We start from the raw sequence: 47,651 nt of genomic DNA on the forward strand, positions 1-47,651 counted from the left end.
CCCGCTTGTCCACAGGGTTATCGGCCGCTTTCCGGAAAAGGTCTGAGAAATTGTCTAGGCCGGTTCTTCGAGGGTCGTTCGGTAGTAGCCCAAACGTGCCGGACCGGATACGCCGTGCAAACCGGAAGCCGGCAACGGCGGAAGGGGAGAAACCGGCTGCCCCTCTCTGAAGCCACAAGACCGCAACCCACCACCCACCGCAAGATCCCGACAAGCCCACGCAGTACCTCGGCGCCCCACCACCGGTGGGGGCCAGCCGGCGACGCACCGGTCGCGGTGGTGCTTACGCCTTGTGCCGCCCGGGCTGGTTGTCGGTGATGATGCCGTCGGGGGAGACCACGCGGTCCGTCTCCGGGGCCGGCGGCGCAGTCATGTCGATGTCCGGGCGCGGGTCGCCGAGCGGGCCGCCACCCGAGAGCCGGCCGCGGCCGAAGAGATCGACCACCCACTCCCGGAGGCTTCGCACGTCCAGTGTCATCTGTTCCATCCTCTCGACCGCGGACCGGTCGCCGCCCTGGTCTCGGGGCCTCAGGGCGGCGTCCGGCCGGGTCGCAGCAGCGATGATCCCTCGGTATCCGATATCGCCCGCCGCTAACCCGAAGACCACGCCGGACAAGGATCACCGGCACTATCCACGCTCTCGGGTCTCTTCGCTGAGCCCGATGGCTGTGGCCCCGACGGCGTCGGCCACCGCGTCCACCAGACGCTCGTCGAACACGTCGGGCACGATCGCCTCGGGCCCGGGTGCGTCGACCAGGGAGGCGATCGCCTCGGCCGCGGCGGACATGACCACGGAGTCCACGGCACGCACGGGCGAGTCCAGGAGCCCCCGGAAGACTCCGGGGAAGGCGAGCACGTTGTTGATCTGGTTCGGCAGGTCACTGCGCCCGGTCGCGATCACCGCCGCATGCTCGCGGGCCACCTCGGGATCGAACTCGGGGTCGGGGTTGGCGAGCCCGAAGACCACCGCGGCGTCGTTCATCGACCGCAGCATGTCCTCGTCGACGATCCCGGGTGCGCTGACTCCGACCAGGACGTCGGCCTTCTCCAAGCAGGCGGCGAGGTCGCCGGTGACGCCGTCGGGGTTGGTGTGCTCGGCGAGCCACGCCTTCTCCCCGTCGAGGTCACGACCGGTGTGCAAGGCACCCGAGCTGTCACAGACCACGAGCCGGCGTACGCCGCGGTCCAGCAGCAGCCGGCTCACGGCACTGCCCGCGGCACCCGCGCCCGACACCACGACCGACACGTCCGCGAGGTCCTTGCCGACGACGCGCAACGCGTTGGAGAGCGCGGCCAGGACCACGATCGCCGTGCCGTGCTGGTCGTCGTGGAAGACCGGGATGTCGAGCTCGTCCCGGAGGCGCCGGGTGAGCTCGAAGCAGCGCGGGGCGGCGACGTCCTCGAGGTTGATCCCGCCGACACCGACGGAGACGTCGGCGATCGTCCGGACCAGGTCGTCGACGTTCCTGCTGCGCACCGGGAGCGGCCAGGCGTCGATCCCGGCCAGCGTCTTGAAGAGCACCGACTTGCCCTCCATCACCGGAAGGCCGGCCTGGGGCCCTACGTCCCCCAGGCCGAGGATGGCCGAGCCGTCGGTGACGATCAGGATCCGGTTGCCGATCCCGGTGACGCGCGGCAGTGCGGAACGGTCGGCTGCGGCGCGCTCGACCGCCTCGGCGACACCCGGGGTGTAGACCCGCGAGAGTTCGTCGTGGTCCTCGACCGTGACGGTCGGCGAGATCTCGATCTTGCCGGTGGATCGGGTTTCCCTGGTCACCACGTCGCGGTACCCCACGGCCGGGGGCGCGATGCGTGAGCCCGGATCAACCCCGGCCGTCCTGGCAGGCCGGGCACCAGTAGCCGCGCCGACCGCCGACCGGGAAGGAGCGGATGGGGCCGTTGCCGCGCGGGCACTCCGCGTCCTCGGTACGCCGGTGGATCAGCCACCCGCGCGGCATCGAGCGAGGATCCGCCCCGGCTGCCACCGCCCGGTCAAGGACCCGGTGCAGCTGCCGGTGGAGCCGTCGTACGCCGGCGTTCCCGACGTCGGCGGCCGGGCTCCGAGGGTCGAGGCGGGCGTGGAAGAGCACCTCGTCGGTGTAGATGTTGCCGAGCCCGGCGACCTGGGACTGGTCGACGAGGAGTGCCTTGAGCCCGGCGCTGCTGCCGTGCAGGAGCTCGCCGAGCGCGGCCGGGTCGAGGTCGAGCGCGTCGGGGCCGAGGTCGTGCGCCGCGATGTCGTCGTCCACGTCGTCGACGACCCCGACCTGGCCGAACCTGCGCTGGTCCACGAACAACAGCCGTCGTCCGCCGGACAGCCGGAGGGCGACCCGGGTGTGCGCGGGCACCTCCTCGTCGTCGTCCCGGACGACCAGGTCGCCGGTCATCCCGAAGTGCAGGCGCAGGTGCGGCCCGTGTGACGTGACGGCGTACAGGGTCTTGCCGCGGCGTCGCGTCCTCACGAACCGTGCGCCGGACAGCGCGCTGTCGAGGCGGCGTCGCCCGACCCCACGCAGCACCTGGGTGTCGTGGACGGTGACGCCGTCGACACGGCGGCGGCGGGTCGCGTCGACCAGCCGGCGTCGATAGACCTCGACGTCGGGAAGCTCGGGCACGTCAGTCGCGGGGGCGTCGGTGCTCGAGGGGCCGTCCCGGGTCGCGCTGGATCTCGCGCGCTCGGCGGCGGTCCAGGAACGCGGCCGCCACCATGATGATCCCGACGAGGACCAGGACCAGGACCAGGATCGCGTACCAGGTCATCACGTCCCGTACCCACATCGGCGCCGCCCCTGCATCGGCGGCTCGCGCATGGGCGGACGGCGAGTCGGTTACCGAGGGCCCGGAACCTCCACGAGGGAGAGTGATGGCGCGCGTCCCGGAACCGGCCCTGGCGACCCTGCGCCACGACCGCTTCTGGGAGCCGGGCTGGATCTACGAGCGCAAGCTGGACGGGCAACGGGTGCTCGCGGTGCGGAACTCCGCGGGGTGCCGGCTGTACTCGCGCTCGGGTCGCGACGTGACGGTCGCCTTCCCCGAGGTCGCCGAGGCGCTCGCCCGCCAAGCCGCCCAGGACTTCGTGGTCGACGGCGAGGTGGTCGCCTTCGAGGGGTCGCGGACCAGCTTCGCCCGCCTCCAGCCGCGCATCCACGTCTCGAACGCCGAGCGGGCTCGACGCTCGGGAGTGCCGGTCTGGTTCTACGTGTTCGACGTGCTCGAGATCGAGGGCACCGACCTCCGCGACCGCCCCCTCCTGGAGCGCAAGCGCCGGCTGCGCACGTTGATCCGCTGGGCATCGCCGCTGCGCTCGACGCCGCACCGGGTCAGCGGGGACGAGGAGTGGTTCGCCGACATCTGCCGGCGGGGCTGGGAGGGCCTGATCGCCAAGCGCGCCTATGCGACGTACCGCAGCGGACGCACCGACGCCTGGCTGAAGTTCAAGTGCGAGGCCGGGCAGGAGCTGGTCGTCGTGGGCTGGACCGACCCCGAGGGATCCCGCGTGTCGCTGGGCGCGCTGCTGCTCGGCTATCACGACCGATCCGGTGGCCGGGACGAGCTGGTGTACGCCGGCAAGGTGGGCACCGGCTTCTCCGAGAGCGTGCTCCGCGACCTGCACCGACGGCTTTCCGCGCTCGAGGTCGGGGAGTCGCCGTGCACCCGCGGGAAGATGCCGACGAAGGGGGTGCACTGGGCGCGGCCGGATCTCGTGGCGGAGGTCGCCTTCACCGAGTGGACCTCGGGCGGCCAGCTGCGCCACCCGCGCTATCTCGGCCTGCGCACCGACAAGGACGCCGACGACGTGGTGAGGGAGGCCAGGTGAACCGACGATGAGCGAGCACACCGAGGTCGCGGGGGTCGAGATCTCCAAGCCCGGCAAGGAGCTGTTCCCCGCGTCCGAGTCCGGGCCCGCGGTCACCAAGCTGGACCTGGCGCGCTACTACGAGTCGGTCGTGGAGGCGATGCTGCCGCACCTGGAGGGCCGGCCGGTCAACATGCAGCGGTTCCCGGACGGCATCACCGGATCGTCGTTCTACGAGAAGAAGGTGCCGTCACACTTCCCGGACTTCGTCCGCACGGTCGAGGTGAACACGTCGGATGGCCGGCAGAGGCAGGTCGTCGTCGACGACGCCCGCTCACTGGTCTACCTCGCCCAGCAGGCGTGCATCACCCCGCACACCTGGCTGAGCCGGGCCGACGACCTCGACCGTCCCGACCATCTCGTGTACGACCTCGACCCGTCGGTGCCCGGTCTCCCCGCGGTACGCCGTGCCACCCGGCTGGTGGGCGAGCTCCTGGACGACCTCGGGCTCGTCAGCGTCGTGAAGACGACGGGCTCCCGGGGCTACCACGTGATGGTCCCGCTCCCTCAGGAGTGGGGCTTCGACGAGGTGCGGGACTTCGCCCGGGACGCCGCGCGCGTCCTCGTCGACCGCGAGCCCGACCTGCTGACGCTCGAGGCGCGCAAGAGCAAGCGCGGCGACCGGGTCCTGGTCGACGTGCAGCGCAACGGGTACGGCCAGACCGCCGTCCCGCCGTACGCCGTGCGCGCCCGGCCCGGCGCGCCGGTCTCCACCCCCATCACCTGGGGCGAGCTCGGCCGGATCGAGCCGGACCAGCACACGGTCCGCACGATCGGCCGCCGGCTGTCGCGCGGCGGCGACCGGTGGGCCGACCTGCCGCGGGGTCAGTCGCTGGGCCGGGCGCGCGAGAAGCTCCGCCGGCTCTCGACCTGAGACTCTTTGTCCGTCTCCTCCGCCGCCGTGGCGAACATCTCGAGCCCTCGGACCGCGGCCCGTGCCTCCTCGTCGGACAGCCGGGCGAGCACGTCGGCGGCCCACCGCCGGCGCGCGCTGCGGACCTCGAGCACCTGGCCGTGACCCGCCTCGGTGAGGCGCAGGTCCACCGCCCTCCGGTCACGGGCGGCCGGCGTGCGCTGCACCAGTCCCAGCTCGGCCAGCCGGGTGCAGTGCCGGCTCGCGTTGGACTGGTCGACCCCCAGGCGCTCCGCGACCTGGTTCACCGAGAGGGTCCCGGCGGCCTCGAGCAGGAGCAGCACCCGGTGCTGCACCTCGGTCAGCGGGACGGCGCCCTGACCGATCGTCCGGATCGCCATCGCCATCAGGGCGCGGGCGGCCGCGAGCAGCGAGTCGGCCAGCTCGTCCCTCCCGGGGCTCGGCGCGTCCACGCGACAACGTTACATGCGGTCTCGCATGCACCCCGGTGACGCGGGTACGACGCGAGTGTTCGGGTACCTGGTCGGACGGAGGAGAGCTATGGCCCAGACCGTCATCGAGTCGCCGGATGCGAAAGCGACTCTGCACCGCGCCATCGCGGCACTGCGCGACCGTGTCGACGGCGAGGTGCGCTTCGACGACGGTTCCCGAGCGGCGTACTCGACCGACGCCTCGAACTTCCGGCAGGTGCCCATCGGGGTGGTGGTGCCCCGCACCATCGAGGCGGCCGCCGAGGCGGTCGCCGTCTGTCGTGAGCACGACCTGCCCATCGTGAACCGCGGTGGCGGCACCAGCCTCGCGGGCCAGTGCACCAACGAGGCGGTCGTCCTCGACTTCACCAAGTACTGCCACCACCTGGTCTCCGTCGACGAGGAGAACCGTCGCTGCGTCGTCGAGCCCGGCATCGTCCTCGACGTGCTCAACCAGCAGCTCGAGCCGACCGGGCTGCGCTTCGGTCCCGAGCCGGCCACCCACCAGAACTGCACGCTCGGCGGGATGATCGGCAACAACTCCTGCGGGGCGACCGCGCAGCGCACCGGCAAGGTCGTCGACAACATCGTGTCGCTGGACGTGCTCCTGTACGACGGCACCCGGTTCACCGCGCAACGTACCGACGACCGGGAGTACGCCGTGGTCGAGCGGATGGGAGACCGCAGGTCCCAGATCTACCGATCGCTACGACGCATGCGCGACGAGCACGCCGACCTGATCCGCAAGCACTACCCCGACATCCCGCGCCGCGTGTCCGGCTACAACCTCGACTCGCTGCTGCCCGAGCAGGGCTTCGACCTGGCCGGCTTCCTGGTCGGCAGCGAGTCGACCCTCGTGACCGTGCTCCGCGCCGAGCTCGAGCTCGTCCCGGTCGTGAAGGCGCGCACCCTGGTCGTGCTCGGCTTCGAGGACACCCCGAAGGCGGCCGACGCGGTGCCGGCCATCGTCGAGCACGACCCGATCGCGCTCGAGGGCGTCGACCACTACCTGATCCGCGACGAGCAGCTCAAGGGGATGAACAAGCAGGCCCTCGAGGAGCTGCCCGAGGGGACCGGCTTCCTGCTGGTGCAGTTCGGCGGCGACACCGTGGAGGAGTCGGACGCGCGAGCCCACAAGATGCTGGAGGCGCTGGGGGAGTCCGAGCACGACCCCCAGGTCGCCTTCATGGACGAGCCCGAGCGCGAGGACGAGCTGTGGGAGGTCCGCGAGGCCGGCCTCGGGGCCACCGCGCACGTGCCCCACCGCCCCGACACCTGGGAGGGCTGGGAGGACTCGGCCGTCCCGATCGACCGGCTCGGCGACTACCTGCGCGACCTGCGCAAGCTGTACGAGGAGTTCGGCTACGCCTCCGACTACGGCCCCAGCCTGTATGGGCACTTCGGCCAGGGCTGCGTGCACACCCGCATCCCCTTCGACCTGTTCACCACCGAGGGAGTCGCGCAGTACCGCCGCTTCCTCGAGCGGGCGGCCGACCTGGTCGCGTCGTACGGCGGGTCGCTGTCGGGTGAGCACGGCGACGGCCAGACCCGTGGCGAGCTGCTCACCCGGATGTTCGGCGAGGAGGTCGTCGGGCTTTTCGAGGACGTCAAGGCGCTGTTCGACCCGCAGGACCGGATGAACCCCGGCAAGGTCGTGCACCCCGCACCCTTGGACCGGCACCTCCGGCTGGGGGGTCACTGGGCGCCGAAGGAGACGCCCGGTCTCTACTTCGCCTTCCCGGAGGACGGCCACAACTTCCACCAGGCGGCGAACCGGTGCGTCGGCGTCGGCAAGTGCCGCAAGCACGAGAACGACGGCGGCACGGTGATGTGCCCGTCGTACCAGGTCACCGGCGAGGAGGAGCACTCGACCCGGGGCCGGGCGCGGCTGCTGTTCGAGATGCTCGACGGCCATCCCGACGGCGCGATCAAGGACGGGTGGCGGTCCGAGGCGGTCAAGGACGCGCTCGACCTCTGCCTGGCCTGCAAGGGCTGCAAGACCGACTGCCCGGCGAACGTCGACATGGCGACGTACAAGGCGGAGTTCCTGGCCCAGCACTACCGGCACCGGCTCCGTCCGCGCGCGGACTACGCCCTCGGCTGGCTCCCGGCAGCGGCCAACCTCGTCGCCCGGACCGGCTCCGCCCGCGCGATCAACGCGCTGACCAGCCGCCGACCGATCGCGCGGCTCGCCACCTGGGCGGCCGGGCTCGAGGACCGGCCGATCCCCCAGTTCGCCCCCGAGACCCTCCAGCAGTGGTGGAGCCGACGCGGTCCGGAAGTCGCCGACCGTCCGCCCGGCCGCGGGACCGTGCTGCTCTGGCCGGACACGTTCACCAACGCCTTCCACCCTCAGATCGGCCGCGCCGCCGTCGAGGTGCTCGAGCACGCCGGCTGGAACGTCCGAGTCCCGAGCGAGCCGCTCTGCTGCGGACTCACCTGGATCTCGACCGGTCAGCTCAACATCGCCCGTCGCGTGCTGCGACGCACCATCAAGTGGCTGGCGCCGCACGTGCGGGAGGGCGGTCTCGTGCTGGGTCTGGAGCCCAGCTGCACCGCCGTCTTCCGGTCCGACATGCACGAGATGTTCCCGAACGACCAGGACGCCAACCGGCTGAAGGACCACGTGGTCACCCTGGCCGAGCTGCTCACCCAGCACACCGACGGCTGGGAGCCGCCTCGCGCGTCGTACGACGTGAAGGCGCTCGCGCAGGTGCACTGCCACCAGCACGCGATCATGGGCTGGGACGCCGACCAGGAGCTGCTGGAGAAGGTCGGTGTCGACGTCGAGCACCTCGACTCCGGGTGCTGCGGCCTCGCCGGGAACTTCGGCTTCACCGCGGGGCACGGGGAGGTCAGCGAGGCGCTGGCCGAGCAGACCCTGCTGCCACGCCTGCGCGAGGCCGGCGCCGACGTCGTCACCCTCGCCGACGGCTTCTCCTGCCGCACGCAGATCCATGACCTCGACAGCGGGAGCCACGAGGGCCGCCACCTCGCCGAGCTCCTGGCCGACCTGCAGCGCGCCGACCACACCGACTCCGACCAGATGTCCGCGACCCGAGGAGAGAAACGATGAGCACCACCGTTGCCGACCGCCTGCTCGAGCGACTCCGCGAGTGGGGGGTGGAGCAGGTCTTCGGCTACCCGGGCGACGGGATCAACGGCACGCTCGCCGCGTTCTCGCGCGCCGACGACCAGCCGCGGTTCATCCAGGCCCGCCACGAGGAGATGGCGGCGTTCGAGGCCGTCGGCTTCGCCAAGTTCGGCGACATGCCGGCGATCTGCATGGCGACCTCCGGCCCCGGCGCGATCCACCTGCTCAACGGCCTGTACGACGCCAAGCTCGACCACGTCCCGGTCGTCGCCATCGTCGGCCAGACCAACCGCACGGCGATGGGCGGCAACTACCAGCAGGAGGTCGACCTGATCAGCCTGTTCAAGGACGTCGCCAGCGAGTACGTGCAGATGGTGACCGTGCCCGAGCAGCTCCCGAACGTGCTCGACCGGGCCATCCGGATCTCGATGAGCCGGCGGGCGCCCACGGCGATCATCATCCCCAACGACGTGCAGGAGCTGGACTACGAGCCGCCCACGCACGAGTTCAAGATGGTCCCGTCGAGCCTGGGCACCATGGGCTGGCCGCGGCTCACCCCGGACCAGGACGCCCTCGAGGAAGCGGCCGAGCTGCTCAACGCGGGCAAGAAGGTCGCCATGCTCGTGGGCCAGGGCGCCCGCGGCGCGGGCTCGGAGATCGAGCAGGTCGCCGACCTGCTCGGCGCCGGCGTCGCGAAGGCTCTGCTCGGGAAGGACGTGCTCTCCGACGAGCTGCCGTTCGTCACCGGCTCGATCGGCCTGCTCGGCACCAAGCCGAGCTACGAGATGATGATGAACTGCGACACCCTGCTGACCGTCGGGTCGAACTTCCCCTACACGCAGTTCATGCCGGAGCTCGGGCAGGCGCGCGCCGTCCAGATCGACATCGACGGCAGCCTGATCGGGATGCGCTACCCCTACGAGGTCAACCTGGTCGGCGACGCGAGCTCCACCCTCGCCGCGCTGATCCCGCTGCTGGAGCGCAAGCCGGACCGCGGCTGGCAGGAGGACATCGAGAAGGGGGTCTCCCGCTGGTGGGAGGTGATGGAGTCCGAGGCCCACGTGCCGGCCAAGCCGATCAACCCGATGCGGATCTTCCACGAGTTCTCCAAGCAGGCTCCGGAGAACTGCATCATCGCCGCGGACAGCGGGTCGGCCGCGAACTGGTACGCCCGCAACGTCCGGTTCCGCGGCGGGATGCGGGGCTCGCTGTCCGGAAACCTGGCGACGATGGGGCCGGCGGTGCCGTACGCGATCGGTGCGAAGTTCGCCCACCCCGACCGCCCGGCGATCGCCTTCGAGGGCGACGGCGCGATGCAGATGAACGGCCTCGCCGAGCTGCTCACCATCGCCCGCTACTGGCGTGACTGGCGGGACCCCCGGCTGGTGGTCGCCGTGCTGCACAACAACGACCTCAACCAGGTCACCTGGGAGCTCCGGGCCATGGGCGGCAGCCCGAGGTTCGTGGAGTCGCAGGCGCTGCCGGACACGTCGTACGCCGAGTTCGCGGCCTCGATCGGCCTTGGGGCGAAGACCGTCACCGACCCCGAGCACCTCGAGGACGCCTGGCGCGACGCCCTGTCCGCCGACAAGCCGTACGTGCTCGACATCCACTGCGACCCGGACATCCCGCCGATCCCGCCGCACGCCACCCTCGAGCAGATGACCGACATGGCGCAGGCACTGATCAAGGGCGACCCGTCACGGTGGGGCGTGATCAAGGAGGGCATCAAGACCAAGGCCCAGGAGTTCCTGCCGCACAACCAGGACGACAGCTGAGCCGCGCAGTCCGCGAGCCGGGACGCCGTACCGCATGGCCGGAGTGGGTCCAAGCGTCGGAAGGAGCTGGAATGTCCCAGCAGAGAAGGGAGAAGATCCACACGCACACCGTGCGTCCGAGATGGACCTGGATCGGTCTGGTTGTGATGGTGGCCGGGCTGGCGCTGATCGGCGTCGGGATCATCGTCACCTCGTGGGCCTGGGCCATCGCGGGTCTGGTGCTGCTTGGTATCGGTGGCGTCGCCGGGATCTACGGCGGGTTCTTCTACGACGTGCAGGGCGGAGGGTCGGCGACCACGCAGCTGCGGGACGCGGTCGAGGGGACGGAGTTCGAGTTCCCCGACCCGACCACCAAGCGCTCGGAGGAGGAGGTCAAGCACGACGTACGCCGGCGCTGGCTGTCCGACGGTGAGTGACCGGTGAGCGAACTGGCGCTCTCGACGCATCCGGAGCCGCTGCGCCAGTACGCCCTCCTGGCCGACGGCGAGCGCGGCGCGCTGGTCGGCCCGCGTGGCGACGTCGCCTTCCTCTGCGCACCGCGCTGGCACGATGACGCCGTCTTCTCCGACCTCCTCGGCGGGCGGGGCGCGTACGTCGTGCAGCCGGCGGACGAGCGCTTCGTCTGGGGCGGCAGCTACCAGGACGGCACGCTGATCTGGCGCAGCCGCTGGGTCTCCGGTCCCGACGTGCTCGAGTCCCGCGAGGCGCTCGTCTACCCGCCGCGGCGCGACCGGGTGGTGCTGCTGCGCCGAGCCGAGACGGTCCGCGGCTCGAGCAGGGTCAGGGTGCAGCTCGACTGTCGGGGGTCCTTCGGCGCCGACCGGATGCGGCTCGAGAAGGCCGGCGGGTCGGTGTGGACCGGCCGGACCGGCAAGCTCCACCTCCGCTGGTCCGGTGTCCCCAGCGATGTCGCCGTCCGGAAGACCCGCGAGGGAGCACTCAGCTTCGAGCTCGAGCTCGCCGAGAACACCCGGCACGACCTGGTGCTGGAGATCGCCACCGACCGGTTCGACGACGACGCGCCGGACGCCCAGCAGCTGTGGGGGCGTACCGAGGCGTCGTGGGACACCGCGGTGCCCAAGGACCGGAGCTCACTGTCGCCGCGCGACTTCCAGCACGCCTGGGCGGTACTGCGCGGTCTCACGAGCCCGGACGGTGCGATGGTCGCGGCTGCCACCACGTCACTGCCCGAGCGCTCGGAGGCCGGCCGCGACTACGACTACCGGTACGCCTGGATCCGCGACCAGTGCTTCGCCGGCCAGGCGATCGCGACCGCGGGGGGCGGCGAGCTGCTGGAGACCGCGGTCGCGTTCGTCCGCGACCGGCTCCTCGCCGACGGCTCGCGGCTGATGCCGGCATACACCCTCGACGGCGAGCCTGTGCCGGACCAGCAGCAGCTCGACCTCCCGGGCTATCCGGGCGCCCCCGAGGTGCAGCTGGGCAACCGGGTGCGGCGCCAGTTCCAGCTCGACGCGCTCGGAGAGGCGCTGCTGACGTTCGCGGCCGCCGACCGGCTCGACGCCCTCGACGCCGACGGGTGGAAGGCCGCCGACATCGCGGTGCAGGCCATCGTGGAGCGGGGCGACCAGGAGGATGCCGGGATCTGGGAGCTCGAGCCGAGACGCTGGGCGCACTCGCGGCTGACGTGTGCGGCCGGCCTGCGTGCCGTGGCTGCACAACGTCAGTCCCGGGCCGCCTCGTGGCTCCAGCTCGCGGACCGGCTGGTGGACCAGACCAACCGCGACTGCCTGCATCCGTCGGGCCGGTGGCAGCGGGCGCCGGACGACCCGAGCGTCGACGCCGCATTGCTGCTCCCGGCGCTCCGTGGCGCCGTACCGGCCGACGACCCGCGCAGCATCGCCACCTGGCGCGCCGTGATCGACGAGCTGTCGAACGACGGCTACGTCTACCGGTTCCGTCACCAGCCCGGACCGCTGAACGAGGCCGAGGGCGCCTTCCTGCTGTGCGGGTTCCACATGGCCATGGCCACCCACCAGCAGGGGGACGAGTACGGCGCTGTCCGGTGGTTCGAGCGCAACCGGAGCGCCGTCGGGCCACCGGGCCTGTTCACCGAGGAGTTCGACGTCGTCCAGCGACAGCTGCGCGGCAACCTGCCGCAGGCCTTCGTGCACGCGGTGCTGATCGAGAGCTCGTCCGTCCTTGCCACCGACCACCCTCATTGACAACACAGGAGACCACATGACCAAGTCAGCTGAGCACCGCGTCGTCGTCGTGACCGGAGCGTCTGCGGGCATCGGCCGCGCGAGCGCCCAGCAGTTCGCCGAGCGCGGCGACACGGTGGCGCTGCTCGCCCGGGGCGAAGCGGGGCTGGAGGCCGCGCGCGCCGACGTGGAGCGACTCGGTGGACGCGCGGGTGTCTATCCCGTCGACATGTCGGACTGGCAGGCGGTGGACAAGACCGCCTCCCAGATCGAGGAGGAGCTCGGCGAGATCGACGTATGGGTGAACGTCGCCTTCACGTCGGTGTTCGCGAGGTTCGTCGACATCGAGCCCGACGAGTTCGAGCGGGTCACCCGCGTCACCTATCTCGGCTTCGTCAACGGCACCCGGGCGGCGCTGCGGCGGATGCTGCCGCGCGATCGCGGGACCATTGTCCAGGTCGGGTCGGCGCTGGCCTACCGCGGCATTCCCCTCCAGAGCGCCTACTGCGGCTCCAAGCACGCGACGCAGGGCTTCCACGAGTCCCTGCGCACCGAGCTCCTGCACGACAAGAGCCGGGTGAAGGTGACGATGGTGCAGATGCCGGGCGTCAACACACCGCAGTTCTCGTGGGTGCTCTCGCGGCTGCCGCACCGGGCGCAGCCGGTGCCGCCCATCTACCAGCCGGAGGTCGCCGGGCGTGCCGTCGCGTACGCCGCCGACCACCCTCGCCGGCGTGAGTACTGGGTCGGCGGCTCGACCGCCGGCACTCTCCTGGCGCAGAAGGTCGCGCCCGGGATCCTCGACCGGTATCTCGCTCGGACCGGGTTCGACTCACAGCAGACGAAGGACCCACGACCCGACGACCAGCCTGCGAACCTCTGGGAGCCGGCGGACGGGCCGGAGGGTCACGACTTCGGTGCGCACGGGCGTTTCGACGACCAGGCCCATCCGCGTTCGCTGCAGATGTGGGCGTCGCACCACCACGGCCTGCTCGCCGCCGGTGGGGCGGTCCTTCTCGCGGGTGCCGCGGCGGCCGCGCGTGCGGCACGCCGGTGAGACCGGCGACCGTCGCCCGGGTGCTGCTGGGTGGTGCGTGCATCGCCGTGCCGACGCAGCTGCTGGCCGTGATCGGTGGCCTCGACCGGGACGACGGCCACACCAGGGCAATCGTCCGTGTTCTCGGCGCGAGGCTCGTGGCGCAGTCCGTGGCCGACCTGGCTCTCGGACCGCGCACCCGGGGCTTCGACGCGGCGGTCGACCTGATCCATGCCGCCAGCATGGTGCCGGTGGCCGCTCACTGGCCGGCCCATCGTCGTACCGCCGTCGCCAGCGCGGCCATCGCCACCGGGACCGCCGTCCTGGACGCAGTGGGCGGAAGGGCTCACCGACCCCGTCTGGGTTGAGGTGGGTGTGAGTGGGTACGGCATGCCCGAAGGGAGGGAGCTGCCCCACTCCGGCCCCGGTGGCCAGGGCAGCTTGCAGCCGACATGTCAGCTACCACCAAGATCGCCCTGGGTGTGACTGCGGGATACTTGCTCGGGCGCATGAAGAAGCTGCGGCTCGCGATCACCGTCGGGGGAATGCTCGCCGGCCAGCGGATCGCCACCAACCCGCAGGCCCTGCTGGCGCAGGGGAACAAGCTCGTCGACTCGAACCCGGAGCTGCGCAAGCTCCGCGGACAGGTCACCGGACGCCTGCTCGACGCTGCGCGTGACGCGGCGATGACCACGGCCTCCTCGCGACTCGAGTCCATCACTGCGTCGCTCACGGCCCTGCCGGGTGCCCGTGAGGACGAGGACGACGACGACTACGAGGACGAGTACGCCGAGGACGAGGAGGACGCCGAGGACGCGGAGGACGAGGAGGACGAGGAGGACGCCGAGGAGGACGAGGAAGGCGCGGAGGAGCACGAGGAGGAGCGTCGGCCGCGCCGGCGCCGTTCGCGCACCGCCGCCGCGTCCTCGGACGCCCGACGCGGGTCGAGCACCGGCCGGGCGTCGTCGCGCACCGCGAAGAAGTCCGGGTCGACGGCGAAGAAGACCGCGAAGAAGGCGGCGAAGAAGTCGGGGTCCACGGCCAAGAAGTCCTCTTCCTCCGGCCGCAGTGCCGCCAAGAAGTCGAGCGCTTCCTCCTCGGGCACGCGGAAGAGCTCGAGCAGCTCCGGTGCGGCGAAGAAGAGCACCGGCAGGACCGCGAAGAAGACCACCAAGAAGGCGGCGAAGAAGGCCCCTGCCAGCAAGTCGACCGCCAAGAAGTCGACCGGTCGCCGTACCGGCAAGAAGACGACGAGCTCCAGGAGGTGACGTCATGGCTTCGAAGACCGATCCGATGGATCGCCTGAAGAGTGCCGGAAGCGGTCTGCTCAAGGCCGCCGGCGAGAAGGCGATCAGCAGCGCGGGAGACCGCGTGAAGGGCCTCACCGACCGGTTCGAGGACATCGCCGACGGCGGGCCGATCAGGCAGGCGGTGGCCAAGGGCGCCGAGGCCAAGATGGAGGGCGAGTCGCCGGTGAAGGGTGCCCTCAAGGGCCTCGGCTCGGGCGTCAAGAACGCCGTCACCGGCGGTGGGTCCAAGGGCGGTGGGTCCGCCAAGGCCACGAAGTCCACCAACATCCTGGAGACCATCGACGTCGGCGTCCCGATCGACGTGGCGTACAACGCCTGGACCGAGTTCGACGCCTTCCCGTCGTTCATGAAGAAGGTGGAGAACGTCGAGGCGGAGGAGGACACCAAGCTCGAGTGGAAGGCGCAGATCTTCCTGTCGCACCGCACCTGGGAGGCGACGATCCTCGAGCAGATCCCCAACGAGCGCATCGTGTGGCGGTCCAAGGGGGAGAAGGGCCACGTCGACGGCGCGGTCACCTTCCATGAGATCGGGCCGAACCTGACCCGGATCATGGTCGTCCTCGAGTACTACCCGCAGGGGCTCTTCGAGAAGACCGGCAACCTCTGGCGAGCCCAGGGCCGGCGAGCCCGCGCCGAGCTCCGGCACTTCAAGCGCCACGTGATGACCCGCAGCATCCTCGAGCCCGAGGAGCTCGAGGGCTGGCGCGGCGTGATCGAGGACGGCGAGGTCGTCAAGACGCATGACGAGGTGCTCGACGAGGAAGAGGCCCAGGCCGAGGAGGACGAAGCCCAGGAGGACGAGGGCGACGAGCCGGACGAGGGCGGCGAGGAGTCGGAGGACGAGGAGCCTGAAGACGAGTACGACGAGCCCGAGGACGAGGTCGACGAGGAGTACGAGGACGAGCCGGAGGACGAGGAGCCGGAGGACGAGCCCGAGGACGAGTACGACGAGCCCGAGGACGAGGCCGACGAGCCCGAGGACGAGGCCGACGAGGAGTACGAGGACGAGCCCGAGGACGAGCCCGAGGACGAGCCCGAGGACGACTACGAGGACGAGGAAGACGAGGAGTACGAGGAGGAGCCCGAGGACGAGGAGCGCGGCTCCCGCCGCCGGGCCAGCTGAGGCCGGACCGACCTGACTCAGAAGGAGATCCAGCATGACCGTGCAAGCCCAGAGCCGTGGCAGCGGCTATCTCGACCGGCCCGCCCCGAGCAGCCTCGCCGATGTCGTCGAGATCATCCTCGACAAGGGGATCGTCATCGACGCCTACGTCCGGGTTTCCCTGGTCGGCATCGAGCTGCTGACCGTGGACGCCAGGATCGTGATCGCGAGCGTCGACACCTATCTCCGGTTCGCCGAGGCGACCAACCGGCTCGACCTGCTCGAGCACGGTGGAGGCAGGGAGCTTCCCGACTTCATCCACGACATGCAGCAGAGCGGGGCCGCAGGCAAGGTCGGCGGCGCGGTGAAGGGTGTGAAGAAGGCGCTGTCGAGCGGCGACGACGACGAGGACGAGAACGAGGAAGAAGAGGAGAGGCCGCGGCGCTCGCGCAAGAGTTCGTCGTCGTCCCGACGGCGTAGCTCACGGTGAGCAGCGCAGACGTCCGCCCCGGCACCGGCTTGTTCGTGTACGCCGTCGTGCGGGCCGAGCGCGACCTGCCCGAGGGGCTGGTCGGCGTCGACGGGAACCCCGTCGCCCTGGTGCCGTACGGCGAGATCGGGGCGGTCGTGGGCGAGATCGCGCTCGACCGTCCGCCCGGTCGCCGGGCCGACCTCACGGCGTACTCCGCGGTGATGGAGGCCCTGGTGCCGGGCGGTGCCGTGGCGCCGATCCGCTTCGGCTACGTGCTGCGCGACGACCACGAGGTGGTGGCCGAGGTGCTGGCTCCCCGCGAGGACGAGCTCACCGACCTGCTGGAACAGCTGGAGGGGCGCGTGCAGTACAACGTGCGGGCCAGCTACGTCGAGGACACCGTCCTGGCCGAGATCGTGCGCGGCGATCCCGAGATCCGCCGCCTGCGCGATCGCACCCGCGACCTCCCGGAGGACGCCGGGGTCGGCGACCGCATCCGGCTCGGCGAGCTGGTCTCACAGACCTGGGAGCGGCTCGCCCGGGTGGACGCCGATCATCTGTTGACGGTGGTGGCGCCCGTGGTGGCCGCCCACGCCGTACGTCGCGAACCCGGACCCTCGGCCGCCCTCGACGCAGCACTCTTGGTCGAGACCGAGCGTTCGCAGGAGCTCGAGGACACTCTCGAGATGCTCGCCGAGCAGGCGAGCGGGCGGATGCAGCTGCGGCTGGTCGGCCCGCTGGCGCCGTATGACTTCGTCGGGACCGCGTGAGGTGGCCCCATGGGACTGCTCACCGGTCTGTTGACCCTCCCCGTCGCACCGCTGCGGGGCGTCGTCGCCGTCGCCGAGCAGGTCCGCCGACGCGCCGAGGACGAGTTCTACGACCCCGCCAAGATCCGGGCCGAGCTCGACGAGGTGGACCGGCTGCGTGCGGCCGGCGAGCTCACCGATGAGGAGGCGACGGCCTGGGAGGACCAGCTGATCGATCGCCTGATCGTCGCCGGGCAGATCCGAAGGGAGCGTCATGGCTGATTCCACAGCCAAGAAGTCGCCGGCCACGAGGTCGGCCAAGAAGTCGTCGGCCACGACGTCGGCGAAGAAGTCCTCGACGAAGAAGTCGTCGGCCCAGAAGTCGTCGGCCCAGAAGTCGACGGCGCAGAAGTCGACGGCCCAGAAGTCGACGGCGAAGAGGTCGCCGACCACGAGGTCGACATCGAAGAGGTCCCCGACCAAGAAGCCCGCGAGGAAGCAGAGCCCTCAGAAGTCGAATGACCAGAGCTCGAACGACTCGAACGACCACAGCTCGAACGCCGAGAAGACCTCGTCCTCGAGGCGGACCGCCCCGAGGGCCGAGGCGCCCTCGCGACGCGAGCGCTCCTCCGACGGGCGCGGCGGCCTCGGGAACCGCGTCGCCGGCGCAGCGTTCGAGGCCGTGATCGGCCTCACCGGCAAGTCGGCCGAGTCGGTGACGGGTCTCGAGCGGACCGACGACGGCTGGACTGTCGACGTCGAGGTCCTCGAGCTCGAGCGAATCCCGAGCACGACCGACGTGCTGGGGACGTACCAGGTCACGTTGGACGACGACGGCGAGCTGCAGGGGTGCCGGCGGGTACGCCGCTACCTCCGCGGCTCACCGAACGACGACTGACACCAGTGAGGCGAGTGAGATGAGCGAACGGAGCACGGACGACACACCGGTGTCGCGCGGCGCCTACGCACCGACCGGGTACGCCAACAGGCCCGAGCCGGCCAGCCTCGCCGACATCCTGGAGCGGGTCCTCGACAAGGGCATCATCATCGCCGGTGACATCCGGGTGAACCTGCTGGACATCGAGCTGCTGACGGTGAAGATCCGGCTGCTCGTGGTGTCGGTCGACAAGGCCGAGGAGATGGGCATCGACTGGTGGCGGCACGACCCGATGCTCACCGTCCGGGAGCGCGGCCTCGCCGAGGAGAACGAGGAGCTCCGCCAGCGGGTCGAGGAGCTGGAGTCCCGTGGCTGAGCAGGGCCGCTACCTGTACGCCGTGTGCCGCGGACTCGACGTGGACGAGCTCGACGGACTGCTGGGACTCGGCGACGGGCTCGTGGAGGGTGTCGAGTCCGACGGGCTGGTCGGACTGGTCAGCTCGGTGGACCTCGACGAGTTCGGCGAGGAGGGCCTGCGATGCAACCTGGAGCGCCTCGACTGGCTCGAGATGGCCGCCCGCGGTCACGACGCGGTCGTGCAGGCGGCGGCCGCCGTCGCGCCGACCGCACCGATGCGGCTGGCGACGATCTTCCGCGACGACGACGGAGTACGACGTCGCCTGGGCGAGCAGCACGATCGGATCGCGGCCGTGCTCGACCGGGTCGAGGGGCACGAGGAGTGGAGCGTCAAGGTCCTGACCCGAGACCACGAGGAGCCCGTGCCGGAGGAGCCGCCCAGCTCCGGGGCCGAGTACCTGCGGCGCCGCCAGGAGGAGCAGGCAGCCCAGCAGACCGAGCGGCGTGACGCCGACGAGGTCGCCGAGCAGGTGCACCGGTCGTTGGTGGGGCTCGCGGCGGCGAGCCGCCGACTGCCACCCCAGGACCCACGGCTCACCGGCCACTCCGGGACGATGGTCCACAACGCGGCCTACCTCGTGCCGCGGGATCTGTCCGACGCGTTCAGCGCACGGCTGGGCGACCTCACCGGCGACTACCGGGAGGTGCTCATCGACGCCCGAGGGCCGTGGCCGCCGTACTCCTTCGCGATGCTGGAGGAGCAGTGACGGCGACCCAGCTCTCCGCCCGGGCCGAGGGCCGCTCCGGGTCGCGTGAGACGCAGCCGATCGCGCTGGTGGACCTGCTCGATCGGCTCCTCGGCACCGGGGTGGTCCTGTCGGGCGACGTGCTGATCTCGCTGGCCGGGGTCGATCTCGTGGAGATCCGGCTGCGGGCGCTGATCCGGACAGTGCGGGAGGAGGAGCAGAGATGACCGAGGATCCGTTGACGACCGTCCGCACCCTGCCCCAGCGGCTCGAGACCGACCCGGAGACCGTGCAGCGCGACCTGATGCGGCTGGTGCTCACGATCGTGGAGCTGGTGCGTCAGCTGATGGAGAAGCAGGCGCTGCGACGGCTGGACGAGGGGAGCCTGAGCGACGATCAGGTCGAGGCCCTGGGCACCGCTCTCATGCACCTGGCCGACGCCATGCGCGACCTGCGGGACAGGTTCGGGCTGTCGCAGGAGGACCTCAACCTCGATCTCGGGCCCCTCGGAAGTCTGCTCGGCGACTGACCGGTGCCGCGACGAGCGCTCAGGAGGTGAGCGTCCGCGGCGCCAGGTGCCGGGCGCGCGCGAAGAGGTAGAAGCCGAAGCACGCGATCCCGGCGCCGATCGCGACCACCGCCACGGCTCCGAGCGGAACCTGGATCAGGTGTGCGAGCGACTGGTCCAGACCGCCGGCCTTGCGGGGGTTGTCCCCGACCGCCGCCCAGCAGATCAGGACGCCGATGATCAGGAAGGCCAGGCCCTTCGCGACGTATCCCACCTGACCGACGAGCACGATCGGCAGCCGCCGCGACGAGGTGCGCGCCTCCTCGTCCAGCTGGTCGACGAACTCGCGACGCAGGCCGAAGATCGCCAGCCCGATGCCGACGCCGGCCGCCACGAGGCCACCGGCCCCGAGCAGCACGCGGCCGACCGGCTCGGCGAGCAGGCCCGCCGACGTCTGCCGAGGTGAGGAGCCGCTGCTCCGTCCGGCGAGCGCCAGGTGGGCGGTCGAGAACGCGAGGTACCCGTAGGTGACCACCCGACAGGCGGCGCCGAAGCGCATCACCTGCCGTCGGCGGCCGGAGAGATGCCGGTAGCCGACGAGTGCCGCGATCGTCTGCCAGAACGTCAGGACGGCGAAGCCGGCCGCCAGACCGAGCAGGAGAGGCACGCCGTAGGTCTGTGCGGCGAGGCGATCCAGCGCGCCCCGGCTGGTGGTCCGGTCGTGGCCCACGACCAGGCTGACCGTCGCCGCGCCGATCACCAGGTGGAGCAGACCGTAGCCCACCAGCCCGGCTCGGACCAACGCGTCGAAGGTGGTGCTGCGGCGTGCGGTTCGCTCGACGGTCCGCGCCGAGACGTGCACGCGGGACGCGTTCACTCCGGTGGGCCGAGCGGGGCCGCCGCCCTCTCCGGCGAGCAGGTCGGGACGTTCGGCCGCACCCTCGTCAGCTCTTCTTGCTCGCGGCCTTGCCGCCCTTGCGACCTGCCTTCTTCTTCTGCGCGGTGGTGCCGCCCTGGGAGCTGTTGCCGCCGGAGCCGCTCTTCTTGCCGCCGCGGCTGGACGCGCCCTCGCTGTTGGAGATGCGCGCCGCACGCTCCTTGGACATCCCCTTGTCCTTGAGCTTCTCGTACTGCTTCTCGTTCTTGACGTTCGCGGACTTGCTCGGCATCTGCGGTGCCTCCTCGTGGTCCTGCGGCCACCTTGGTCGGACACCCGCTCCGTACCCGCCCCGACTCGTCGTACGCGTGGGGGCTCGTGTGGGGGCTCGTGTGGGGGCTCATGCGTGGGCGACGCCCCGGGTACGGCCGGACCATGAGGATCGGTTACTTCCTGTCCACGGAGGAGTACGCGCCGGCGGAGCTGCTCGAGCAGGCCGCCGCCGCCGAGGACGCGGGCTTCCACGCGCTGTGGATCAGCGACCACTACCACCCGTGGAACGACGAGCAGGGCAACAGCCCGTTCGTCTGGAGCGTGATCGGCTCGATCAGCCAGGTCTGCTCGCTCCCGGTCACCACGGCGGTCACCTGTCCCACCGTGCGCATCCACCCGGCCGTGATCGCCCAGGCGGCTGCCACCGCCGGGGAGCTGCTCGGCGGCCGCTTCACCCTGGGCGTCGGGAGCGGCGAGGCCCTCAACGAGCACATCCTCGGCGGCCCCTGGCCGACCGTGGAGCGACGGCTCGAGATCCTCGAGGAGGCCGTCGCCCTGATCCGCGAGCTGTGGACCGGACGCGTCGTCTCCTGGGACGGCAAGCACTTCCAGGTCGACCACGCCCGCATCTACAACCTTCCCGAGCAGACGCCCGAGATCTTCGTCTCCGGCTTCGGCCCCAAGGCCGTCGACGTCGCGGCCCGGATCGGCGACGGCTACATCAACACCGCCCCGGACGTCGACCTCGTGCGGCGGTTCAAGGACGGCTCAGGCGGCAAGCCCGCCCACGCGGGCGCGAAGGTGGCGTTCGCGCCGACCGCCGAGGAGGGGTGGGGCCACGCCCATCGGCTCTGGTCGAACGCCGGCCTCCCCGGGGAGCTCGCCCAGGTGCTGCCGACCCCGGAGCACTTCGAGCAGGCCAGCCAGCTCGTCACCCTCGAGGCCACGCGCGAGTCAGTGGTCGCCGGCCCGGACCCCGCGACGCATCTCGAACAGGTGGCGAAGTACCGCGACGCGGGATACGACGAGCTGTACGTCGCGAACATGGGCCCGCACTACCGAGAGATGATCTCCTTCTACGGCGAGCACATCCTCCCGGAGGTGCAGGCGACGCCGTGATCGTCGCGACCCGGGCCGAGAGGGGCCCGGGTCGAGAGGGGCCCGGGTCGAGAGCGACCCGTCACGCACCGTGACGACAAGCTCGAAGTTCCGACGTACGTGGTGCGTCGGATCTTCGAGTCCGGTGCTGGGGACATGCCCGCCACTGCGTCGGGTACCAGGAGTCGAGCCGCGCCCACGGTGCGTGACGCGGGTGGCGGTAGGCCTGTCGGCTGCAGACCGCACGGCCGGCGGGCCGCCCTACCCCTGCGTGACGTCCTCCGCCGGTGTCGAGCGGTGAGGTACGCCGTCGACAGGGAAGCCATCGACGCCTCCGACGCCGTCCGCCTGCCGGCGGGGTTCCCCCGGCCGGCTGGGGTCGAGCAGCACGCCGGTCTGCACCAGGTGCTCGGCGAGGACGTGGAGCTTGATGTTGTGGTGCTGCGAGACCCGCCTCATCACGGCGAACGCCTGGTCGGGGGTGAGGCCGAACCGCTCGATCAGGATGCCGGTCGCCTGACCGATGACGGTGCGGGTCTCCAGGGCCTGGTGGAGCTGTCGCTCCTTGAGGTTCGTGGCCAGCGCGACCGCGGCCTGGGCCGCGAGCACCTGCGCCTCGAGCAGGTCCTCGGGGTCGAAGCCGTCGTCCTTGCGCGAGTAGAGGATGAGGGTGCCGGCGGACTCTCCGCTGGAGTAGAGGCAGAAGCTCATCAGCGACCGGAGCCCGGCCTCCTCGACGACGCGAGGACTCCAGGCGGGCCACCGCGTGTCACCGAACAGATCGTTCGAGACCACTGCCTCACGGCTCCGGACCGCCTCGAGGCACGGGCCCTCGCCGAGGATGACCTGGAGCCGGTCCAGGGCGAGTAGTGAATCGTCGGTCGCCGCAACGGTGCGGATCTCGCCGTCCTCGGCCACCGAGATGCTGGCGTCGTCACAGCCCGGCACCTCGTCGGTGCACAGCTCGACGACGCGTTCCAAGGTGGTGACGGCCGAAGGCTCTTGTGCCAACTCCCGCGCTGCATCCGCGAGGAGTCGGTTGAAGTCGATGTCCATTGCTCCCAGATAGTCGACCGGATGCGACCCGGGAGCCCGCCTTCTGGAGCTCGGTCGCAGCGCTCATTATGGGGGTGATCCCCCGGATGCGAAACGCCAGGTCAGCACGTGTCGCGAGGAACCTCCGAGGGCACACCCGTAGGGGTGTGTTCGGCGGATCGTTCGGCCACCGAGCGACCAGGTGTGGCCACCCGGAACCGCTACCGAGAATCCTCCGCGGGTGTCGCCGCCCCTGACTCCAGCTCCGTCCGCAGTCGTCGTAGCAGCGAGCTGAGCAGGCGTGAGACCTGCATCTGGGTGACCCCGATCTCGTCGGCGATCTCCTGCTGCGTGCACTGGGCGAAGAAGCGCATGTCCAGGATCTTGCGCTCCCGCTCGGTCAGCCGGCGCACTACGGGAGTGAGGACGACACGTGCCTCGGCGGCGTCGATGCCGGTGTCCGGTTCGCCGAGCTGGTCGGCGATCGTCGACGTGTCGGACGACGGCACCTGGTCGAGCGAGGTCGGCGTGAAGCAGCCGTTGGCTGCCATCGCCTCCTCCACGTCAGACACCGGCTCGTCGAACTCCTCGGCCAGCTCGTCCGCGCTCGGCGGATGGCCGAGCCTGGTGGAGAGCTCGGACTCGACGGCGGCGATGCGCCCTTGCATCTCCTGGATGCCACGGGGAGGCCGCACCATCCAGCCCTGGTCGCGGAAGTACCGGCGTACCTCGCCCCGGATCGACGGGACGGCGTAGGAGAGGAAGTCGTGTCCACGGGCGTGGTCGTAGTTGTGCGCGACTCGGACGAGCGCGAGGTAGGCCACCTGTTCGAGATCCTCGTCTGGAATCCCGCGTCGGCGGTACCGCGCTGCGATGGACTCCGCGACCGGCATGTTGACGTCGATGAGCTGCGCGATCAGCTGGTCCTTCTCGGCGTCGGTCGCGTCGTCGATCTCAGTCAGGAGCAGGTGGGTGCGTTCGGCACGGTCGGCGCGTTCGCGAGCGCGGTTCCGAGACGACGAGACGGGGGGAGCGGAGAAGGTGGGAGCCACGGCGAGTCCTGTTCGCATCGATGCGGGTCTGCCGTGGTCTTCAGCAGCCTGGACGGGGAATTGGCCGATGGCTTCAGCGCGGATACCGAGTCCGCAGGCACCACTGCTTCTCCAAGTGCCTGACAAGCACGTTACCCCGGGGTGTTGAAGACCGCGACACCCCTGGGGGTGGATCGTGTCACGAGATAATCCGGGTCGGCCTCCGTGACACCGCGAGGCGCGCCGGGGTCCAAAACCTCCGCCGTTCCAGGGACGAAGGGCCGGTTTGCGGGTACCGGGGCGCCGTGGCCGCTGATCCACCGCAGAACGACGTCTCGGCAGCGGTGGCCGGGTTCGAGCAGAACCCCGACCTGATGCTGGTGGCCCGGGGCCAGGACCTCCACATCGTCGGGGTCAACCAGGCCATGCGTCGGCTGGTGCCCGGCAAGGACCTGATCGGGGTGCCGTTGACCGTCGCGTGGGCCGAGCTGGAGGGCCAGCAGATCTTCGACCTGTACGAGCGCTGCTTCCGCACGGGAGAGGCCGAGGACGGGCACGAGTGGCGACTGGTGGTCGACCGCGGCGCGGGGGAGCCGGCCGAGATCTTCCTGGACTTCGGGGTCTCACCGTGGACCGGCGGCGACGGGCGCATCGTGGGCGTCATCGGTCGCGGCACCGACGTGACCGCGTTGGTGCGCGCCCGGGACGAGGCCGTGGAGCAGCAGAAACGTGCGGCCAGCGAGCTGGCGGACGCCCAAGAGACCGTGCTGGCCATCCAGGACGCGATGCTGCCTCCCGGGCTGCCCGTGCTGCCGCAGGTCGACATCGGCGGGTCCTACATCCTCGCCGAAGAGGGGGCCGCCGCTGGTGGCGACTGGTTCGACGCGGTGGCCCTGCAGGACGGACGGGTGGCCCTGATCGCCGGTGACGTGGTCGGCCACGGCATCGAGGCGTCGGCCGTGATGGGGCAGCTCCGCTCGGCCCTCGTGACGTTGCTGCTGCGCGACTCCGATCCGGAGTCGGCCCTGACCGAGCTCGACCGCTTCGCCCGGCGGCTGCCGGAGGCGCGCGCGACCACGGTGTGCCTGGCGGTCCTCGACCCCGCGACCGGCGGGCTCTCCTACGTCACGGCCGGTCACCCGCCACCCCTGCTGGTGTCCCCCGATGGCCCGAGGTTCCTCGACTCGAGCGGCGCGGGAGTACTCGGGTACGGCGACACCTTCGAGGCGCACACCGCCAGCCTGGCCCGCGGTGACCTGCTGGTCATCTACACCGACGGCATCCTCGAGCGTCCCGGCGTCGCCCCCGCCAGGGCGGCCGCCGACCTCGCGCGCGTGGCCTTCGAGGCGTTCACCGGGCACGCGCCGAACCCGGCCGGGGTCCCGATCGCCGAGCTCGTCTCGTCCACGACCACCGAGCAGCTGTCGCGCGCCACCGGGATCCGCGACGACGTCACGGTGCTCTCGGCGCGCCTGCTCGAGACGCCGCGCGACGACCTGCTGCTGCGCCTGCCGGCCGTCGAGGACTCCGTCCGCGTCGCCCGCGAGAGGGTCGAGGCGTGGCTGACCCCGCTGCACCTGGACCTCGCGTCGGGCCTGGTCGTCCAGCACGCGGTGGGAGAGCTGGTCACCAACGTCGTCCTCCACGCGTACGCCGAGGGGTCACCCGCGGCGGGCGGCCTTCGGGTGCACGCGCGGCTCGGCGAGGACGGCGTGCTGACCGTGCGGGTCGCCGATGACGGCCGGTGGCGCGAGCCGGACGAGAGCTCGACGTACGGGGGACGCGGCCTGTCGACGACCCGCACCCTGGTCGACTCCCTGCAGGTCGTCCACGGAGCCGACGACCATGGCACCACGGTCACGTTCACCCTCCGGCTCCTGCGGACCGCCAACCTGGCCTCGGCGGTCGGACGCCCCGCAACCACCGTCCCCAGGCGAACCCACGACTTCGCGGTGACCACCGGCCGTCGTCCCGGCACGGCCGACGACGGGCCACGTGACGTGGTGACCGTCACCGGAGCCGTCGACGTGTTCAGCGCCCGGTCCCTGGAGCGTGCCCTCGTTGTCGCCACGACGTCGCGATCGGGGGCGGTCGTGGTCGACCTGTCGCACGTGTCGGTGCTGTCCAGTGCGGGGGTCCAGGTGCTCACGGACGCGCGTGAGCAGGCACCGGAGCTGACCTTCGTCGCATCTCCGGCGTCGCCGGCGCAACGGGTCCTGGACCTCGTGCACCTGCCCTACCGCGCCGCGCTGGGCTGAAAGCCTCAGCTCATCGCGCGGACCAGCTCGTCGAGCCTGCGCCGGAGCTCCTGCAGGTCCTCGAGCACGACGGTGGCTCCCTCCTCCTCGAGCTCGGCCCGGCCGAACCCGCCGCAGAGGAGCGCGATCACCGGCAGGCCGGCGTTCGACGCCGAGCGGACGTCCCAGACGGAGTCTCCGACGAGCACGGCGTGCGTCGCGTCGACCCGGTCCAGGGCGACCTCGATCAGCTCGGGGTGGGGCTTGGACTCGCCGGCGTCCTCGCTGGTGGTCGTCGTGCCGACCCGGCCGCCCGCCTCCAGCACCTCCTTCGCGTGCTCGGTGTGACGGGGGATCCCGGAGCTGGCAAGCGCGACCCGGAAGCCCCGGTCGTCGAGCTCGGCGAGCAGCTCCCGGGCACCGGGGAAGGGGACGATGTCGTCGAGGTGCTTGTCGTAGTGCTGCTCCCACCCGTCGCGTACGGCGTCGCCCACCTCCCGCTCCGCCTCGTCGCCGGCGACGGCCGCGACGAGCCGGTCCCCACCCATGCCGATCGCCCGGTGGATGCGCCAGGCCTGGACCTGCCGGCCCTGCTCGTGGAACGACTGCCACCAGGCGAGCGTGTGGTGGTAGTTGGAGTCGACGAGGGTGCCGTCGACGTCGAGCACGACCGTGTCGACGTGGCGCGGGAAGGAGGTCATGCCGCACGAGTACCCGGGCGCGCGCCCACGGATGCACGGTCGGCGTACGGGTACGGGCCCCCGGTGACGACCAGCACCAGCACCGTTGCCCGCACCGTCACCGGCCGGCTGATCGGGGCGCACCTGGTCGAGGGCGAGATGACCCCGGGTGCAGAGATTGCGCTCCGGATCGACCAGACCCTGACCCAGGACGCCACCGGCACGATGGTGATGCTCGAGCTGGAGGCGATGGGCCTCGACCGCGCCCGGACCGAGGTGTCGGTCCAGTACGTCGACCACAACCTGCTGCAGTCGGGCAGCCGCAACGCGGAGGATCACGAGTTCCTGCGGTCGGCCTGCCGGCGGTTCGGGCTGTGGTACTCCAAGGCCGGCAACGGCGTCTCGCACCCGACCCACATGCAGCGTTTCGGCGTGCCGGGCAAGACCCTGGTCGGCAGCGACAGCCACACGCCGGCCGCCGGGTCGCTGGGGATGCTGGCTATCGGCCTGGGCGGGATCGAGGTGGCGCGCGCCATCGCCGGCGAGCCGGTCTACCTGCGGATGCCCGAGGTGTGGGGGGTCAGGCTGACCAACGAGCTGCGGCCGTGGGTCAGCGCCAAGGACGTGATCCTGGAGATGCTGCGCCGGCACGGCGTGAAGGGCGGCGTCAACCGGGTCGTGGAGTACTACGGGCCCGGCGTCGACACGTTGACCGCGATGGACCGGCACGTGATCGCCAACATGGGTGCCGAGCTCGGCGCCACCAGCACCGTCTTCCCGTCCGACGAGAGAGTGCGGGAGTTCCTGCGGTCGGAGCAGCGCGGGGACGACTACGTCGAGCTGGTCGCCGACGAGGATGCCGAGTACGACGTGCACGAGGCGATCGACCTGGCCGCGGTCGAGCCGATGGTGGCGAAGCCCAGGTCACCGGGCAACGTCGTGCCGGTCCCGGAGGTGGCGGGCACCGAGATCGAGCAGGTGGTGATCGGCTCGTCGGCGAACCCCGGCCTGCGGGACTTCGCGATCGCCGCTGCGATCGTGCGGGGTCGGCAGACGGACCCCTCCGTCTCGTTCGACGTCAACCCCACGTCACGTCAGATCCTGCAGGACCTCACGAAGATGGGGGCGACGCTCGACCTGATCGCGGCCGGCGCCCGGCTGCACCAGTCCGGCTGCCTCGGCTGCATCGGCATGGGCCAGTCACCGACCAGCCACGGCAACAGCCTGCGCACGATGCCACGCAACTTCCCGGGCCGCTCAGGCACCGCCGACGACCACGTGTACCTGTGCTCGCCCGAGACCGCGGCCGCATCGGCGCTCACCGGCGTCATCACCGACCCGCGCACACTTCCGGAGCGACTCGGCCTGGAGCACCCGATCCTCGACCTGCCGGCGGAGTCGAGTGTCAACGCGGCGATGCTCGAGGAGCCCCTGTCCGCCGACGAAGCGGCGGAGGTCGAGCTGGTCAAGGGCGCGAACATCGGCGACCTGCCCGAGCTCACGGCGTACCCCGACCAGGTGGAGGCGCCGGTGCTGGTGAAGGTCGGCGACGACATCTCCACCGACACGATCATGCCGGCCGGCGCGGAGGCGCTGCCCTACCGCAGCAACATCCCGAAGCTCGCCGAGTTCGCGTTCCGCGACGTCGACGGCGACTATCCGCGCAAGGCCCTGGACTCCCGCGACGACACGGGGCACGTGATCGTCGGCGGCTCGAACTACGGCCAGGGATCGTCCCGGGAGCACGCCGCGATCGCCCCGCGCTACCTCGGCCTGCGGATGGTCCTCGCTCAGTCGTTCGCGCGGATCCACTGGCAGAACCTGGTCAACTTCGGGATCCTCCCGCTCGAGCTGGACGAGGCCGACTACGACGCGATCGAGGTGGACGACGTGCTCTCGCTGGACGGCGTGCACGACGCGTTGACCGGTGACGTCGAACAGCTCACCGTGCGGAACACCACGCAAGGCACCGAGTACGCCGTGCGTCACCGGCTTTCGCCGCGTCAGGTCGAGGTCCTGCTGGCCGGCGGGCTCATCCCCTGGCTGCGCGACCGCTGACCCGGAGCAGGTGGGCGAAGACGACCTCGTTGCCCACGTGGTGCCGGATGGCGGGGTCGAAGTCGCTGCACGTGATCAGCCGGAGGGAGGGCTGCGAGAGGTGCCGGCTGCCGTAGACGAGGGTCGTCGGGAACTCGGTCTTCCTGAAGTCGCGGACCGCGTCGACGCGGAAGGTCAACGTGCGCCGGTCGGCACGGTGTACGACGACGGCGTCGCCGGGCGCGATGTCGCCGAGCCGGAAGAAGACCGACGGACCCGCGGTGCTGTCGACGTGACCCTCGATGATCGACGGTCCTGGCTGGCCCGGCGTGGGGGAGTTCTCGAACCAGGCGGCCTCGTTCAGGTGAGGTCCGGGCTGGGGGACGGCGAGGGAGCCGTCAGGCGCCAGCCCGATCGGGTTGACCGGGGTGTGCACGCCGATCGCCGGGATGGTGAGTGACACCGGGCGCGAAGGTCCCAGCGGTCCTCGCTCGGGCCGGGTCTTCTGACCACGGCTGTCGTTCTGGTGCGGCGTCGCCGTGCCGCCGGGCGGGTCGATCCGCCCGGCGGGCCGGGGCTGCGGCGCACTCACCTGTGCGCGCACCACGACGACGACGAGGACGACGGCGGCCACCACGGCTGCAAGGCCCAGAGCCAGCAGGCTCCTGCGGCCGGGTGACCAGCCGGATGTCGTCATCGGTCGGTCAGGCCCTTCCCGACGTGCGGCGCACCGTGTAGATCGCGGTGCCCGCTCCGGCCACGAACAGTGCGCCCGCCAGGGCGAGCAGGCCGGAGTCCTCCATCCCGCCGGTGGAGCCCGACCCCGTGGCCACGCCGCCGGCCGGCATCGCGTGCAGCGCGCCGCACAAGGCCGGCGAGGTCGCGGCGAGCGGCAGGCTCTTGACCAGGTCGCTCTTCTCCTTCTGTGCCTGGGCGCTCAGCGTCGACGGGTCGTCACCGTGGACGACGATCACCGCGGTGTCGTTCTGCAACGACGCCATGACCTTCGGGTCCAACTGGATCGTCCGGTGGTAGTCCGTGCTCGGTCCGGCGGGAGCGATCTTGATGTTCGTGCCGGCTGCGGGCGAGGTGTCTCCCGAGGTGGAGAGCGTGGTGCCGATGGCGCCGTACGCCGGCCCACCCTCGGTGGTGCTGATCACGCCGTCACCGTTCTTGTCGGCCGACGGTCCCGGGCAGACGCCCGACGCGCCGATGTGGATGTGCTGGACGTGCGGGTACGGCGCACCGTTGAACTGCCCCGCCAGGCCGGACCAGCTCTCGCTGATCGTCCCCGTGTCGCCGTTCAGGGTCAGCGTCAGCATCCCCGACCCCGACTGGTGGTTGAGCGGGTTCAGCGTCGCCTGGTACGACGTGCCCGAGTCGGCCACGGCGGGACCCGCGGCGAACGCCAGCGGCGCCGCTGCACCGGCCGTCAGCGCGGCCAGCGGAGCCAGTACGCGAAGTGCCTTCTGCATCGTCTTCCTCTCTCCGTTCCGGCGCCCGAGGGTTTCGGTCCCGCCGGGCTCTGTTGTCCGGGGGTTCGTCGGCCACACGGGTTGCGGTTTGGTCCGGCTCGGAGAGGGCTGCCGGAGCGGGTCGAGAGCGAGCGGGCCAAGCCGGAAGCCGAGCCGTGCCGAACCCCTGACGGGACACCGCCACCGCCATCGCCCCGGCGTCCCGGAAGGAGAACTGTGAACCGCCGCCTCATCGCCGTCCTCGCGGCCGCCGCCGCCGTGCTCCCGATCGTTCTGGCCGCGTGCGGGTCGTCGCGCTCGTCCGAGCCGGCCGCGACCCACGTCATGCCGGACGGCCGCACGATGAGCGGCTCCGCGATGCCGGGGATGGCCCCCTCGATGGGGTCGGACGGCTCCGGCGCCGGCCCCTCGTCGGCCGCCGCGATGATCTGCGGCTCCGAGACCCGTGACGCGGTGCGGCGCACCCTCGGGCTGGACCGCGCGCCGGTGGGGCTGCACGCGTGGCAGCCGCCTCTGTTCACGTGCACCTACCAGCTGCGATCCGGCGCCCTGCGGCTGTCGGTCAGGGACCTCGCCGCGGCCGCGGCCGGTCGCGAGTCCTTCGCCCGGCTCCGGACCCGGCTGCCCGGCGCGACCCGGATCCGTGGCGTCGAGTCCTTCGGGTTCCCGGCGTTCGAGACGGCACGCGGTGACGTGGTCTTCCTCAAGGACCACAAGACGCTGTGGGTGGACGCCAGCCGGCTCGGCTCGTCCGCTCTCCCGGCCGGGACGAGCCGCCAGGACGTCGCCTACGGCGTCGCCGCTGCGGTGATCGCCTGCTGGTCCGAGTGACCGGTCACGCCGACCGTCCCCGCCGCAGCCGGCGCCCGGGACGGGCGCCGGTCGGCTCGCCGTCGCGGAGCGCGAGCACGCCGTTCACGACCACGTCCCGGACGCCGACCGACAGCTGATGGGGCTCGGCGAACGTGGCCCGGTCGGCCACCGTGTCCGGGTCGAGGACGACGAGGTCGGCGGCGTACCCGGGCTCGAGGACGCCGCGGTCGGTGAGGCCGAAGGTCTCGGCCGGCAGCGACGTCATCCGGCGTACGGCGTCGGGCAGCGTCAGCACGCCGAGCTCGCGCGTGTAGTGGCCGAGGACGCGCGCGAACGACCCGTACGCGCGCGGGTGGGTGGGGGAGTCGAGGCTGCGGCCGGCCGGGGCGATCGACGCGGCATCGGAGCAGACGCCGACCCACGCCACGGCGAGCTGCCGGCGCAGGTTGTCCTCGCTCATCGAGCGGAACGCCGTGAACACCGACGTCCGCTCGGTCGCGACCACGTCGAGGGCCGTGTCGACCGGGTCCTGACCGCGGTCGGCGGCGATCTCGGCCAGGGTGTGACCCTGCCACCGCGCGTTGTCGGGATGGCGCAACCGGAGCAGGAGCACGTCGTCGGCGCTCGGGGTGTCGCCGTACCGCCCGAGCGCCACCATGTCGGCGCGGATCTCGCGTCGAGCCGCGTCGTCGGCGAGGCGATCGTAGAGAGCGTCGGCCCCTCCCTCGTGCCACCTCGGCGGGATGGTCGAGGCGAGCCCGGTGCCGCTGCGGGTGTAGGGGTACACGTCGGCTCCGATCCGGACGCCGTCGTCGCGCGCGCCCTGGAGCTTGGCGAGGGCGTGCTCCATGAGCGGCCACTGCGGCTGCCCGGCCGCCTTGAGGTGCCACATCTCACCGTGGACCCCGGATCTGCGCACGATCTCCAGGAGCTCGTCGATCGCCGGGAGAAGCCCGGACCCCTCGTCGCGGACGTGCGACGCGTAGGTGCCGCCGTACCGCCCCGCGACCTCACACAGCGCAACCAGCTCCTCGGTGCCCGCGTAGCTCCCCGGTGCGTAGATCAACGACGACCCGATGCCCAGCGCACCGTCGGCCATCTCCTCGGCGACGAGCCCGCGCATCGTGTCGAGCTCGGCATCGGTGGCCGGGCGGTCGTCGTACCCGACACCGTGGATGCGCATCGTCTCCGCCCCGACCAGTGACGCGACGTTCTGCGTGCAGCCGGCGCGCTCGACGGTGTCGAGGTACTCCGAGAGCCGCGTCCACGTCACCTCCACGCCGTACGTCGCAGCCTCGCGCTGCTGCGCCTCCCGGCCCGCCACCGGCACCGGACCCATCGACTCGCCCTCGCCGAAGATCTGCGTGGTGACGCCCTGCACCAGCTCGCCCAGCGACGTCCCGTCCTCGAGCACCGAGTAGTAGGAGTGGGAGAGCGGGTTGACGAAGCCGGGACAGACCACCAGCCCCGCCGCGTCGAGCACGGTCGCCGCCGGCTCGTCGGGCGGGAGGTCGCCGACCGCCACCACCCGGTCGCCGGAGATCGCCACGTCGGTGACCCTCGGCTCGGATCCGCGCCCGTCGAGCACGCGCCCGCCGCGCACGACCAGGTCGTACACCACGCCGCTCAGCCCCGGGTGGGTGCCGGGCGGGGCGGGCGGAGCTCGCTCATCACCCGGAGCCCCGGCTCGGCGTGGCGGATGCTGCCGATGGTGTTCACCAGGGCCGCGGCCGTGACGAGGTCGCCGTGCAGTCCGCCGGGGACGGTGAGGTGGAGGTCAGGGTCGCCGGTGAGCCAGATGTCGTCCTGCGACGGACCGATCCCGACCGCCATCTGCAGGTGGAGCCGGACCCGCTCGACGCCGTCGACCCGGACCACCGCGACCTGGTCGATGCCGGCGATGCGTCCCGGCTCGATGGTCCCGAACGCCGAGGCCGTGGCCGTGGCGGCGATCACCGGCTGGATGGTCTCGGTGGTGTCGGAGGCGTCCCAGCCGAGCGCGGCTGCGACCGCCTGCGCCGACTCGGTCAGCCCGACGTGCCCCATACCGCCGTCCGAGACCCGGCGGTCGAACTCGTCGGCGGTGATGCCTGCCCCTACCTTGGCCTGCAGCGGCTTCCGGCGCTCTCCGGCGTCCTGCACCCGGTGGACCTTCACCGAGTCGACCTGCTTGGTCGCCCCCGAGAGCACGACCGGGAGGTAGTCCATCGCGAAGCCGGGGTTCACCCCGGTGCCGACCACCGAGACACCCGCCTCCTTGGCCGCGGCGTCGAGGCGGGCGGCCTCCTCGGGAGCCTGTACCCAGGGGTAGGAGAGCTCCTCGCACGAGGACACCACGTGTGCACCGGCCTCGACGGCTGCGAGCAGCTCGGGCAGGCAGCGGGCCAGCGACGAGGACGTCGTGTGGGTGACGACCAGGTCGTCCGTCGCCGGGACCTCCGCGAGGCTCGTCACGATCGTCACGTCGGCACCGTCGGTCGACTCGCCCAGCGCCGAGCCGATCGTCGTACCGACGAGCTCCGGGCTGATGTCGCAGGCCGCCACCAGCCGGAGGTCGGCCCGCCTGAGCACGAGCCGCACCACCTCGCGACCGATCGCACCGAGCCCGACGTGGGCGACCTGCACCGCGGAGTCCGTCATGTGTTTCCTTCCGACGTGGTGGTCCCAGGACTATCACGTCGTTCGGCCCGGCAACGTCCCCGTCTCCGGCTACGCTCGCCGGGTCGTCCGGCGTCGTCCAGGGTGGCTGGGCGCGGGCGGGGGAGGAGACGGGGATGCCCTTGTTCGGGAAGGGACGCGGCGACGGACCACCGCGCGCGTGGGTCAAGGCCCTCGAGACTCTCGTGGAGCCGCTGCCCGGCAGCCGCGAACTCGTCGACTACGTGCTCACCGGTCGAGAGGCCGCCGCTCTCGGCGGCCTGCGGAAGGGCGCGGCGTGGTCGGCCATCACCAAGGCCAGGCATCGGACCCCCGAGGCGGTGACAGAGCTGTACGGTGGGTTCGGCTGCGTCGACGCCGACGTGCTGCGCCGGTGGGGACGCGTGCTCGAGGCCACCTTCAACACCACCTGGGGCATGACGACCGGTCCGGTGGCCGGTGGCCATTGGCACGAGCTGATGATCAACCACGCCCGGGTCGCCGCTCCTACCGGCCCGCTCCCGCTGACCTTCCCCGACCTCGCCCGGATCGCCGCCGTCGACGGTGCCTCCGAGTCCGACCTGCTGGGCGCGGCGTTCCAACTCGCGCGCTACTCGCGCTACCAGCGCAACGCCGCGCGTGGCCACCTGCACCGCATCCCCGGCTTCGCCGACGCCCTCGCCACCCACCCGCAGGTCGTCGGACCCGCGCTCACCGGCGGAAACCCCGAGCAGCGCCTCGCCGCCCTCGCCATCGTGGGGGCTTCCCTCTCCGACGGTGCGCTCTCGGCGTACTCCCAGCAGATCGCGGAAGCCGCGACCACGACCAGTGCCCAGGTGCGCGACGCCGCCCGTCCGCTGCTGGACCGGCTGGGCGGCACCGTGGTCGAGCCGCTGCGAACGCTCGCCACGGATGCCAAGCCGGAGCAGCGTGCGCGGTCGCTCGAGCTCCTCCTCGCGATGCCGGACCAGCGCGACTGGGCGGCCGAGACCGCGGCGGCGGACCGGGCAGGCACCGTCCGGGCGGTGGTGGCGGCCCGGGCGGCGGCCGATGGCGGCGAGCCGGTGGACGACCTGGTCCTGCCGGAGCAACCGCCCCTGCCGTCCTGGGAGGTGCCGCGCGAGACAGCCGAGGCCGTCGCTGCGCAGGTCATCGCGGCGCTGGCGGACGCGGTCCGGCGGCACAACGACCGGGCGCGGGCGCACCGGCTGAAGTTCCCGCAGCTCCCTCCCTTCCAGGAGACTCCGGCGCCGGGGCCGAGCGAGGCGACGTCGCTCGCCCGCCTGCTCGCCGCACCCGAGCCGGCGTCCAGGCAACGGTTCGAGCTGGCGGTGCCGGCGCACTTCCTCGCCCCCGTGGCGGAGGTCATCGAGGGCGAGGGCTACCCCGCCCCGATCGCGCTCCAGGTGATGGCCGCCCTCGGCTTCTTCGCCGGTGAGCACGGCGCCTATCGGCGGTACGCCGACGTCGTCGAGCGACTGCACGCCCGCACGGGCGAGCCCGACCTGCTCACCCTCCAGCGCATGCTCGACGAGGTCGGGTGTGACGGACGCCAGGTCATCTGGTCGTCGTACGCCTCCTCCTGGGGGACACGCCTCGCGAACGACTGGCCCGACGAGCAGGTGTGGCCGTTCGTCGCCACGCACCTCGACTGGCTCCTGGCCAGCCGCGCGAGCGAGAGCTGGGGTCATGACCAGCACGCGATCTTCCGCGCGCTCGCGACGTTCCCGACGCCTCCCGCTCGTGTGGTCGACCGCCTGTACGCGATGGCGCTCGGCTCCCGCAAGGGTGACCGTGGCCCGGCCCAGGCCGCCCTGGAGCGCGACCCGCAGCGCTCGGTGCGCGCCGCGGCCGCGCTCCAGGACGGCAAGGGCGAGACCCGGATCGTCGCGGCCCAGTGGCTGGCCCGCATCGCCGATCCCGCCACGCTGCCGCAGCTCCAGGCGGCGTGGAAGAAGGAGAAGCAGGACGTCATCCGTGGTGCGCTCCTCGACGCGCTGGTGGCCCTCGGCGAGGACGCCGAGACCTACCTCGACCCCCGGGCGACGACGGCGACGGCCGAGAAAGTGGTCGCCAAGGGGATGCCCGCGAGCCTGTCCTGGCTCGACTGGGACGTCGTGCCCGAGGTCACCTGGGCGTCGTCCGGAGACCCGGTCCCGCGAGTGGTCGTGCAGTGGCTGTGCGCGGTCGCGGTGAAGACCAGGTCGCCCGAGCCCGACGCGGTGCTCCGCCAGTACGCCGCGCTGCTCGACGTCGCGGGCCGCGAGCGGCTCGCCGTACACCTGCTCACGGCATGGCTGCGCGAGGACGTCCGGCCCATCTCGGCGGCCGAGGCCGAGCAGCGCGCTGCACAGAACGCCGCGTCGTTCCACCGGTGGTACTCCCAGAGTCCTGGAAGTCCCTACTTCGGCATGACCGTCGAGCAGCTCACCGCGGCGATGCTGCCCAGCTTCGCACGCCAGCCGGCCGGGTCCGCCACCGCCAGCAAGGGGTTGCTGTCGGTGGTGGCCGCATGCGGGGGCCGCGACGTCGTGCCACCCGCCGAGCGGTTCCTGCGCGAGTGGTACGGCCAGCGGGCCGCGCAGGGCAAGGCGCTGATCGGCATGCTCGCCTGGGTGGAGCACCCGAGCGCGACCCAGCTGGTGCTGTCCGTCGGCTCGCGGTTCCGGACCAAGAGCTTCCAGGACGAAGCCGTCCGCCAGGCCGAGGCGCTGGCTCAACGCAAGGGCTGGACGGTCGACGAGCTCGCCGACCGGACGATCCCCACCGCCGGGTTCGAGGACGACGGCGTCCTCGAGCTGCCCTACGGGCCGCGGACGTTCTCGGCCCGGTTGCAGCCGGACCTCACCGTCGAGCTCCACGACTCCGACGGCAGGACCGTCAAGGCGTTGCCCACGCCGCGTCAGACCGACGACGCCGACCAGGCCAAGGAGTCGAAGAAGGCGTTCACCGCGGCGAAGAAGGAGCTCAAGGCGATCGCCACCTTGCAGACCCAGCGCCTTTACGAGGCGCTGTGCACCGAGCGTTCGTGGTCGGTCGAGGACTGGCAGCGCTACCTGCTCCGGCACCCGGTGGTCGGCCCTGCCGTACGCCGTTTGGTCTGGGTCGCGACGACCGGCGACGACTCCGAGCCCGTGGCGTTCCGGCCGCTCGACGACGGCAGCCTGACCGGGGTCGACGACGACGAGGTCCGGCTGCGCGCCGATGGGCAGGTGCGCCTCGCCCACGACAGCCTCCTCACGGCCGACCAGGTGCAGCGCTGGGTCGAGCACCTCGCCGACTACGAGGTCACGCCGCTGTTCGAGCAGCTCGGACGCGGCGTGCACGCAGTGGCGTCCGAGACACGCTCCGAGCACGAGATCGGCGACTTCTCCGGGCACGTGCTCGAGGCCTTCTCGCTGCGCGGCCGAGCCACCAAGCTCGGCTACACCCGGGGCCAGGCCGAGGACGGCGGCTGGTTCTTCACCTACGACAAGCGCTTCCCGACGCTGGGGATCATCGCCACCATCGGGTTCACCGGCAACGGTCTGCCCGAGGAGAACCGCACGGTCGCACTCACTCGGCTCTCGTTCCGCCGTGAGACCGAGGGGAGGAGCGTGGAGCTCACCCTGGGCGACGTGCCGGCCGTGCTGGTCTCGGAGTGCTGGCACGACATGCGACTGATCGCGGCTGAAGGCACCGGGTTCGACCCCGACTGGCAGAAGAAGACGGAGTTCTGAGTGAGCGGCAGAGTGAGCGGCAGGACCGACAGCGTGACCGACGCGGGCGCGGGAGTCCTCCGCGCCCCCGCGGAGGCGACGTACGCCGACGAGCTCGCCGCCCTGGCCGCGGCCGACGCCGGCAACCGGCCGGGGGGCTGGCGGTTGACCCCGCGGGCGGTCCGGGCCTTCGTCGTCGGCGACCCGGACCTGGGGGTGACCCGCAAGTTCTACGGCGACGACGCGCTGGTCGACCGGTGTGTGGTGACCCTGATGAGCAACCGCGGACTGCTTCTCGTGGGTGAGCCGGGCACCGCGAAGTCCATGCTGTCGGAGCTCTTCGCGGCCGCGATCTCCGGCGACTCGACGTGCACGATCCAGGGCAGCTCGGGCACCACCGACGACCAGATCACCTACTCGTGGAACTACGCCCTGCTCCTCGCCGAGGGGCCCACGCCGCGCGCCCTGGTCCGCGGACCGCTGCACCGAGCGCTCGGTGAGGGAGCGATCTGCCGGTTCGAGGAGGTGACCCGGGTCCAGCCGGAGATCCAGGACGTCCTGATCGGCGTGATGTCGGACAAGGTGCTCCACGTACCCGAGCTCTCCGAGCCCGACGACGTCGTCTTCGCTGCCCGCGGCTTCAACGTGGTCGCGACCGCCAACCTGCGCGACCGCGGTGTCCATGAGATGTCCAGCGCGCTCAAGCGGCGCTTCAACTTCGAGACCGTCCGGCCGATCCGCGACCGCGACCTCGAGCGGCGGCTGATCACCGAGCAGACCGGCGGCATGCTCGCGCACGCCGAGATCGACACCCGGATCGCGCCCGACGTCGTCGACCTCCTGGTCACCGTGTTCCACGACCTTCGCGACGGCGTCACCGAGGACGGCGTCGTCGTCGAGAAGCCGACGGCCGTGATGAGCTCGGCCGAAGCGGTCTCGGTCGGGTACGCCGCGGCGCTCGATGCCCACTACTTCGGCGACGGCCACGTCGGCGGCCAGCACGTCGCCCGGCAGCTGATCGGCACCGTATTGAAGGACAACGCCGACGACGGCACGAAGCTGCGTCACTACTACGACGTCGTGGTCAAGCCGCGCGCGAAGCGCGACAAGCTGTGGAAGGCAGTCCTCCAGACCCGCCCCGAGCTCGACCGCTGACCCGGAGCGACGAGCCCGTGAGCCCAGCCCGTTGACGACAGCCGCCGGGGCACTCCCCACCACCGCCGAGGTCCGTGACCTCGCGGCGAGGCTCGTCGGCGACGAGCTGGTGGTGCTGCCGGTGCGGCACCACAGCCCGGCGTGCGCCCACGCCGTCGAGGCGGCGTTCGCGCGCCACCGGCCGTCGCGGGTGCTGATCGAGGGCCCGCGCAGCTTCACCGACCTGGTCGACCTGCTCTGCCACCCGGAGGCGGAGTACCCGCTCGCCGTCTACTCCTGGTCACGGGCGACCGGCCGTGCCGCGACGCCGGGGGAGGGGCACGGCGGCTACTACCCGCTCTGCGACTACTCGCCCGAGCTGGTGGCGATCCGGCTCGGCCACGCCGCCGGCGTCCCGGTCTCGTTCTGCGACCTCGAGGTCTCCGAGCAGGCGGCCGCGGCGGCCGAGGCCGTGCTGCCGGGCGACGGCTCGCTGCTCCGCGAGGACGCCTACGCGCACAGCCGGGCCCTCGCCGCGCTCGCGGAGCGGCTCGGGTGCCGCGACCAGGAGGACCTGTGGGAGCTGCTCTTCGAGTCCGATCCCGGCGAGAGCGACCTCGACGAGCACCTGGCCCGGATGACGGCGTACTGCCTGCTCGCCCGCCACGACCGCACCGACGACGATCTCGAACGCGACGGCACCGCGGCGCGTGAGGCGGAGATGGTGCACCACGTGTGCGAGGCGCTCGCGGCGCGGACGATGGGCGAGGGGCCGGTCCTCCTGGTGCTCGGGGGCTTCCACGCCGTCGCGGTGCCGGAGTTGCTCGCCGACCCGCCACCACGCCCGGCTCCGGTCACCGGCAAGGTCGAGGAGGGCAGGGCACTCGTACGCTACGGCTTCGACCGCCTCGACCGGCTCAACGGCTACGCCAGCGGGATGACCTCCCCGGGCTGGCATCAGCGCGTGTGGGACGAGCGGAGTCGCGGCAGCGCGCCGGATGCCGCGCGGCGCGCCGCCGCGCTGACCGTGCTGCTCGACGTGGCCGACGAGATGCGGGGACGGCATCGCACCCCGGTCCCGACGCCCACCCTGGCCGCCGCGCAGCAGCAGCTGCTCCTGCTCGCCGAGCTGCGCGACCGCCCGGCGCCGCTGCGCAGCGACCTGCTGGACGCGGTGACCAGCTGCCTGGTGCGCGGTGAGGCGGACGTCGAGGGTCTGCTGGTACGCCGGGTGGCCCGGCACGTGCTCACCGGCACCCGGGTCGGTCGCGTGCCGCCCGGCGCCGGCACCCCGCCCCTGGTCCGCGACACGCTGGAGCGCCTGCGAGGGCTGCGCATCGACACCGACGCGGTCGAGCCGCACACCCTCGCCCTCGACCTGTACCGCAACCCTGCCCACCGGCGCACCAGCCGCACCCTGCACGGCCTGCGGTTGCTGGCGGTCCCGTTCGCCGAGCACGTCGCCGGGCCGGACTTCGTCCGCGGCATCGGTCTGGCCCGGCTCCAGGAACGCTGGACCTACCTGTGGAACCCCGGCAGCGAGGGTCGGCTGGCCGAGGTCTCGCTGCTGGGCTCCACGCTGCCCGAGGCGGTCGAGGCGAGGTTCGACCGGCTGCTGGCCGACGCCACTGCCGAGGGCCGCACACCGACCAGCACCGAGGCTGCCGCGTTGCTCGCCCAGGGCGCGGTGCTCGGCCTCCACGACCGGGCCGAGCCGGTGATCCGGCTGGTGCGCGACGCACTGAGCCGGGAGACGGCCTTCGTGGTCGCGGTCGACGCGGCCGGCGCCCTGGCGCTCCTGGAGGAGGGTCGTGAGCCGCTCGAGGCCGCGCGGCTGAGCGGTCTCGCCGACCTGGTCGCCACGGCGTACGCGCGGTGCCTCTACCTCGGCGCGGACCTCCAGGGCGACGAGCAGCCTCCTGAGGCGGTCGCGACGGCGCTGGGGCGGCTCCGGGAGCTGCTGGCCTCGCCGGGCGGAGCCGGCCTCGACCCCGAGCCCTTCTGGGCGCTGGTCCGGTATCTGCGCCGCGACCACGACCGCGCGCTGGTGCGCGGGGCCGCGGCTGGGCTCGCCTCCACCGCCGGCCGGCTGTCGCTCGACGACCTCGCCCGCGACGTCGCCGGGCATCTCGCCGGCTCGATGCCGGCCGAGGAGTCCGTGGGTTTCGTCCGGGGCCTGTTCGCCACGGCGCGCGAGACCGTATGGCAGGGGTCCGGCCTGGTCGAGGAGCTCGATGCCCGGCTGACCGGGTGGGACCAGCCGACGTTCCTGCGCACGCTGCCCGACCTGCGGCTGGCGTTCGCCGACCTCACCCCGCGCGAGACCGACCGGGTCGCCGAGGTCGTGGCCGTCCTGCACGGGGGCGAGCGCCCCGAGGTCGCCGTACGCCGTGACGTCGACGCGCAGACCATGGCCGAGCACGCCGCGCTGTCCCAGCGGGTGCTCGAGACGCTGGAGCGCGACGGACTCGCCGCCTGGGCGGACGGATCCGTGGGAGGTGAGCCGTGAGGTCCACCGACCGGTGGCGGCTGGTGCTCGGCCGCTACGCCCAGCAGCGGCTCCCGGCGCCGGCCGACCCAGACGGCGAGCGCTACGAGCTCGCCCTGGACTACCTCTACGGCCGGGAGTACGCCGGTCGCGGCGGCCGGCCGACGGGTGAGGGCGACGGCGCGGAAGGCGCCCCGTCCGAGCCCACGCCCGGGTCGCTCGACCCGTCGGCGCCGTCCGTCGTCGACTGGCTGGGGGAGGTGCGCGAGCTCTTCCCGGCGGAGACGGTCGAGACCATCGAGCGGCACGCGCTCGACCGCTACGGCCTCACCGAGCTGGTCACCGACCCCGAGGTGCTCGCCCGGATCGAGCCCAGCGAGGAGCTGCTGAAGACCCTGCTCTCGCTGAAGAGCCAGCTCGACCCCGGCGTCCTGGGCGAGGTACGCCGGGTCGTCCGGGCCGTGGTCGAGGACCTGCGGCGCCGGCTCGAGACCGAGGTGCGGCAGGCCTTCACCGGCCGGCTCAGCCAGCACCGCCACAGCCCCCTGTCGGTGGCGGCGAACTTCGACGCGCGTGGGACCGTCCGGGCGAACCTCCGCCACTGGGACGCCGGGCGGCAGCGGCTCGTGGTCGAGCGGCCGCTGTTCTTCCAGCGCAACACCCGCCGCATCCCGTGGGAGATCGTGCTGGTCGTCGACCAGAGCGGCTCCATGGTCGGCTCTGTGATCCACAGCGCGGTGATGGCCGGCATCCTGGCGGGCATCCCGGCGTACCGCCTCCGGCTCGTCGTCTTCGACACCAGCGTGGTCGACCTGACCGACCTGGCCGGCGACCCGGTCGAGCTGCTGATGTCGGTGCAGCTCGGCGGCGGCACCGACATCGCCCAGGCGGTCGGCTACGCCGGGCAGCTGATCGACAACCCGGTGCGCTCGGTGGTCGTGCTGGTGACCGACTTCTGCGAGGGCGGGCCGCCGTCCGAGCTGGTCGCCGCCGTACGCCGCCTGGTCGAGGCCCGGGTCACCACGATCGGGCTCGCCTCGCTCGACGGCTCCGCCCACCCCTACTACGACAAGCAGATGGCGCAGCAGCTCGCCGACGTCGGCATGTCCGTCGCCGCCCTGACACCGGGCCGCCTGGCCGAGTGGCTCGCGGAGGTGACCGCGCGATGAGCGCCCGTACGGAGCTCGCCGCCCTGCTCGCGAGGTACGACGACGAGGCCTGGGTCGCGCTGGCCAACCGCGGCCTGCTCCGTCGTGCTCGCAAGGACCTGGAGACACTCGAGGTCGGCCTGGCGGAGGAGTCGGACACCGCGGTCGCGGTCGCCGTGGGTGACCGGGTGGTGAGGTTCGGCACCGCCGGGCCGGCCGAGGCGGTCTGCTCCTGCCCGAGCCCGGTGATCTGTCAGCACGTGATCGCCGCCGGGCTCTGGCTGGCGTCCTCGGCCGCTGAGCCGAGTCCGGAGACGCCGTCGACGGACGACCTGCACGAGGAGCTGATGAACCTCGACGCGGCCACGCTCACGACGTACGCCGGGCTGCCGGGGTACCGCTGGGCCCACCAGCTCCTCGATGACCTCGACGCGCCCCCCGCGGTGACCCGGGACGGTTATCTCGCGGTCACGTTCGAGCGTCCGGCGCTGACCGTGCGCTACCTCGGCGGTGGTCTCGAGGGCCTGGTGCTGGACCAGCAGGTGTCGCAGATCGAGCGTGTTCGGGTCGCGGCGGTCCTGGCGTGGCAACGCGCACACGGGCTCGTGCTGCCGACGCCCGCGTCGCGTCGGAGCGGAGCCGCGGAGAGCGAGTCCGCGCTGTCACGCGCCGAGTCCCGGGCGCGCTGCCGCGCGACGGTGGCGGCGCTGCTGCGCGACACGGTCGCGGTGGGGGTCTCCCACCTGTCGCCGGCGATCCACGACCGGCTGGTCACGGCCGCGACCTGGGCGCAGGGCGTCGAGTACCACCGGCTCGCGCTGCTGCTCCGCCGCCTCGCGGACCAGGTCGACCTCCTGCTCGCGCGGTCGGCGCTGGCCGACGACCTCGCCCTGCTCGACGAGGTCGCGGTCGCCCACGCCCTGGTGTCCGCCCTCGAGGCAGCCGCCGCGCGCGGCCCGGAGCCGCGCGGGCTGGTCGGCCGCGCGCGTACGTCGTACGACCCGGTGCGCTCGCTCGACCTGGTCGGCCTGGGGGGACGCCCCTGGCGCACCGGCTCGGGGTACCAGGGCCTGACTTGTGTCTTCTGGAGCCCCGCGCGACGCCGCGTCTTCACCTGGACCGACGCGCGTCCCGAGACGCTCGGCGGTTTCGACCCGCGGGCACGCTGGCAGCAGCCCGCGCCCTGGACCGGGCTGGCGACACCCGCCGTCTCGGCGGGATGCCGGCTCACGCTCACGCACGCCCAGGTGAGCGCCGACGGCCGGCTCTCGGGGGTCGAGTCGACGGCCGCCGCCGTCACGGCGCTGGACAGCGAGGAGATCGCCGACCTGCTGCCGGTCGTCGCCGCGTGGCAGGAGCTCGCCGACGTGCGGGTGACGAGCCTCAGCGAGCCGGCCGACCCGGCCTCGGCGTGGACGGTGCTGCGTCCGGCGCAGACCCTGCCCACCCACTGGGACCCGGCCCGCCAGGTCCTGAGCTGGCCGCTGCTCGACGGAGACGGCGAGGTCGTGGTGCTCGAGGTGCCGTGGTCGCGCCTGCTCGCCCATGCGATCGGCCGCCTGGAGGCGCTCGGCGAACGGCTGCCCGACGGAGCCCTGGTGGTGGCGCGCGTGCAGCGCTCCCGTCGCCGGCTGGTGGGCGAGCCGCTCAGCGTCGTCCTGCCGGGGCGTGCCCTGAACCCCGTGGACTCGCTCCACTTCGATGACGGCCCGCGGCCGGTGAGGTCCTCGCTCGTGGCGCGGCTGCTGAAGTCCGGGACGCCCGACCGAGCGACCGACGCCGCCGACGAGTCGCCCGTCGAGGGACCACGGTCGGTGCCGGTGCCGTTGGCGGAGCTGCGGGCGCTGGTCGAGCAGGAGGTGCAGCGTGGCTGCTCGGGGTCCGTGCCGGGCACCGTCCACGGGCGGCTCGCGCAGGCGCACGCGGCGCTCCGCGACGTCGGTCTCGCTGTCTTCGCAGATCCGGATCCAGAGCTGGGCGCGGCCGAGTCGCTGCTGCGGTCGCACTACCTGGTCCAGCAGGTCGAGCGCGCCCTCGCGTGACCCGGCGTACCTCTCCCGACGCGCAGGTCCCGCCGAACGGCGCGTCGACCCGCCCGATCCGCTTCAATGTCCCTGCCCGCCCGTCTCGGACGCGCCCCGAGGAGCCCCCATGTCGATGCCGCCGTACGGCGTCAAGCCGGGGCGCCGTCGAGCGGGACCCCACCGGTGCCCCTCGGTCGCGCACGCGGTGGGCTGGACGCTCCTGTCGGCGGTCGTGCCCGGAGCCGGGTTCCTGCACAACCGCCGCCACCGGTTGGGTGCGCTCGTGCTGGTGGTCAGCCTGGGCGGCCTGGGGTGGGCGGCGTACGCCGCGCCGCACGGCCTCCACTCCGCGCTCGACCTGGCCTTCGACCCCGCGCGGCTGACCCGCGCGGCGGTTCTGACCGCGATCTGCATGACGCTCTGGGTGGCGGTCGTGGTGGGCACCTTCGTCGCCCTGCGGCCACGGCCCGCACCGCACCGTTGGCACCTGCTCGGCGGGAGTGCGTTCGTCGGCGCGCTGTGCCTCGTGGTGGTGGCACCGGTCGGGCTGGTCGTCCGTGACGCCTTCGCCCAGGTCCACGCCGTGAACGCGGTCTTCACCCACAACCGGACTGCGACCCGGCCGACCCATGTGACGGCAGCGGACCCGTGGAACGGACGCAACCGCGTCAACGTGCTCCTGCTCGGCGGCGACTCCGGCCCCAACCGCGAAGGGACCCGGACGGACACGATGATCCTGGCCTCGCTGGACACCCGCACCGGCCGGACCGTGACCTTCGGGCTCCCGCGCAACCTGATGGACGCGCCGTTCCCGGACGACAGCCCCCTGCACGCCCTCTACCCGAACGGGTTCACCGGTCCCGGCGACCCCGCCAGCTGGATGCTGAACGCCGTCTACCGCGAGGTCCCGATCCTCCACCCGCACGTGCTCGGGAGCTCGGCGGACGAGGGCGCCGACGCCATCAAGGAGGCGGTCGAGGGAGTGACCGGCCTGCCGGTGCACTACTACGTGCTCGTCGACTTCACCGGTTTCCGGGAGCTGGTCGACGCGATGGGCGGGATCACGGTCAACGTCAACATCCCGGTGGCGATCAACGGCCAGACCGACGCGCACATCGCGCCGACCGGCTACATCGAGCCCGGGCCCGACCAGCACCTCGACGGGTTCCACGCCCTCTGGTATGCGCGCGGACGGTACGGCGCGGACGACTACCAGCGGATGGCCCGCCAGCGCTGCGTGGTCAACGCGATCATCGACGAGGCCAACCCGGTCAATCTGCTGCGTCGCTACCAGGCGCTGGCCGCGGCGGGCAGCCGCGTCGTGTCCACCGACATCCCGAAGGAGCTGCTGCCGGCCTTCGTCGAGCTCGCGCTCCGGGCGAAGGACCACCGCGCGAAGTCGGTCCTCTTCCGGCTGTCCACGGAGTTCAACCCCGGCGCACCCGACTTCGACTACATGCACGAGGTCGTGCAGAAGGCGTTGGCGTCGCAGGGCAAGCACCGGCACCACCAGCCGTCCTCGGCCCAGGACGACAATGACGCCTGCGCCTACCACCCGGGCCAGTCGTACTGAGCCGGGTCACTTCGCCGCCCCGGAGCCGGACGATCGGGCGACGGCATCGGCGTACGACACCCCGATGCCGACCCGGCGGGTGACGGTGACCGACGCGTCCGGGAACACCGTCACGACGGCGTACGACGTGCGGTGGTTGTGCGGCGAGTACCTGAGGATCGCGAAGCGCGCCGGGTGCCGGATGGCACCGGGGTTCGGCTCGGTGGTGGTGTGGCCGCCGGCGCTGCCGTTGGTGAGCTCGTAGGTGTGGCCGCCGTCCGCGGTCTCGATGCGACGCGGCCCGAGGAACTGGAACGAGCGACCGTCCAGGACCGCGACCCGCTGGCACCCGGCCTTGGCGATCTGCTGTCCCAGCAGGTGGTCGTGCAGCAGGACGAAGTCGGGGTGGGTGGCGCAGGCCTCGTCGATCGTGTTCTGGATGAAGGTGTCGACGTCGACGTTCGCGTCGCGCAGCACATCGCCGACACCGAAGTCCCCGATCAGCGAGATGCGGGGGTCGGCGGCGGAGAGCAGCGTCAGCCCACCGATGGTCTGGGTCTGCCCGTTCGCGACGTGCCACTCGCTGGCGTCGGCGGCCTGCACGATCGCCTGGGTGTCGTGCAGCCCGGGCGCGAAGTAGACAGGCCGCTCCTCCGAGTAATAGTCGACGGTGTCGATGATGTAGCTCTCCACCGGCTTGCCGGCGAAGGTCAGGTCGCCGCTGAGGGCGATGAAGTCGGCGTCCATGAGCTTCGCGGCGAGCCCCACCTGGCGGGCCATCCCGTTGACGTCCTCGAAGTCCTCGGCGAACACGAAGGTCATGGTGTCGCCGTGCGGGCGCAGGTCGCGGCGGTCCGCCAGCGCTGCCTCGAGGTTGCTCGAGACGGTGTCGTAGAAGGTGTCGCGCGGCCGCAGGATGGACAGGAACGGCAGCACCTCCGCCATCAGGCCGTTGACCTCGGTGCCTTCGAGCGTGGTGCCGTTGAAGACCGGGCTGCTGGTCACGACGTGGTGGTCGTGGTGGAGGTACGTCGCCAGGCCGGCCGCGTCGAGCGCCAGGGCACCCGCGACGGCCGTCGCGACGAGTGCCGTCCGCAGGCGACGGTTGTACCCGCCGATCAGCTCCGCCTGCTCGGGTGGGTACGCCGCGAGCCGACGACGGCGCTCGCGGAGCAGCACCGCCACCCCGCCCGCAACGACGGCACCGACCAGGAACCCGACCAGGCTCCACCCGATCATGTAGTGACGTGCCGCGCTCTGGATCCGGTCGATCTCGGGCTCCGGGTCGTCCCAGAGCGCGATGAGGTACTGGCGGGTCTGCTTGTCGCTCGGGATCAACCGGTTCCAGTCGGCGGAGATGTCGACGCCGACGTTCTTGTCGAGGAGCCCGATGTGGGCGTGCTCGGCGCGGACCAGGGCGCCGTCCTGGATGCGGCTGGTGTCCTGCCCGAGCACGGGCTTCACCGCGACCGGCTGCCCCGCGATCTCGACGTGCACCGGAGGTGCCACGCGGATGGCCACCAGCGCTCCGGCGAACGGGACGCTGACGAAGAGCAGGACGACGGCGACGCGGCGGAGGTGACGGAGAGCGGTCCGCACCGTTGCCTGGTCCACCTGCATGCGCGGCCTGAGCGCCTTCCGGATCGGCCCCGACCCGGGGCCGTCCCGGGACGTTCGATGCTACCGATCCGATCCGCGCATCGGTGGAGCTTGCCGTCACCGGTGGTTGAGGGAGGCGCCCCGGCCGGCTTCGGTGGTTGAGGAAGTCGTCCTGGCGCCTGTCTCGAAACCACCGCTGAGGTCCTGGGGCTTGACGTCGAGATCGTGCGGTGGGTGGTGGGTTGCGGTCTTGTGGCTTCAGAGAGGGGCCGGTTTCTCCCGGCCGCCGTTGCCGGCTTCCGGTTTGCACGGCGTATCCGGTCCGGCACGTTTGGGCTACTACCGAACGACCCTCGAAGAACCGGCCTAGACAATTTCTCAGACCTTTTCCGGAAAGCGGCCGATAACCCTGTGGACAAGCGGG

General features: G+C 71.9%; 43 protein-coding genes. 28 read left to right on the forward strand and 15 right to left on the reverse strand.

The window, feature by feature from the left end:
* Positions 1-283: 283 nt before the first annotated feature.
* The 4 genes from VGK78_RS09115 to VGK78_RS09130 all read right to left on the reverse strand — a co-directional run bounded on the left by VGK78_RS09115 (position 284) and on the right by VGK78_RS09130 (position 2,778).
* Entirely contained in the window at positions 284-478 is a 195-nt protein-coding gene (locus VGK78_RS09115; RefSeq protein WP_331527300.1) for a hypothetical protein, read from the reverse strand.
* Between the two features lie 150 nt (positions 479-628).
* The gene (locus tag VGK78_RS09120) at positions 629-1,777 is read right to left on the reverse strand and encodes an NADP-dependent malic enzyme (protein ID WP_331527301.1); all 1,149 of its coding nucleotides are present in this window, start codon (positions 1,775-1,777) and stop codon (positions 629-631) included.
* Between the two features lie 46 nt (positions 1,778-1,823).
* Positions 1,824-2,615: an Fpg/Nei family DNA glycosylase gene (locus tag VGK78_RS09125; protein ID WP_331527302.1), complete on the reverse strand. Its 792-nt coding sequence runs from the start codon at positions 2,613-2,615 to the stop codon at positions 1,824-1,826.
* A gap of 1 nt (position 2,616) precedes the next feature.
* Entirely contained in the window at positions 2,617-2,778 is a 162-nt protein-coding gene (locus VGK78_RS09130; RefSeq protein WP_331527303.1) for a hypothetical protein, read from the reverse strand.
* 85 nt (positions 2,779-2,863) lie between these two features.
* Here VGK78_RS09130 and ligD (VGK78_RS09135) point away from each other — a divergent pair, with 85 nt between their 5' ends.
* Together ligD (VGK78_RS09135) and ligD (VGK78_RS09140) are read left to right on the forward strand one after the other, a co-directional pair.
* Complete coding sequence (ligD, locus tag VGK78_RS09135; protein WP_331527304.1) at positions 2,864-3,817, forward strand: non-homologous end-joining DNA ligase; 954 nt, start codon at positions 2,864-2,866, stop codon at positions 3,815-3,817.
* 7 nt (positions 3,818-3,824) lie between these two features.
* Complete coding sequence (ligD, locus tag VGK78_RS09140) at positions 3,825-4,730, forward strand: non-homologous end-joining DNA ligase (RefSeq protein WP_331527305.1); 906 nt, start codon at positions 3,825-3,827, stop codon at positions 4,728-4,730.
* Here ligD (VGK78_RS09140) and VGK78_RS09145 read toward each other — a convergent pair.
* Positions 4,682-5,182, reverse strand: a complete 501-nt coding sequence (locus VGK78_RS09145; protein WP_331527306.1) for a MarR family transcriptional regulator — start codon at positions 5,180-5,182, stop codon at positions 4,682-4,684. The two genes, ligD (VGK78_RS09140) and VGK78_RS09145, sit on opposite strands and share 49 nt — an antisense overlap.
* Positions 5,183-5,270: 88 nt before the next feature.
* Here VGK78_RS09145 and VGK78_RS09150 point away from each other — a divergent pair, with 88 nt between their 5' ends.
* The 16 genes from VGK78_RS09150 to VGK78_RS09225 all read left to right on the forward strand — a co-directional run bounded on the left by VGK78_RS09150 (position 5,271) and on the right by VGK78_RS09225 (position 19,412).
* Entirely contained in the window at positions 5,271-8,276 is a 3,006-nt protein-coding gene (locus tag VGK78_RS09150; protein WP_331527307.1) for an FAD-binding and (Fe-S)-binding domain-containing protein, read from the forward strand.
* Positions 8,273-10,072 carry a thiamine pyrophosphate-requiring protein gene (locus VGK78_RS09155; RefSeq protein ID WP_331527308.1) on the forward strand — a complete coding sequence of 600 codons (1,800 nt, stop codon included), beginning with the start codon at positions 8,273-8,275 and terminating at the stop codon, positions 10,070-10,072. Before VGK78_RS09150 ends, VGK78_RS09155 begins: the two co-directional genes overlap by 4 nt.
* A 71-nt stretch (positions 10,073-10,143) precedes the next feature.
* On the forward strand, positions 10,144-10,488 hold the full coding sequence (locus VGK78_RS09160; RefSeq protein ID WP_331527309.1) for a hypothetical protein: 345 nt from the start codon (positions 10,144-10,146) through the stop codon (positions 10,486-10,488).
* 3 nt (positions 10,489-10,491) lie between these two features.
* Positions 10,492-12,255 (forward strand): glycoside hydrolase family 15 protein, encoded by a 1,764-nt coding sequence (locus tag VGK78_RS09165; protein ID WP_331527310.1) that lies wholly within the window; start codon positions 10,492-10,494, stop codon positions 12,253-12,255.
* 16 nt (positions 12,256-12,271) lie between these two features.
* Complete coding sequence (locus VGK78_RS09170) at positions 12,272-13,291, forward strand: SDR family oxidoreductase (RefSeq protein ID WP_331527311.1); 1,020 nt, start codon at positions 12,272-12,274, stop codon at positions 13,289-13,291.
* The gene (locus VGK78_RS09175) at positions 13,288-13,638 is read left to right on the forward strand and encodes a hypothetical protein (protein WP_331527312.1); all 351 of its coding nucleotides are present in this window, start codon (positions 13,288-13,290) and stop codon (positions 13,636-13,638) included. Before VGK78_RS09170 ends, VGK78_RS09175 begins: the two co-directional genes overlap by 4 nt.
* Before the next feature lie 84 nt (positions 13,639-13,722).
* Positions 13,723-14,538: a hypothetical protein gene (locus VGK78_RS09180; RefSeq protein WP_331527313.1), complete on the forward strand. Its 816-nt coding sequence runs from the start codon at positions 13,723-13,725 to the stop codon at positions 14,536-14,538.
* A gap of 4 nt (positions 14,539-14,542) precedes the next feature.
* Positions 14,543-15,703: an SRPBCC family protein gene (locus tag VGK78_RS09185; protein WP_331527314.1), complete on the forward strand. Its 1,161-nt coding sequence runs from the start codon at positions 14,543-14,545 to the stop codon at positions 15,701-15,703.
* 34 nt (positions 15,704-15,737) lie between these two features.
* Positions 15,738-16,172 carry a gas vesicle protein GvpJ gene (gene gvpJ / locus VGK78_RS09190; RefSeq protein WP_331527315.1) on the forward strand — a complete coding sequence of 145 codons (435 nt, stop codon included), beginning with the start codon at positions 15,738-15,740 and terminating at the stop codon, positions 16,170-16,172.
* Positions 16,169-16,924: a GvpL/GvpF family gas vesicle protein gene (locus tag VGK78_RS09195; protein ID WP_331527317.1), complete on the forward strand. Its 756-nt coding sequence runs from the start codon at positions 16,169-16,171 to the stop codon at positions 16,922-16,924. Before gvpJ ends, VGK78_RS09195 begins: the two co-directional genes overlap by 4 nt.
* 9 nt (positions 16,925-16,933) lie before the next feature.
* A complete protein-coding gene (locus tag VGK78_RS09200) occupies positions 16,934-17,185 on the forward strand; it encodes a gas vesicle protein GvpG (protein WP_331527318.1) in 252 nt (83 codons plus the stop codon).
* Entirely contained in the window at positions 17,178-17,801 is a 624-nt protein-coding gene (locus tag VGK78_RS09205; RefSeq protein WP_331527319.1) for a gas vesicle protein, read from the forward strand. The genes VGK78_RS09200 and VGK78_RS09205 overlap by 8 nt, the downstream gene beginning before the upstream one ends.
* A gap of 19 nt (positions 17,802-17,820) precedes the next feature.
* Positions 17,821-18,156: a gas vesicle protein gene (locus VGK78_RS09210; protein WP_331527320.1), complete on the forward strand. Its 336-nt coding sequence runs from the start codon at positions 17,821-17,823 to the stop codon at positions 18,154-18,156.
* Entirely contained in the window at positions 18,149-18,904 is a 756-nt protein-coding gene (locus VGK78_RS09215) for a GvpL/GvpF family gas vesicle protein (protein WP_331527321.1), read from the forward strand. The genes VGK78_RS09210 and VGK78_RS09215 overlap by 8 nt, the downstream gene beginning before the upstream one ends.
* Positions 18,901-19,110: a gas vesicle protein gene (locus VGK78_RS09220; protein WP_331527322.1), complete on the forward strand. Its 210-nt coding sequence runs from the start codon at positions 18,901-18,903 to the stop codon at positions 19,108-19,110. The genes VGK78_RS09215 and VGK78_RS09220 overlap by 4 nt, the downstream gene beginning before the upstream one ends.
* Positions 19,107-19,412, forward strand: a complete 306-nt coding sequence (locus VGK78_RS09225) for a gas vesicle protein K (RefSeq protein WP_331527323.1) — start codon at positions 19,107-19,109, stop codon at positions 19,410-19,412. The genes VGK78_RS09220 and VGK78_RS09225 overlap by 4 nt, the downstream gene beginning before the upstream one ends.
* A 19-nt stretch (positions 19,413-19,431) precedes the next feature.
* Here the strand turns inward: VGK78_RS09225 and VGK78_RS09230 are convergent, their stop codons facing one another.
* The gene (locus tag VGK78_RS09230; RefSeq protein WP_331527324.1) at positions 19,432-20,268 is read right to left on the reverse strand and encodes a DUF1206 domain-containing protein; all 837 of its coding nucleotides are present in this window, start codon (positions 20,266-20,268) and stop codon (positions 19,432-19,434) included.
* Positions 20,269-20,335: 67 nt separating this feature from the next.
* Complete coding sequence (locus VGK78_RS09235; RefSeq protein WP_331527325.1) at positions 20,336-20,560, reverse strand: DUF7218 family protein; 225 nt, start codon at positions 20,558-20,560, stop codon at positions 20,336-20,338.
* Positions 20,561-20,703: 143 nt separating this feature from the next.
* Here VGK78_RS09235 and VGK78_RS09240 point away from each other — a divergent pair, with 143 nt between their 5' ends.
* Positions 20,704-21,660 (forward strand): TIGR03557 family F420-dependent LLM class oxidoreductase, encoded by a 957-nt coding sequence (locus tag VGK78_RS09240; RefSeq protein ID WP_331527326.1) that lies wholly within the window; start codon positions 20,704-20,706, stop codon positions 21,658-21,660.
* A 240-nt stretch (positions 21,661-21,900) separates the two neighbouring features.
* Here VGK78_RS09240 and VGK78_RS09245 read toward each other — a convergent pair whose 3' ends face one another.
* Entirely contained in the window at positions 21,901-22,695 is a 795-nt protein-coding gene (locus tag VGK78_RS09245; protein ID WP_331527327.1) for a GAF and ANTAR domain-containing protein, read from the reverse strand.
* 200 nt (positions 22,696-22,895) lie between these two features.
* A complete protein-coding gene (locus tag VGK78_RS09250; protein WP_331527328.1) occupies positions 22,896-23,726 on the reverse strand; it encodes a sigma-70 family RNA polymerase sigma factor in 831 nt (276 codons plus the stop codon).
* 284 nt (positions 23,727-24,010) lie between these two features.
* Between VGK78_RS09250 and VGK78_RS09255 the strand changes: the two genes are divergently transcribed.
* On the forward strand, positions 24,011-25,963 hold the full coding sequence (locus tag VGK78_RS09255) for a SpoIIE family protein phosphatase (RefSeq protein WP_331527329.1): 1,953 nt from the start codon (positions 24,011-24,013) through the stop codon (positions 25,961-25,963).
* Between the two features lie 5 nt (positions 25,964-25,968).
* Here the strand turns inward: VGK78_RS09255 and VGK78_RS09260 are convergent, their stop codons facing one another.
* The gene (locus VGK78_RS09260; protein WP_331527330.1) at positions 25,969-26,643 is read right to left on the reverse strand and encodes an HAD family hydrolase; all 675 of its coding nucleotides are present in this window, start codon (positions 26,641-26,643) and stop codon (positions 25,969-25,971) included.
* A gap of 63 nt (positions 26,644-26,706) precedes the next feature.
* On the opposite strand from VGK78_RS09260, the gene VGK78_RS09265 reads away from it, so the two are divergent.
* Positions 26,707-28,680 (forward strand): aconitate hydratase, encoded by a 1,974-nt coding sequence (locus VGK78_RS09265; protein ID WP_331527331.1) that lies wholly within the window; start codon positions 26,707-26,709, stop codon positions 28,678-28,680.
* Here the strand turns inward: VGK78_RS09265 and VGK78_RS09270 are convergent.
* Positions 28,655-29,356, reverse strand: a complete 702-nt coding sequence (locus tag VGK78_RS09270) for a class F sortase (RefSeq protein ID WP_331527332.1) — start codon at positions 29,354-29,356, stop codon at positions 28,655-28,657. The genes VGK78_RS09265 and VGK78_RS09270 overlap by 26 nt on opposite strands.
* 7 nt (positions 29,357-29,363) lie before the next feature.
* Positions 29,364-30,134 (reverse strand): hypothetical protein, encoded by a 771-nt coding sequence (locus tag VGK78_RS09275; RefSeq protein WP_331527333.1) that lies wholly within the window; start codon positions 30,132-30,134, stop codon positions 29,364-29,366.
* Between the two features lie 216 nt (positions 30,135-30,350).
* Here VGK78_RS09275 and VGK78_RS09280 point away from each other — a divergent pair, with 216 nt between their 5' ends.
* Positions 30,351-30,965 carry a hypothetical protein gene (locus tag VGK78_RS09280; protein ID WP_331527334.1) on the forward strand — a complete coding sequence of 205 codons (615 nt, stop codon included), beginning with the start codon at positions 30,351-30,353 and terminating at the stop codon, positions 30,963-30,965.
* 4 nt (positions 30,966-30,969) lie between these two features.
* Here VGK78_RS09280 and VGK78_RS09285 read toward each other — a convergent pair whose 3' ends face one another.
* Both VGK78_RS09285 and VGK78_RS09290 read right to left on the reverse strand, forming a co-directional pair.
* Positions 30,970-32,568, reverse strand: coding sequence for a D-aminoacylase (locus VGK78_RS09285; RefSeq protein WP_331527335.1), 1,599 nt, complete (start codon positions 32,566-32,568; stop codon positions 30,970-30,972).
* Positions 32,569-32,573: 5 nt separating this feature from the next.
* The gene (locus VGK78_RS09290; RefSeq protein ID WP_331527336.1) at positions 32,574-33,587 is read right to left on the reverse strand and encodes a hypothetical protein; all 1,014 of its coding nucleotides are present in this window, start codon (positions 33,585-33,587) and stop codon (positions 32,574-32,576) included.
* A 134-nt stretch (positions 33,588-33,721) separates the two neighbouring features.
* On the opposite strand from VGK78_RS09290, the gene VGK78_RS09295 reads away from it, so the two are divergent.
* The 6 genes from VGK78_RS09295 (at position 33,722) to VGK78_RS09320 (ending at position 45,649) form a co-directional block, all read left to right on the forward strand.
* A complete protein-coding gene (locus tag VGK78_RS09295) occupies positions 33,722-37,303 on the forward strand; it encodes a DUF4132 domain-containing protein (RefSeq protein WP_331527337.1) in 3,582 nt (1,193 codons plus the stop codon).
* The gene (locus tag VGK78_RS09300) at positions 37,304-38,437 is read left to right on the forward strand and encodes an AAA family ATPase (RefSeq protein WP_331527338.1); all 1,134 of its coding nucleotides are present in this window, start codon (positions 37,304-37,306) and stop codon (positions 38,435-38,437) included.
* Positions 38,438-38,468: 31 nt separating this feature from the next.
* Positions 38,469-40,925 carry a DUF5682 family protein gene (locus VGK78_RS09305; RefSeq protein ID WP_331527339.1) on the forward strand — a complete coding sequence of 819 codons (2,457 nt, stop codon included), beginning with the start codon at positions 38,469-38,471 and terminating at the stop codon, positions 40,923-40,925.
* Positions 40,922-42,073: a VWA domain-containing protein gene (locus tag VGK78_RS09310; RefSeq protein WP_331527340.1), complete on the forward strand. Its 1,152-nt coding sequence runs from the start codon at positions 40,922-40,924 to the stop codon at positions 42,071-42,073. Before VGK78_RS09305 ends, VGK78_RS09310 begins: the two co-directional genes overlap by 4 nt.
* On the forward strand, positions 42,070-44,094 hold the full coding sequence (locus VGK78_RS09315) for a hypothetical protein (RefSeq protein ID WP_331527341.1): 2,025 nt from the start codon (positions 42,070-42,072) through the stop codon (positions 44,092-44,094). Before VGK78_RS09310 ends, VGK78_RS09315 begins: the two co-directional genes overlap by 4 nt.
* Before the next feature lie 109 nt (positions 44,095-44,203).
* On the forward strand, positions 44,204-45,649 hold the full coding sequence (locus tag VGK78_RS09320) for an LCP family protein (protein ID WP_331527342.1): 1,446 nt from the start codon (positions 44,204-44,206) through the stop codon (positions 45,647-45,649).
* A gap of 6 nt (positions 45,650-45,655) precedes the next feature.
* Here the strand turns inward: VGK78_RS09320 and VGK78_RS09325 are convergent, their stop codons facing one another.
* Positions 45,656-47,227 (reverse strand): hypothetical protein, encoded by a 1,572-nt coding sequence (locus VGK78_RS09325; RefSeq protein ID WP_331527343.1) that lies wholly within the window; start codon positions 47,225-47,227, stop codon positions 45,656-45,658.
* Between the last annotated feature and the right edge of the window lie 424 nt (positions 47,228-47,651).

Origin of the sequence: Nocardioides sp. (genome assembly GCF_036503465.1) — a bacterium.
In the GTDB taxonomy this organism is placed as follows: Bacteria; Actinomycetota; Actinomycetes; order Propionibacteriales; family Nocardioidaceae; genus Nocardioides.

Bases quoted from the DNA above. Each gene is read 5' to 3' on its own strand.
- VGK78_RS09205 (WP_331527319.1), top strand. From the start codon at position 17,178: ATGGCTGATTCCACAGCCAAGAAGTCGCCGGCCACGAGGTCGGCCAAG.
- ligD (WP_331527304.1), top strand. From the start codon at position 2,864: ATGGCGCGCGTCCCGGAACCGGCCCTGGCGACCCTGCGCCACGACCGC.
- VGK78_RS09275 (WP_331527333.1), bottom strand. From the start codon at position 30,134: ATGCAGAAGGCACTTCGCGTACTGGCTCCGCTGGCCGCGCTGACGGCC.
- VGK78_RS09295 (WP_331527337.1), top strand. From the start codon at position 33,722: ATGCCCTTGTTCGGGAAGGGACGCGGCGACGGACCACCGCGCGCGTGG.
- ligD (WP_331527305.1), top strand. From the start codon at position 3,825: ATGAGCGAGCACACCGAGGTCGCGGGGGTCGAGATCTCCAAGCCCGGC.
- VGK78_RS09185 (WP_331527314.1), top strand. From the start codon at position 14,543: ATGGCTTCGAAGACCGATCCGATGGATCGCCTGAAGAGTGCCGGAAGC.
- VGK78_RS09245 (WP_331527327.1), bottom strand. From the start codon at position 22,695: ATGGACATCGACTTCAACCGACTCCTCGCGGATGCAGCGCGGGAGTTG.
- VGK78_RS09160 (WP_331527309.1), top strand. From the start codon at position 10,144: ATGTCCCAGCAGAGAAGGGAGAAGATCCACACGCACACCGTGCGTCCG.
- VGK78_RS09320 (WP_331527342.1), top strand. From the start codon at position 44,204: ATGTCGATGCCGCCGTACGGCGTCAAGCCGGGGCGCCGTCGAGCGGGA.
- VGK78_RS09290 (WP_331527336.1), bottom strand. From the start codon at position 33,587: ATGACGGACTCCGCGGTGCAGGTCGCCCACGTCGGGCTCGGTGCGATC.
- VGK78_RS09260 (WP_331527330.1), bottom strand. From the start codon at position 26,643: ATGACCTCCTTCCCGCGCCACGTCGACACGGTCGTGCTCGACGTCGAC.
- VGK78_RS09180 (WP_331527313.1), top strand. From the start codon at position 13,723: ATGTCAGCTACCACCAAGATCGCCCTGGGTGTGACTGCGGGATACTTG.
- VGK78_RS09130 (WP_331527303.1), bottom strand. From the start codon at position 2,778: ATGTGGGTACGGGACGTGATGACCTGGTACGCGATCCTGGTCCTGGTC.
- VGK78_RS09270 (WP_331527332.1), bottom strand. From the start codon at position 29,356: ATGACGACATCCGGCTGGTCACCCGGCCGCAGGAGCCTGCTGGCTCTG.
- VGK78_RS09240 (WP_331527326.1), top strand. From the start codon at position 20,704: ATGAGGATCGGTTACTTCCTGTCCACGGAGGAGTACGCGCCGGCGGAG.
- VGK78_RS09150 (WP_331527307.1), top strand. From the start codon at position 5,271: ATGGCCCAGACCGTCATCGAGTCGCCGGATGCGAAAGCGACTCTGCAC.
- VGK78_RS09155 (WP_331527308.1), top strand. From the start codon at position 8,273: ATGAGCACCACCGTTGCCGACCGCCTGCTCGAGCGACTCCGCGAGTGG.
- VGK78_RS09210 (WP_331527320.1), top strand. From the start codon at position 17,821: ATGAGCGAACGGAGCACGGACGACACACCGGTGTCGCGCGGCGCCTAC.
- VGK78_RS09235 (WP_331527325.1), bottom strand. From the start codon at position 20,560: ATGCCGAGCAAGTCCGCGAACGTCAAGAACGAGAAGCAGTACGAGAAG.
- VGK78_RS09170 (WP_331527311.1), top strand. From the start codon at position 12,272: ATGACCAAGTCAGCTGAGCACCGCGTCGTCGTCGTGACCGGAGCGTCT.
- VGK78_RS09200 (WP_331527318.1), top strand. From the start codon at position 16,934: ATGGGACTGCTCACCGGTCTGTTGACCCTCCCCGTCGCACCGCTGCGG.
- gvpJ (WP_331527315.1), top strand. From the start codon at position 15,738: ATGACCGTGCAAGCCCAGAGCCGTGGCAGCGGCTATCTCGACCGGCCC.
- VGK78_RS09315 (WP_331527341.1), top strand. From the start codon at position 42,070: ATGAGCGCCCGTACGGAGCTCGCCGCCCTGCTCGCGAGGTACGACGAC.
- VGK78_RS09225 (WP_331527323.1), top strand. From the start codon at position 19,107: ATGACCGAGGATCCGTTGACGACCGTCCGCACCCTGCCCCAGCGGCTC.
- VGK78_RS09115 (WP_331527300.1), bottom strand. From the start codon at position 478: ATGACACTGGACGTGCGAAGCCTCCGGGAGTGGGTGGTCGATCTCTTC.